This is a genomic window from Lederbergia citri (assembly GCF_018343625.1).
Taxonomy (GTDB): Bacteria; Bacillota; Bacilli; order Bacillales; family Bacillaceae_C; genus Lederbergia; species Lederbergia citri.
The window spans coordinates 1117845-1175515 of sequence record NZ_JAGYPG010000001.1 but is presented as its reverse complement, the minus strand read 5'-3'; the positions used below and the strand labels follow the sequence as shown (position 1 = coordinate 1175515).

Genomic DNA, 57671 nt, shown 5'->3' with positions numbered 1-57671 from the left:
GAAGGATTATTTCATCCTGATAAAAAGAAACGGATTCCGGTGTATCCAAAAAAGATTGGTGTTATCACATCTCCAACTGGAGCGGCGATAAGAGACATCATTACGACCATTAAGCGACGGTATCCAATCGGAAAACTTATTATCCTTCCAGTTCTCGTACAAGGCAAACAGGCATCCACATCGATTGCCGAAGCAATCAAAAAAGCTAATGATCTTTCCATTGCTGATGTCCTCATTGTTGGAAGAGGCGGAGGCTCGATAGAAGAATTATGGGCTTTTAACGAAGAAATAGTAGCAAGAGCGATTTTCAATTCTCAAATTCCGGTTATTTCGGCAGTCGGCCATGAAACGGATTTTACAATTGCTGATTTTGTGGCTGATGTAAGAGCTGCAACGCCAACTGGAGCCGCAGAGCTTGCTGTACCTCATATTGAAGATTTAATGGAACGGCTCCTAAATCGAAAGAATCGACTTTACAGAGGGATGTCAGAGATTACAAAGGACAAAAGAGGAAAACTAAACTTACTAGAAAATTCATATATATTACGAAATCCTCGAAAATTATATGAGCAAAAATGGGAATCGGTTGACAGAATGACAGATAGATTACAAAGAGGCCAAGAAAAAATTCTTTTTCAAAAGATGGACCAATTTCAAAAACTACATAAAGTTTTGGCCACCCATCATCCTGCAATGAAACTACAAATGCATAAAGAGAAGTTTATTCACATCAAGCAGCAACTTACACAACAAGCAAAAATCATATTACATCAGAAGTCTAGTGCGTTTTCAACAAAAGTTGCTACGTTGGAAGCTTTGAGTCCATTAAATATATTACAAAGAGGCTATAGTGTTGCCTACACAGAAAATGGAAATATTATCAATAAAACTGATAAAACAAATATAGGTGATCAGATAACGTTAAAGGTTACAGATGGAGAGTTATTTTGTACTATTGATCATATAGAAAAGGGTGAGAGTGATGGATGAGAAATTAACATTTGAAGAAGCAATGAGCCAATTGGAGAAAATTGTCATGCGTCTTGAAGAGGGAGATATTCCTTTAGAGGAAGCATTGGAAATATATAAAAAAGGAATCGAATATTCCAAGCTTTGCCATGATAAACTGAAAAATGCTGAACAGCAGCTTACAAAAATTTTGACCGAAGATGGGGAGGAAGAATTTCTTCTTCAAGAGGAGGATTAAGCTTGGTAGTCCAACACGAAACATTTATAGCGAAGTATAAAGATTTGCTGGAAAGGGAGTTAGCTGCTTCTATTCATAAACTAAATGCTCCTCAAGCGTTGAAAGGTGCGATGCTTTATTCATTAACAGCTGGAGGTAAAAGAATTCGTCCCATTTTGCTTTTTGCCGCTATCGATGCTTTTGGCAAGAATCCCGAAATAGGTTTGCGGGCAGCATGCGCATTGGAAATGGTTCATACGTATTCTTTAATCCATGATGACCTTCCAAGTATGGACGATGATGATTTAAGGCGTGGGAAACCGACCAACCATAAAATTTTTGGTGAGGCTCTAGCTATTTTAGCTGGAGATGGACTGTTAACTTATAGCTTTCAACTTATTTCTGAAGATGAGCATATAGATGATCAGCTGAAAATTTGGCTAATGAAAATGTTATCAATTTGTGCTGGTCCTGAAGGAATGGTTGGAGGACAGGTTGCAGATATTCAAGCTGAAAACCAAGAATTGCATTTAAGGGAATTAGAATATATCCACCAGCATAAAACAGGACGCTTACTTACATATAGTGTGATGGCTGGGGCAAAAATTGCAGGAGCAACCGAAGAGGAACTCGATCTTTTTGAAAAATATTCTCAACATCTAGGACTCGCTTTTCAAATTAGTGACGATATTCTTGACGTTATCGGTGATGAAAAAATCATTGGAAAACCAATTGGGAGCGACCGTGATAAAAAGAAAAGTACATACCCATCATTATTATCGTTAGAAGGGGCTAGAGATCATTTGGCATTTCATATTCAAGGTGCAAAAGAAACGCTATCTAAAACAAATTTAAAAACAGATTTGCTTGAATACCTTACTGATGTTGTGGCTGGAAGAGATCGATAAAAGCATTCCAGCCTTATCAAATTGATGATAAATTGAAAATATGATATAATTTTTAAAGATTATTGGATGGTGCAGTATTCTAGTCGACCTACCGGTTCTGAAGGTGAGCCTAAAAATTCACCAAAGGGCACATCGATGAAGTTCCTTGTTCTGGCTTGAGTCGCCCAGGCTTGGGTCGGAGCTGGGAGTAAAGGTGTAAGGGCGATCCACAAAGGCATGTGGGCGTTGACCCTTTACCGCGGAGGCTTCGTTGTTTTAGCTGGCTTAAATGCATACGCATGAAACGCGAAGTATAGACCTGCGACGTGATGAGGGCATCACAAGCAGCGTAGCCTGCCTTGAGTGAAGCTTGAGGGGATTATGGTTATAGGAATTCAGAATGGTTGGCCATCGTCCTGAAATTCTTTCGTCCATATGAAATCAGTTTTGCAAAAGAGGCTAGGAATCAGGTTAAAGGTTGCTGAGGAAATCTCCTAGACTGTTCCTTTGGACATAATATGAGGATTATAGTGCGGACTAAGTGGCAATCCAGTCTGGCAGCTGGTGACACTGCCAAGATGAGTTTAAAGGGAAACCTCCATGATGGCGACATCTGGTACTTGTCTGGGAAAACCTACTGGACCTAAGCCGTAATTTTTACTCTTATTATGACCATCCAACCTTAATTCCAGGAAAATGGTGACAATTTCGTTTATGAAAGAACTTGTAAATAAATCAATTAGATGGAGTTTTACAATAGCCGTTATCACATTTGTGCTAGCGGCTATTTTTTCAATAGTTTCTACTATGGTCTTGCATGGTGTGTCATGGACTTTTGGACTTCTTGTTGTTCTTTTCATTGTCCTTATAGGAATCATTTTTGATATGATAGGGATAGCTTCGACCGCTGCTGATGAAACACCTTTTCACTCAATGGCCGCTAGAAAGGTTTATGGAGCGAAACATTCTATACGAATCGTAAGAAATGCAGACCGATTCTCTAATTTCTGTAATGATGTAATTGGAGATATATCAGGAATCATTAGTGGAACAGCAACAGCACTCGTGATTATTCAAATATTAACTAATATGGAACTTTCAAAAAATTCTACTTTTGAATATGGGATTAACGTTGGTTTGACGAGTTTAATCGCAGCTGTTACAGTAGGTGGGAAAGCATTCGGTAAATCATTTGCGATTAAATATTCAAGAGATATAATATTTCAAGTAGGTAAATGTTTACATTTTCTAGAGGAAAAATTTCACATCACCATCATTAAGGACAATAAAAGAAAAAAAACAAAGAATAATTCCAAAAAACGAAAGTGAGTGGTCCTTTTGGATCTTTTATCAATTAAAGACCCTTCATTTCTTAAAACAATGAATATTACAGAACTTGAGGTATTAAGCTCTGATATTAGGAAGTTTCTCATTGAAAATTTATCTAAAACTGGTGGACATATTGGACCGAATTTGGGTGTGGTGGAACTAACCCTTGCACTCCATAAATGCTTTAACAGTCCAAAAGATAAAATATTATGGGATGTTGGCCATCAATCGTATGTCCATAAAATATTGACAGGAAGAGCAGGGCAATTTGATAGCCTCAGACAATATAAAGGACTTTGCGGTTTTCCGAAAATGTCCGAGAGCATTCATGATGTGTGGGAAACAGGTCATAGTTCGACTTCGCTCTCCGCAGCAATGGGAATGGCAATTTCTCGCGATATAAAAGGAGAATCCAATTTTGTCATCCCAGTCATTGGAGATGGAGCTCTTACTGGTGGAATGGCGCTGGAAGCTCTAAATCATATTGGAGATAGCCAAAAAAATATTACGGTTATTTTGAATGATAATGAAATGTCTATTGCACCAAACGTAGGTGCTCTTCATAACGTACTATCTAAATTAAGAACAGCCGGTAAATATAAATGGGCTAAAGACGAACTGGAGTATTTATTGAAGAAAATACCTGCAGTTGGAGGAAAGCTGGCTGCGACTGCTGAAAAAGTAAAAGACAGCTTAAAGTACCTACTTACTTCAGGGGTATTTTTTGAGGAAATGGGATTTACTTACTTCGGCCCAATTGATGGACATGATTTCAATGATTTATTTGAAAATTTTCAGTATGCTAAGAAAACGAAAGGTCCTGTCCTTCTTCATATCATTACGAAAAAAGGAAAAGGGTACAGTCCAGCAGAGGACGATCGAATTGGCACATGGCATGGTATCGGACAATATAAAATTGAAACGGGAGATGTCATCAAATCTGTTAATTCGGCCCCTTCTTGGAGTTCGCTTGTCAGTGAGACGGTTCGAAAGCTAGCTCGAGAAGATAAGAGGATTGTCGCTATTACACCGGCAATGCCTGTCGGATCAAAACTAGAGAAATTTGCAGAAGAATTTCCAGATCGTTTTTTTGATGTCGGTATAGCCGAGCAGCATGCAGCAACGATGGCGGCTGGGCTCGCAACACAAAAAATGAAACCATTTCTTGCAATATATTCGACATTTTTACAGCGCGCATATGATCAAGTTTTACACGATATATGCCGGCAAAATTTAAATGTTTTTATTGGCGTTGATCGAGCGGGCCTTGTTGGTGCAGATGGAGAAACCCATCAAGGTGTCTTTGATGTTTCCTTTTTAAGACATTTGCCTAATATGGTGATAATGATGCCTAAGGATGAAAATGAAGGACAACATCTCGTCTATACAGCTTTGAAATATGATGAGGGTCCTATTTCGATGAGATTCCCTCGGGGTAACGGCTATGGTGTTCCAATGGATAGCAAATTGAAAGAAATTCCAATTGGGACATGGGAAATTCTTAAAAAAGGCAAGGACGCTACAATCCTTACATTCGGAACAACGATCCCGATGGCAATGGAAGCAGCTCTCATGTTGGAAAAACAGGGTGTATCCGTTCAAGTTGTCAATGCTAGATTTATTAAACCACTAGATGAAAAGATGCTTTATGAAATATTTAAGACGGGAATGCCAATATTAACGATTGAAGAGGCTGTTTTACAAGGTGGTTTCGGAAGTGCCATATTGGAATTTGCGCATGATCAAGGGTTCCACCATTCGATCATTGACCGTGTTGGAATACCAGACAAATTCATTGAGCATGGAAGTGTCAATGAACTATTAAATGAAATTGGAATGACCGCTGATAAAATTGCTGTAAAGCTTCATTCTATGTTGCCAGAGAAGAAAAAAAGGGCGTAACGTATGAAAATCAAAAAACAAAGACTTGATATTTTATTAGTTGAAAGAGGATTAAGTGAGACTCGAGAAAAGGCTAAAAGGGCTATTATGGCTGGAATCGTCTTTTCTAATGAATCAAGACTTGATAAGCCGGGTGAAAAGGTAAACGAAGATATTCCCTTGCAAATCAAAGGAAATATTTTACCTTATGTAAGTAGAGGTGGACTAAAGCTTGAAAAAGCATTGAAAGAATTTAATGTTTCAGTTCAAGATAAGATTTTGCTTGATATAGGAGCCTCTACAGGCGGATTTACAGACTGTGCATTACAAAATGGTGCCAAATTGTCTTATGCGCTCGATGTCGGTTATAATCAACTTGCTTGGAAACTAAGAAACGATCCGCGAGTTGTCGTTATGGAAAGAACTAATTTTCGATATGTCACTCCATCCGATTTTATTAATGAAATGCCTAATTTAGCAACTATCGATGTATCATTCATATCCTTAAGGCTAATTCTTCCAGTGTTAAAGCACTTGCTCTGCAACAATAGCGATATCATAGCTTTAATTAAGCCGCAGTTTGAAGCGGGAAAAGAGCAAGTGGGAAAAAAAGGGATTGTTAGAGATCCTAAAATTCATGAAGAAGTGATTAACCGGATTAAGGATTTTTCCCTTGAGGAAGGTTTTGATGTCAAGAATCTTTCTTACTCACCGATCACAGGCGGAGAAGGAAATATTGAATTTTTAATGCATTTATACTGGTCTTCTGAATCTTCGGGTATAGATCATCTTAAAGTCCCGATTCATGATATTGTTAAGGAAGCACATGCACATTTAAAAAATTAAAACATGTAGGGCACTCCAAAGGGCGTGTTGACAAGAATGTCCACACCCTAAGGATTGCCCTTTTTATAATTAAAGAAAGTATGGATCTGTTTTTTTAAGCTAAGACCATTATTGCCAAGCGGAAGAAGCCATCGACTAGCAAATTTCTTGTCCCTTCCCTACAAAAAGTCAAAAAGACCTGAAGTTTGTACGTAGAAGGGCAAGGCGCTTGCGCTTTTCTTATGTCAATACTTATAATATGTATAAGACAGTATAAAAATGCACGTGAATAAGATAAGGATGGGGAACTTTATGACAAAAGGGCAGCGCCACATTAAAATTCGTGAATTGATTGGAACAAAAGAAGTCGAAACACAGGATGAGCTAGTCGAATATTTAAAAAATGACGGTTACAACGTAACACAAGCCACGGTTTCAAGGGATATAAAAGAACTTCATCTCGTTAAGGTTCCGTTGCCTGATGGGAGATACAAATATAGTTTGCCTGCGGATCAACGATTTAATCCACTTCAAAAATTAAGGCGGGCTCTTACTGATTCTTTTGTTGGTATAGATTTTTCACAAAATTTACTTGTTATGAAAACCCTTCCTGGAAATGCTCAAGCGGTCGGTGCATTAATAGATCATCTTGATTGGTCAGAAATAATGGGAACTATTTGTGGAGATGATACGTGTCTCATCATATGCCGAACGAATGAGGATGCGGTTGCAATAAATAAAAAGTTTATTGATATGTTGTAGGAAGCGGGGGATTACTCTTGTTACAAGAGCTATCTATCAAGAATTTTGCTATAATTGACCAAATCTCTGTCTCCTTTGAAAAAGGTCTAACCGTACTTACTGGTGAAACTGGAGCAGGAAAATCCATCATAATTGACGCATTACATTTACTTGTTGGTGGGCGTGGTTCAGTGGAATTTGTTCGTCATGGAGAAAATAAAGCAGAAATCGAAGGCTTATTTTTTCTTGATGATCATCATCCGTGCTATAAAAGAGCGGCGGAATTTGGCATTGATATCGAAGAAGGTATGCTGATTCTTAGACGTGAAATATCAACTAATGGAAAAAGTATTTGTAGAGTAAATGGAAAACTTGTCACGATTTCTACCTTACGAGAAATTGGGAGTACTTTAATTGATATACACGGTCAGCATGAGCATCAGGAATTAATGGACGAGACTACCCATCTTTCGTTATTAGATCAGTATGGAAGTATTGAAATAAGGCCAGCATTGCAAAATTATCAGGAAATATATAAACAATATGATTCGACGTTAAAGAAAATACAGCAACTTAAGCTTAATGAACAACAGATGGCACATCGGCTCGATTTATTGCAGTTTCAGCTTCAGGAAATTCGTGACGCTGATTTAAAAATGAATGAAGATGAGTTATTAACAGATGAGAGAAGACAGCTTAGTAATTTTGAAAAAATATTTGCTTCATTAAAAGCAGGATATGAAGGTCTGCAGGGAGAAAGGCATGGCCTCGATTTCATTAGTCATTCCATGAGTCATTTGGAAACAGCTGCTGACTTAGATAAGCAATATGAAAATGTGTTGGAATCGGTCTCAAACAGTTATTACTTATTAGAGGATGCAGCAGTTAAGCTAAGAAGTGAACTAGACCGCCTTGAATTTGATCCTGAACGATTAAATGTCATTGAGGGAAGATTAAACGAAATTAATCAGTTGAAAAGAAAATATGGATCCACCGTTTCAGAAATCCTTGAATACGGTTCATCCATTGAAGAAGAAATTGAAATGCTTACGAACCGTGATGCTCGTATTGGAGAACTTCAATCCAAACTTTCATCTTTAGAAGAAGACTTGGTTCTTGAAGGGAATCAACTGAGTTTTTTAAGAAAGAAATGGGCAAAAAAATTAACAGCTGCAATCCATAAGGAATTAAAAGAACTATATATGGATAAAACCATTTTTGAGCCGATTTTTATTAAGGATGCAGATAATCATTCAGAATTTGGCAAAGATGGATTGGATGAAGTCATATTCTATATTTCAACAAATCCCGGAGAACCATTAAAACCTTTATCAAAGGTAGCATCAGGTGGGGAATTATCTCGAATGATGTTAGCACTAAAAACAATTTTTTCAAAGCACCAAGGTATTACCTCCATCATCTTTGATGAAGTCGATACAGGAGTAAGTGGTAGGGTAGCACAGGCCATTGCTGAGAAAATTTATCAAGTATCAAAGCATTCTCAAGTGCTTTGTATATCGCATCTCCCTCAAGTTGCAGCAATGGCAGACACACATGTCTTAATTTCAAAAGAAGCTATAGCAGGAAGAACGAGAACAACATTAACCATATTAGGAAAAAATGAAAAAGTTTCAGAAATTGCTCGAATGATTTCTGGCGTGGAAATAACGGATTTAACAAAAAAACATGCTGAAGAATTACTAGATATTGCCTATACTATAAAAATAACTTGAAAAGCTATCCTTCATTGGACAGCTTTTTTCCTTGCTTCCACTTATAAATGAGCCTAAAGCAGGCTAAATTATAATTGTGGGCTAGAAAGCGAGGAGAGTGATCAAAAGGATGTTTGAAATTGTACGAAAAATAACAGGTGGAATTCTCCTTGTTTCACTTCTAATGCTTATTGTATATAAGCCATTTCAACAATATATGCGTATTCCAAGTCATATTACTTTGTTTGAAGGACAACAATATAACATTTCAAAAGCAAGTGCAGTAAATGTTTCGACACCTTCATCAAGTGAAAATATTGAATTTGAGGAAAGTAAGCATGCAATAGCAGTACAAGGAAAACAAGTCGGTAAAGATACAATGTTTTTAGAAATGGCTGGTTTTCCTGTAAAGCAAGTTGATGTAAATGTCTTAAAGGATTTTAAAGTTTATCCTGGCGGCCAATCAATTGGAGTGAAACTTAATACTTTAGGTGTACTCGTAGTCGGACACCATTTAGTATCCGCCAAAAATGAAAAACAATCACCGGGTGAAGAAGCCGGGATTAAAGTTGGAGACATAATAACGAAAATAAACGGAACAAAAATTAATCATATGGCTGAGATCGCTTCATTAGTAAATGAGGCTGGGAAACAGGGGGTAAAACTCGAAATAACGATTCAAAGAGGTAAGGAAACAATCGATACAACACTAGACCCAAAGCTTGATGAAAAGGATAAAACATATAAATTAGGGTTGTATATTAGAGATTCAGCTGCTGGTATAGGTACGATGACCTTTTATGATCCGAAAACAAAAAAATACGGAGCTTTAGGTCATGTCATTTCCGATATGGATACAAAAAAGCCAATTGTAGTAGATAATGGACAAATCGTAAATTCGACAGTCACCTCGATCGAAAAAGGGAAAAATGGAGCACCGGGAGAAAAATTGGCTCGTTTTTCCTCAAATAAAAATGTGATCGGAAATATTAAAACGAATAGTCCATTCGGAATTTTTGGTGAATTGAAGCATAACATTTCGAATGGGATAATAGACAAACCGATGCCTATCGCTTTGTCAAACCAAGTGCAAGAAGGACCCGCAAAAATTTTGACGGTTGTGGAAGGGAATAAAGTGGAACAATATGACATTGAGGTTGTTAGCACCATTCCGCAAAAATTTCCCGCTACAAAAGGAATGGTTATAAAAGTAGTCGATCCGAAATTACTCAGTAAAACAGGTGGAATCGTTCAAGGAATGAGTGGAAGTCCAATTATACAAAACGGGAAAATCATTGGTGCGGTTACCCATGTCTTTGTAAATGACCCAACATCGGGCTACGGTGTTCATATAGAATGGATGCTTCACGAAGCAGGAATTAATATTTACGGGAAAAAGTTAGAAAAAGCAAGTTGAGGGTGTTCGCCCTCTTTTTTTTATGGTTTAAATAAGCCATAATAAGGTAAATAAAGAATATTCGACAAAGTGAATATGTTTTTATCTAAGACTGTCGAAAAACGGAGTAAATGGAAGCAAATTTAAGATTTTATAATAGTTTTTATTTATTTTGAAAAAATTTAAAGGAATTTAATCATCTTTGGCGTATTTATCTATTAATGACATTTTTATGAATTATTTTTGGAACATAGGAGGAAATGAACAGTGAAAAAAATCAAAGTTTGTATTGTGGATGATAATCGAGAGTTAGTAGGATTGTTGGATGATTACATCTCATCTCAAGAAGATATGGAAGTTGTAGGTACGGCACACAATGGCCAGGATTGTTTGCAATTAGTAGAAGAAACGAATCCTGATGTTTTAATATTAGATATTATTATGCCGCATTTAGATGGTCTAGGTGTGTTAGAGCAACTGCGTGAATCGAACGTCTCTTTTCCAAATGTCATCATGCTTACTGCGTTTGGCCAAGAAGATGTAACGACAAAAGCTGTAGAACTTGGGGCATCATACTTTATTCTTAAACCATTTGATATGGAGCATCTAGCCAATCATATCCGCCAAGTTAGTGGAAAAGCAACTCAAATTAAGAGAAAAACTCAAACAGCGGCAAAAGGTCAATCAGAAGCAAAACCAAGAAATCTAGAGGCAAGTATCACTTCCGTCATTCATGAAATCGGTGTACCTGCTCACATTAAAGGGTATTTATATTTAAGGGAAGCGATTTCTATGGTTTACAATGATATTGAATTACTCGGTTCCATTACCAAAGTCCTTTATCCAGATATTGCAAAAAAATTCAATACAACAGCAAGCAGAGTTGAAAGGGCAATCAGACATGCGATTGAAGTAGCATGGAGCAGAGGAAATGTTGATTCCATATCTTCTTTATTTGGTTATACTGTCAGTATGTCGAAGGCAAAACCTACAAATAGTGAGTTTATTGCTATGGTTGCTGATAAACTTCGCCTTGAACATAAGGCTTCATAACCATTTCCTTAAAAAACCTGTCCTTAACAATGAGGACAGGTTTTTTTAATTTTAAATGGAAAATTATTATCATCTTATACAAATGCACGGTATGATGGTAATATACACAATTAGGCGGTGACATAGATGACAATTATTTTAGCACATCGAGGGTCAGCAGGAACACATCCAGAAAACACGATGGAATCATTTATTGCGGCTCAAGAATTTGGAGCTGATGGAATAGAACTTGATGTACATTTAACAAAAGATGGAAATATTGCAGTGATACACGACACTACAGTTGATCGGACGACCGATGGAACTGGCAGAGTGGTTGATTTTACAATGGATGAATTAAGAAAGTTGAAAGCAAATTATCACTATAAGCATTTTTTTAAAAAAACTGCAAGAATCCCGTCATTAAGGGAAGTATTTGAATGGATGCAAGGAAATGATTTAATTTGTAATATCGAATTAAAGAATAATGATCTTTCATACGAAGGATTGGAAGAAAAAGTAATCGCTTTAATTAAGGAATTCGGGTATGAGGAACGAATTATTATTTCTTCTTTTAATCATTATTCGCTTGTTTATATCGTAAATAATTGGCCCGACATTGAGACTGCGCCTCTCTACAGTGACCTTTTATATAAGCCATGGGAGTACGCAAAGTGCTTGGGAGCGAAAGGGATTCATCCGAAATTTAAAGCTCTCACGGATACAATTATAAAAGCAACGATGGAAGAAGGGATTGCGGTTAGACCATATACGGTCAATAAGGAACGAGATATAAATAGACTTTTACAAATAAATTGTACGGCTATCATTACTGATTTTCCTGAAAGAGCAGTAAAGCTGAGAGGTAAATAAAAAAGCGGAGCTTGGCGATGGCCAATGCTCCTATAGACGTTTTTGATGTTTAAAACGTTCTTGTACTTTATTTCTTTTTCGGTCTCGATGTAAAACAAAGCCAGCTATAAAACCTAGTCCTAATACGAAAAAAATAAGTCCAGCAAGAAACTGTAACCACAAATATGGAAAAGGGGTAAGGAGTTTTCCAAATAACATATCCCTCATTAGTTTAATTCCATATCCCGAAAGAATACCGGGTATTAATAATAACAGTAATGCAATGAATCTTCCCATTAACCTTTTTCGACTCCTTAAATGTATGTCTAAAAAAATCATATAACAACAGTAAGATTTGTCAAGGAACATCCTTTTCGTTACAATGTAATTAGGATTAGGTATCATGATAAGGTCATAAGGAATAAAGTGGAGGTACAAAATGAAAATCTTTGAATATATGGGGAAGTATGATTATGAACAATTGTTATTTTGCCAAGATGCAAAGTCTGGTTTAAAGGCAATTATTGCCATCCACGATACAACTCTAGGTCCTGCACTTGGTGGTACTCGGATGTGGACATATGAAAATGAAGAAGCAGCTATTGAAGATGCTCTACGGTTGGCAAGAGGAATGACTTATAAAAATGCTGCTGCAGGGCTAAATCTTGGCGGCGGTAAAACAGTTATTATAGGTGATCCAAAGAAAGATAAAAATGAAGAAATGTTTCGTGCTTTCGGCCGTTTTATTCAAGGATTAAATGGTCGATATATTACTGCGGAAGATGTAGGCACTACTGTTCAAGATATGGATATTATTCATGAGGAAACTAATTTTGTAACAGGAATATCACCAGCGTTTGGCTCGTCCGGCAATCCATCTCCAGTCACTGCATATGGCTGCTATGTCGGAATGAAAGCTGCTGCAAAAGAAGCTTTTGGATCGGATTCTTTAGAGGGTAAAACTGTAGCTGTTCAAGGTGTAGGAAATGTGGCATTTGAGCTTTGTCGTTATTTACATGAAGAAGGCGCAAGTCTGGTAGTAACTGATATTAATAAAGATGCAGTAAATCGTGCTGTAGAAGCCTTCCAAGCGAAAGCAGTTGACCCTAATGATATTTATGCGGTTGAAGCAGATATTTTTTCTCCATGTGCTCTCGGTGCTGTCATTAATGATGAGACGATACCTCAATTGAAAGTAAAAGTCATTGCAGGCTCAGCCAATAACCAGCTGAAAGATACTAAGCATGGTGATAAAATACATGAAATGGGAATTGTATATGCTCCAGACTATGTTATAAATGCGGGTGGAGTCATTAATGTAGCAGACGAGCTATATGGATATAATAAAGAGCGTGCACTTAAAAAAGTTGAAACCATTTATAATAATGTTGCAAAGGTAATTGAAATATCCAAGCGTGACAGCATTCCAACATATGTTGCCGCCGACCGAATGGCAGAGGAAAGAATTGAAAAAATGCGGAGTTCTAGAAGTCAATTCCTTCTAAATAATAAACACATTTTGGCTAATCGAATCTAAAAGCATGTTTGGTTGTCTGTATAAGCTGTCCTGAAAGCTGGATAATTCCCCGAAGTAATGGTGGAGAGAGCAAAGCGCTTAAGGACAGCTTCTTTTATGGATAGAAATAGCTCCAACATGATTTGACCCAGCCTGAAGTTAAGTGGAGGGATAAAATTTGGCACATGAATATGATCTTGTAATCCTCGGTGGGGGAACGGGTGGCTATGTAGCAGCTATTCGTGCATCACAGCTCGGATTAAAAACGGCAATAGTCGAAAAGGAGAAAATAGGCGGAACATGTCTGCATAAAGGATGTATTCCAAGTAAAGCATTGTTAAGAAGCGCTGAAGTTTTCTCTTTAACAAAAAAAGCAGAAGAATTTGGAGTTTTGGCAAGTGATATTGAGCTAAACTTTAAAAAGGTGCAAGCAAGAAAATCGAGTATTATTGAGCAACTGTATAAAGGTGTTCAATACTTGATGAAACAAGGAAAAATAGATATATACAATGGCTTTGGAAGAATATTGGGTCCTTCTATATTTTCACCGATCCCTGGGACAATCTCTGTAGAAATGTCGGATGGATCGGATAATGAGATGTTGATTCCGAAAAATGTTATTATTGCAACTGGATCTCGTCCAAGCACTTTGCCTGGATTAGAGATTGATGGAAGTCAGGTAATAACTTCTGATGAAGCAATTGAATGGGATGAGCTGCCTAATTCAATCATTATTATTGGTGGAGGCGTTATTGGAATTGAATGGGCGTCAATGCTATCTGATTTTGGTGTGGATGTGACAGTTATTGAATATGCAGAACGTATCCTTCCAGGGGAAGATGAAGAAATTTCCAGGGAACTGACGCATCTTTTACAAAAAAAAGGAATCAATTTAGTGACTAGCGCCAAGGTATTATCGGAAACAATGGAGAAATCGGATAAAGCGGTAAAGATTACAGCAGAGCTCGGTGGAAAAGAAAAAACTTTTTCTGCTGATAAGATTCTCGTCTCCGTTGGCAGAAAGCCAAACACTGATAATATTGGTCTTCAAAATACTGATATTCAATTTCTTGATAATGGGTCAATTAAAGTAAATCCATCATTGCAAACAAAGGAATCTCATATATATGCCATTGGTGATGTAATCGGTGGTCTTCAATTAGCGCATGTTGCTTCACATGAGGGAATAAAAGCTGTGGAACATATAGCAGGTTTAAATCCTGATTCAATTGTGTACGAAAATATCCCTAAATGTATATACAGTTCGCCGGAAGTTGCAAGCGTCGGTTTGACTGAGAAAGAGGCGAGGGAAAAAGGCTATAATGTTAAAATAGGCAAATTTCCATTTAAAGCTGTTGGCAAAGCACTTGTCGTTGGAAATGCGGACGGTTTCGTGAAAATTGTTGCAGACGACATTACCAATGATATTTTAGGAATACATATGATTGGCCCTCATGTAACAGATATGATTTCTGAAGCAGGGCTTGCTCGTGTACTGGACGCTACTCCATGGGAGGTAGGCAACAGCGTCCACCCACATCCAACATTAAGTGAAGCAATTGGAGAAGCGGCATTGGCAGTAGATGGACTATCCATTCATATTTAAGTAGCTAACCGTACAAGGAGGGATTAATATGACATTAAATCGACATGCTGAATTAGGTCTCAGCGATCAACAAGTATTAGATATGTACGAAATGATGCTACTCGCTCGCAGAATTGACGAAAGAATGTGGCTGTTAAATCGATCTGGAAAAATACCTTTCGTGATTTCTTGTCAAGGTCAGGAAGCAGCTCAAATAGGTGCAGCATTTGCTCTTGATAGGGAAAAGGATTATATCCTTCCATACTACAGAGATTTAGGTGTTGTTCTAACGTTTGGAATGACCCCTACCGAAATAATGCTTTCTGGATTTGCAAAGGCGGAAGATCCAAACTCAGGAGGACGCCAAATGCCTGGGCATTTTGGGCAGAAGAAAAATAGGATTGTAACGGGTTCATCACCTGTAACAACTCAAGTTCCTCATGCAGTTGGTATTGCACTGGCTGCAAGAATGGAAAAAAATAATATTGTATCGTTTGTTTCTTTTGGTGAAGGCTCCTCAAATCAAGGGGACTTCCATGAAGGATTAAACTTTGCAGGAGTCCATAAACTACCTGTAGTCTTTTTATGCGAAAATAACCAGTATGCAATCTCTGTACCTATTGATAAACAGCTTGCATGCGCAAAAGTTTCTGATCGTGCGATAGGGTATGGCATGCCAGGAGTAACGGTGGATGGGAAGGATCCGCTTGAAGTTTATAAGGTAATGAAAGAAGCCGTGGACAGGGCTAGACGTGGTGAAGGTCCAAGCCTAATCGAAACAATAAGCCATCGGCTAACCTCCCATTCCTCAGATGATGACGATCGCAGTTATCGAACTGAAGATGAATTGACAAAAGCTCGATCAGAGGATCCGATTCAGCTATTTGAAGCGTATTTGCGCGATAACGGATTATTGGATGAGCAGGTGAAAAAAGAGATAAACGATCGTATCATGAAACAAGTAAACGAAGCGACGGACTATGCGGAGAAAGCTCCATATCCAAATCCTGAGGATGCTTTAACATTCGTATACGCTACGGAGTAATGGGGGGAATATACAATGGCTGTTATATCATATATTGAAGCTATCACTACAGCTATCCGTGAAGAAATGGAAAGAGATGAGAAAGTTTTTATTCTCGGTGAAGACGTAGGGAAAAAAGGTGGGGTTTTTAAAGCAACTCAAGGGCTTTACGAACAGTTTGGCGAAGAGAGGGTCATTGATACTCCACTTGCCGAATCAGCAATCGCAGGTGTGGGAATTGGTGCAGCTATGTATGGGTACCGCCCCATTGCAGAAATGCAATTTGCTGATTTTATCATGCCTGCCGTCAACCAAATTATTTCGGAAGCAGCAAAAATTAGGTATCGGTCAAATAACGACTGGAGCTGTCCTTTAGTCATTAGAGCACCTTATGGAGGGGGAATCCACGGAGCCCTTTACCATTCACAGTCTGTTGAAGCTATGTTCGCTAATCAACCCGGATTAAAAATTGTTATGCCTTCAACTCCTTACGATGTTAAAGGTTTATTAAAAGCTTCCATTCGTGATAATGATCCAGTACTTTTCTTTGAGCATAAACGTGCTTATCGACTTATAAAAGGTGAAGTGCCTGATGATGATTATGTTCTCCCAATTGGAAAAGCAGATGTAAAGCGTCAAGGAGATGATATAACAGTCATCACATACGGACTTTGTGTACATTTCGCTTTACAAGCTGCCGAGCGTCTTGCTCAAGATGGAATTGAAACACATATCTTGGATCTACGGACAGTCTATCCACTTGATCAAGAAGCGATTATTGAAGCAGCATCTAAAACAGGAAAAGTATTGCTTTTAACAGAAGACAATAAAGAAGGAAGTATCATGGGCGAGGTTTCTGCTATTATTGCCGAGCATTGCTTATTTGATCTTGATGCACCAATTATGAGGTTGGCTGGTCCGGATGTTCCTGCCATGCCATATTCTCCTACATTAGAAAAGTTTTTCATGGTAAACCCTGAAAAGGTTGAAAATGCCATGAGGGAGCTAGCTGAATATTAAGCCGTACTTATGGAGGCTAAGAGGAGGAAATCATATTGTCAATAAAAAATATTACAATGCCCCAACTCGGTGAGAGTGTTACGGAAGGAACTATCAGCAGATGGCTAGTACAATCTGGTGATCATGTCAATAAATATGACCCATTAGCGGAAGTGATGACGGACAAGGTCAATGCAGAAATTCCATCATCTTTTACTGGAACTATTGATCAATTGATTGTTGAAGAGGGGACTACCCTTGCAGTAGGAGAAACGATTTGTACGATTAAAACGGATGAAGCGGATGAAGACAATTCTGATGATACTACGGTTGAACAGAGTGAAACCGAGCTGGATCATTCCGCGACTTCTCCAATAAAAAATCAACAAACTACAGGAAAAACAAGATATTCGCCAGCGGTTTTAAAAATGTCACAGGAGCATGGCATCGATTTATCATTAGTAAGTGGAACCGGCAAGGAAGGCCGTATTACGAGGAAAGATTTACAAAAACTCATTGATGCCAATGAGATTCCAGTAGCCGAGAAAAGGTCGGAGCCTGTTACTCAGAGCAAAAAAGCGGAACCTGTTTATGCTAGTTCCGGAGATATTGAAATTCCTATTTCAGGGGTTAGAAGAGCGATAGCATCAAAAATGCTGCGCAGTAAGGCAGAAATTCCACATGCGTGGATGATGATGGAAGTGGATGTAACGAACTTAGTAAAATATCGTGATGAATTAAAAACTGAATTTAAAGAGCGTGAAGGGTTTAATTTAACTTATTTTGCATTTTTTGTAAAAGCTGTAGCCCAAGCCTTAAAAGAATTTCCAATGATAAACTCGATGTGGGCGGGAGATAAAATTATCCAGAAGAAGGATATTAACATTTCAATTGCAGTTGCAAAAGAAGAAGAATTATTCGTTCCTGTTATTAAGCATGCAGATGAAAAATCGATAAAAGGAATCGCTAGGGATATTACAGATCTTGCTAAAAAGGTACGGAACGGAACATTGAAAAATGAAGATATGCAAGGTGGTACCTTCACGATCAATAACACCGGATCATTTGGTTCAGTCCAGTCGGTAGGGATCATTAATCATCCGCAAGCAGCGATTCTACAAGTTGAATCCATCATTAAGCGCCCTATAGTTGTGAATGATGGGATTGCGATTCGTGATATGGTGAATTTATGTCTATCTCTTGACCATAGAGTCTTAGATGGTCTCATTTGCGGACGTTTCTTGCAACGTGTCAAAGAAATACTCGAGAATATTCCGAAAGAGAATACATCGGTTTATTAATATAAAGTACGGAGGGATGAAAATTATTATTTAGATTTAATTTTCATCCCTTTTTATATAAAATCCTGATAAATGGTTTATCAAAGTCAAAAACCTGATTGCCAGGCTATGATAATGAATGTTGTCCAAAACAACGAAATTACGATTAGGACTGTACCGAAACTTCTCAACATAATATCAGCTTTGCTAAGCTCTAAGCTTTTTATTTTATAAAACATCAGAGAAATTGCTGCTATAGAACAAACATATGACAAAACTGCTCCGCTCCAATACCACTGCATTGTTAAAGTCCTATTCGGCCCCCAATATGCTATTGACTGAAACTCCATACTGAAAATAAATCCGATAATAGCTAAAATGAATGAAGAAATACTCCAATATGTAAATGTTCGCATATGCATCCCCCAAAGTAATCTTTTTAATTTCGTGCTAAATACATTCTTTAATTTACAAATTGGTGTGCAAAGTTATGAATGTATTAATTAATTTCCATATGAATTTTCTTTTCCCTTTTTCATTTTCTATTTTTCATTACTAATGGCGAGGAATTTTCACCTTTTTCAATTTGTTTTTGCTCAAGTTTCATGATTGTACTAATATATAGATAGAGCTGAATTTGATGGGGGGTTGGTTCGATGTCCATCCGTGAGATCAAAAATGCAGTTTTTCCAAATAACAAATATGAAATATGGGAACAAGTTGCTTTAAAAACAATAAAGAGCCATTCATTGGAAACGCTTTACTCTGAAACGTATGAGGGAATAAAACTGTCTCCAATTTATACAAAAAAAGGTGTGAAAAATAGATTAGAAGATTCGTATAGTCGCGGTTTATATATAAAGAACAATAGGAGAATTGCTCAAAAATTATACTGTACTAATTGGGATGATCTAACCAGGCAAATGGTAAAGGCGAAAGAATGTGGACAAGAAACAGTTTCTTTTGATGTAGATAACCTTCATGACACTGCAAAATTGGACTTTGGTGAATTGAGTAATATATTTAACCTAAGGACCACTCCATTATTATTATTCACGAAATACAACTTTCAGCTGATTGCCCGCAAACTTTTACAAATAGATGCTGATCATGTAATTGGGGCCTTAGCTGTTGATCTTATTTCATCACAGCTTAAACGAGGGTATTTATATAAACTAGAAGGACAAACATGGGCAGATTGGAAAGAAATGATTTGCAAGCTTGATGCGAAATATCCTAGTTTGCGAACGATAGTAATTGATAGCACTCCTTATCATAATAGCGGAGCAAATGCTATTCAAGAACTGGCAGCATCTTTATCAGAAGCAATACATTATATAGAAGAAATGCAAAAGTTAGGTTGGGAGCCTCATAGAACAATGAAAAAAATGATTTTTCATTTTTCGATAGGCAATCATTTTTTTATGGAAATTGCAAAGCTACGAGCATTTCGTTTACTATGGAAAACCGTTTGCTCTGCATATGAGATTGATCCTGTAGAATGCAATCCTTTAATAAGTGCAGAAACGTCTACTTTTACGAAATCCTTATTAGAACCGTATAACAATATCCTTCGTTCGGGAAATGAAGCATTTGCTGCCGTGGCAGGCGGGGTTAACTTTTTACATGTAGCGCCATTTAACATCTCTGATCCATCAGATGAGTTTGCGATGCGAATTGCCCGAAATACTCAATTACTTCTTCGTGAGGAAAGCTATCTCGATAAAGTGGTAGATCCAGCAGGCGGATCCTTTTATGTTGAAACGCTGACTGGAGAACTTGTTGAAAAGGCATGGGAGCTTTTTCAAACTATTGATAAAAAAGCTGGAATATATTCAGTTCTCCAAAGCGGGTGGTTTCAGAGCATTGTGAAAGGTACGCTATCGAAAAGAATAGAAGATATAGAAACTAGAAAAAAATCTATGATTGGTGTTAATGTGTTTAAGCAAGATTCGAATGTAGCATCTTTGCACATATCTAAATCAGATGATAATCATGAAATGGATAGTGTGAAGATTGAACCATTAGAACAGGTGCGACTTGCTGAAAAAAGTGAAAGCGGGGATTTTTAATGAAGACTAAACCCGATTTTCAAAAGATTCATCCATTTCATGGCGATAAAAAGATGAATGAAAATAAGAATGAGCAACTATCATTCTTTGAGACAAACGAAAAAATAAAAGTTAAATCATTATATACAAAAAATGATATAGAAAGCCTAGACCATCTAAATGATATGCCGGGACTGCCGCCATTTACGAGGGGGCCTTATGCCACTATGTATGTGAGCAGACCTTGGACAATCCGCCAGTATGCGGGATATTCTACGGCAGAAGAAAGCAACGCTTTTTATAGAAGAAATCTCGCAGCAGGACAAAAAGGATTATCCGTAGCGTTTGATTTAGCTACACATCGAGGCTATGATTCTGATCATCCTAGAGTGGAGGGAGATGTAGGGAAAGCAGGTGTTGCCATTGATTCAGTTGAGGACATGAAAATCCTTTTTGGAGGGATTCCACTTGATCAAATGTCCGTTTCGATGACGATGAATGGTGCAGTTATCCCGATTATGGCCTTTTTTATCGTAGCCGCAGAAGAGCAAGGAGTAAAAAAAGCTCAGCTTTCGGGAACGATACAAAATGATATTTTAAAAGAATATATGGTACGTAATACCTATATCTATCCTCCAGAAATGTCTATGCGAATAATTAAAGATATTTTTCAATATACGTCAACACATATGCCGAAATTTAACAGTATTTCAATTTCTGGCTATCATATGCAAGAGGCTGGGGCACCAGCTGACTTGGAACTTGCTTATACGCTTGCAAATGGTTTGGAATACGTCAGGACAGGTTTACATGCAGGTATAAAAATAGATGATTTTGCTCCGCGCCTTTCATTCTTTTGGGGAATTGGAATGAATTATTTTATGGAAGTGGCAAAACTTCGTGCTGCAAGAAAAATGTGGGCACAGCTGATGAGTCATTTTCATCCTCAAAATCCAAAATCCCTAGCACTTAGAACGCATAGTCAAACTTCAGGATGGAGCCTGACTGAACAAGATCCATACAATAATATTGTTCGGACATTAATTGAAGCCCAAGCAGCGGTAATGGGGCATACCCAATCGTTGCATACGAATGCACTGGATGAAGCCATTGCATTGCCGACTGATTTTTCCGCAAGAATTGCAAGAAATACTCAATTATTTTTACAGATGGAAACCGGGATTACTAACGTAATAGATCCATGGGGAGGCTCTTATTATGTAGAGTCGCTGACAAAAGATTTGATGGAGCGTGCATGGGAGCATATTGAGGAGATTGAAGAGCTGGGCGGTATGGCGAAAGCAATTGAAACTGGTTTGCCGAAGCTGCGAATTGAAGAAGCGGCTGCCAGAAAACAAGCACGCATTGATTCAAATAAGGAAACAATTATCGGAGTCAATCGATATCAAATTAATGAAGAAGCACAAATTGAAATATTAGATATCGACAATGAAGCGGTTCGTCAAAAACAAATTGAGCGCATAAATATGCTTAAAGCTAACCGTAACGAGAACGAAGCCCGTGCTGCGCTTGAGGCATTGACGACAGGAGCAAAGGGAGACCTGAATTTATTAGAGCTTGCAATTGAGGCTGCAAGGTGCAGGGCGACAATTGGAGAGATTTCTGAAGCAATCGAGAAAGTATGTGGCCGCCATAAAGCGGTCACCCGCTCTGTGAATGGGGTGTACAGCTCCAACTTTAATAATGATAAATTAATATTAACTGTAAAAGAAATGACAGATGAATTTTTAGAAAATGAAGGAAGGCGTCCTCGTATTCTCATTGCTAAAATGGGACAGGACGGACATGATCGCGGAGCAAAAGTGATTGCGACTGCCTTTGCCGATTTAGGATTTGATGTAGATATTGGTCCACTCTTTCAAACGCCTGATGAAACGGCAAAACAAGCAGCGGAAAATGATGTTCATGTCATTGGGGTAAGTTCACTGGCGGCAGGTCATAAAACGCTAGTACCAAAATTAATAAACGCTTTAAAAGCAATCAATCGTGAAGATATTATCGTTGTAGTAGGTGGAGTCATTCCTGTTCAAGATTATGAATTTCTTAAGGAAAAAGGCGTTTCAGCGATCTTTGGTCCAGGGACAGTTATTCCAATAGCAGCTCAAAAAGTAATAGTGGAAATTTATGATAGACTCGGATATGAGGAAGAGGTCATAACCGATGGATGAAATGAAGCGAAAGTTTGTCAAAAGAATAAGGAATGATAGCACACTAGAAGAATTGATTGAAGGGATACTGCAAAAAGATAGAGCGGCATTGGCCAAGGTGATTACATTAATTGAAAGTAGGGCCTTACGCCATCAAGAACAGTCAAGAACGACATTACAAAAGCTCTTGCCTTACACGGGAAAGTCAATTAGAATCGGCGTGACAGGGGTACCAGGAGCAGGAAAAAGCACATTCATTGAATCATTCGGATATTTATTATGTGAGCTAGGGCATCGTGTAGCGGTTCTTGCAGTAGATCCAAGTTCTACAATAAATGGCGGAAGCATACTTGGGGATAAAACAAGGATGGAAAAACTAGCTAAGCATCCCAATGCATTTATCCGTCCATCTCCTTCAGGAGGAGTACTCGGAGGCGTTCATACGAAAACAAGGGAAGCAATCTTAGCTTGTGAAGCAGCTGGCTTTAATGTCATTATCGTTGAAACTGTAGGAGTAGGACAAAGTGAATCTATCGTCAGAGGCATGGTTGACTTCTATTTATTGTTAGTATTAACTGGTGCAGGTGATGAATTACAAGGAATAAAAAAAGGAGTATTGGAACTTGTAGACTTGATTGTAGTGAATAAAGCAGATGGAGAGAATGTTACTAATGCTAAGAAAACGATGCACGAATACAATCAAATTCTTCATATGTTTCAACCTGCAACAACTGGATGGACTACAAAAGCAGCTATGTGCTCATCACTGACGGGAATTGGTATTGAACAAGTATGGGAGAAGATTCAGGATTTTATAGAGGTTACACAATCTTCTTCGGTGTTTAAAGAGCGCAGGCAAATACAAATAAAAGAATGGCTCTTTTCTTTAATCAAAGAGCGATTAGAAACGAGCTTTTTTTCAAATAAAAATATTCAAGAGATGCTGCCGGAATTAGAACATAATGTGATGAATGATCTTACGACAGTACCAGATGCTGTCGATACTCTCTTTTCAGCATACAAAAAAAAGGACAGCTAATCTTGCTGTCCAAAAACATCTAGGGAGTTTAGGGGTATGGATCTAGATGTAGTTTCATTTTACCCAGTTCTAAAAAAAATAAACCTTTTTCAAATAAAAAAATATATTATTTGAAATACAGTATGAAATATTGCTATGATAACGTTAGTGATTATTAAGGAGTTGAGAAAATGAATATTGATTTCAATTTATATATGAATGATATTGTTAAACAAGCACGTGAAGATATGGAAAGGTCTGGATATACGCAATTAACCACTCCAGAAGAAGTAGAAGCAGCTTTTGATAAAAAAGGTACGACCCTTGTGATGGTTAATTCTGTTTGTGGTTGTGCAGGAGGAATTGCACGTCCAGCTGCTGCACATTCTGTTCATTATGACAAGCGTCCTGATCAACTAGTCACCGTGTTTGCAGGTCAAGATAAGGAAGCAACTGCTAAAGCTCGTAGCTATTTCACTGATTATCCACCTTCCTCGCCATCGTTTGCTATATTAAAAGATGGAAAAATATGCGCAATGGTTGAACGTCATGAAATTGAAGGACATGACCCAATGTCAGTAGTAAATAAGCTCCAACAATACTTTGAACAATATTGTGAAGAAGTATAATAAACGAATACCCTAAAGGAAGTTAACTTCCTATAGGGTATTTTTAGTATGAAACTTTTCCTTTTTCATAAAATAAGAACAAAAGCGAAGCGCCTATTCATCGCCATACTGGACCATAGGTGGTTTTTGTCCATGTTCCTTATTTGGCCTTCCTCTGAGAAGCCATCTTCAGCTAGACAAGACGAGTGTGAATTCCTTATCGTAGGGAGATGGACATGGAGTTGCTAGTCGATGGTTGCTTGCGCTGGACGAGAACGACCCCTAAAAAGTTATCAACAAAATTTCAAGTTTGTAATTTCTTATACAAAGAAAAAGGGTGATATGATGCAGCTTTTTCTAGCTCTTTTCCTTTTCATTGGTTCTCCATTTTGGCCATTTGATAAGGAAGTATTGCCAGGTGATCATCTCGTAATAGTCAATAAACGCACAAACGAGCTTGCATGGGTTAACGGTGGAAAAGTACAATTTGTTACAAAAGTAGCGACAGGAAAAACGAATGACATGACACCAGAAGGTTTATTTACTGTAAAAGTAAAGGCGGAAAAACCGTACTATCGCAAAGCGAATATTCCTGGTGGAGACCCGCATAATCCCCTTGGATCAAGATGGATCGGTTTTGATGCATTAAATACTGATGGAAGAATTTACGGATTGCATGGCACTAACAACCCATCATCCATTGGAAAATATATATCTGAAGGTTGTATTAGGCTCCCGAAAGAACAGCTCGAAGTATTATTCGATCACATCCCGATCGGATCAAAGGTTCTAGTCGTCAACTCCACCAAATCTTTTGAAAGATTGTCATTTGAAATCGGAGTAATATAAAAAGGTGAGGCTACCCTGTTAATTGATATGCTCCCAATAAGGTAGACAGATGAAATAATAAAAAATCTGTTTACTAAATTGGGGGCTTTTTCTTTGGCAAAAAGTATTTATAGTGCACAAGAAAAGTATGAGTTAATTATGGCGTTTGAGGACAGACAAACCTCTGTAAAAGATTTTTGTCGGGAACACAATATATCTAAACTAACCTTAAATAAATGGGTCTACCTATATCAAACATATGGAATGGATGGGCTCCAAGGTTCAACTGGATGGAAACGGTACACCAAGGAGCTAAAGACAGCTGCCGTTCTTGATTATCTTTCCGGATCCTATTCATTGATTGATGTTATTCGGAAATATGAAATATCAAGTCACTCAGTGTTGGAAAAGTGGATAAAGAATTATAATGGTCATAGAGAATTTAAAGACACGCAAAGGATGAGCAGCTCTATGATCAAAGGTCGGTCCACTACACTTGAAGAACGTTTGGAAATTGTAATGTATTGTCTTCAAAACGGAAAAAATTATCACCAAGCATCAGAGCTTTTCAAAGTCTCTTATCAACAGGTGTATCAATGGGTAAAAAAGTACGAGAAAGACGGAGAAGACGGTCTTAAAGATAAGCGTGGCCAGCATAAGGCGGAACCAGAGTTAACTCCCGAAGAGAAGATTCAGCGTGAAATGAAACGCTTGGAACGGGAAAATGAGCGTCTTCGGGCAGAAAATGCATTCTTAAAAAAGTTGGAGGACATCGAAAGGAGGCGGCTAAAGAGGCGGCATTAAGCCAGGTTCGCTTAACTGATAAATATGTGGCTATTCAGGAATTACATGAGAATGAGAATTTCTCAATTTCGCTATTATGCAAGATTGCTAGAATTGCACGTTCTGCATACTATAAGTGGCTTCAACGCACCCCTTCCGAGAATGAGAAGTGGAATGAAGAAATTTTAGCGGAGATAAAACGCCTAAATGAGAAGGTGGACGGCATATACGGATATCGCCGCATAACGCTTAACCTAAATCGTATCTTATCCAAGACAATTAACCATAAGCGTGTGTATCGGCTGATGAGGACGGCTGGAATCCAGTCGGTTATTCGACGCAAACGCAAGAATTATAAACCAAGCACACCGCAACATGTGGCAGAGAATATATTGAACAGGGATTTCCACACGGAGAAACCAAATGAAAAATGGCTGACTGATATAACCGAAATGAAGTATGGAGCCTCCAAGAAAGCTTATTTGAGTGCGATTTTAGATTTGTACGATGGATCGATTGTAAGCTATGTATTAGGCACATCCAACAATAATCCGTTGGTGTTTAAAACCCTGGATATAGCATTGGAAGCCAATCCAGGAGCTAGCCCCCTCTTCCACAGTGATCGAGGATTTCAATACACGTCCCCTGCATTCAAAAGGAAAATTGGGAGAGCAGAAATGACGCAAAGTATGTCGCGAGTGGGAAGGTGCATCGATAATGGGCCAATGGAGGGATTTTGGGGAACATTGAAATGTGAAAAGTATTATCTAAACAAGTACGATACATTTGAAGAGTTGAAAAAAGACATTGATGAATACATACAATTTTATAATCAACAACGATTACAAAAAAGACTAGACGGCCTTAGCCCCTTAGAATACAGGTCTAAAGCCGCCTAGTGTCGTTTTTTTATTTCCACTGTCTACTTGACAGGGGGCAGTTCAAATTTAGGATAACCTCACCTTTGAAATTATTTAAGTCCATTTGCGTTAAGTATTCGTATCAATCCTCGCTCAATCGAGACTAAAAATTTCTTCTGCTTATAAAAACGACAGACCTGCCATAATAGTAGTGGCAATCATAGAGAAGAGCATAACATAGACAATAATTCTTTGGATTTTTTTATTGGACAAATCAATGCACCCCTACAAAATCTTATTTATTACTATTTTATCTTGAAACTGAAACCGATACAACCCATCTTACTTCGTAATAATAGAGAAAGCAGGATTGTGAACGATAAATGTCGAAGATTATATACATCTTCTACCGAATGCTTTTTGGAGGGTTATTATGAAAAAAGTGGATCACATTGGAATCGCAGTTCGATCGTTGGAAGAAACGCTTCCTTTTTATACAAATATTCTAGGCTTTGCGTGTATAGCGATTGAAGAAGTCCTATCTGAGAGAGTAAAAGTTGCTTTTTTAGATGCAACTAATATGAGGATAGAATTATTGGAACCAACAGATTCAACTAGCGCAATAGCAAAATTCATAGAAAAGCGCGGTGAAGGCATCCATCATATTGCCTTTCAAGTAGATTCAATAGAAAAGCGAATATCAGAATTTAAAATTAATGGCATCCGAATGTTGAATGAAGTTCCTAAAGAAGGTGCAGCAGGGGCAATGATTGCTTTTATCCACCCGAAATCTGCCCACGGTGTGTTATATGAGATATGCGAAAAAAAGCCACTGGAGGGGAATGACAGTGACTGATATATATGAGAAAATAAATGATCTATACGATCGGAGACGAAAAGCTGAGCTTGGCGGTGGAGATGAAAGGATTCGTAAACAGCATGAAAAAGGAAAGTTGACTGCGAGGGAAAGGATTGATTTACTGCTCGACCAGGGATCATTCGTTGAACTAAACCCATTTATAGAACATCGCTCAACTGATTTCGGCGTGGAAGATATGAAGCATCCAGGTGATGGTGTAGTAACTGGCTATGGTAAAATAAATGGTAGGCTCGTTTTTTTATTTTCCCAAGATTTTACCGTGTTCGGCGGTGCACTAGGTGAGATGCATGCAGAAAAAATTGCTAAAACCATGGATCTTGCTGCAAAGAATGGTGCCCCTTTTATTGGTCTAAATGATTCAGGCGGGGCAAGAATACAAGAAGGTGTCGTGTCTCTTGATGGATACGGACATGTTTTCTATCGGAATGCCATTTATTCCGGAGTTATCCCGCAAATTTCGGTCATTATGGGACCATGTGCGGGCGGAGCTGTCTACTCCCCTGCAATTACCGATTTTGTTTTCATGGTGGATTACACTAGTCAAATGTTTATTACTGGCCCAAAAGTAATTGAAACAGTAACAGGTGAGAAAATTTCATCAGAAAATTTAGGTGGTTCAAAAGTACATAACACGATAAGCGGTAACGCTCATTTTAGGGGAAGCGATGAAAAAGAGGTATTGTCAATGGTTCGCACTCTTTTGGATTATCTTCCACAAAATCATCAGGAAAAACCAGCTATTGCAGATTGGGACGGTGAAGATGATTTACGACCTGAAATTTTAGATCTTATTCCTTTTGATCCAGTGAGGCCTTATGATGTTAGAATGGTTATAAATCAAATAGTAGATGACCATTCTTTTATTGAAGTACATAAGGAGTTTGCAAAAAATATTGTTGTCGGATTTGCAAGAATTCGCGGTGAATCGGTCGGTCTAGTTTGCAATCAGCCGAAATTTATGGCTGGAAGTCTTGATATCGATTCGTCGGATAAAGCTTCTAGATTCATTCGTTTTTGTGATTCTTTTAATATCCCGATTATTACGTTTGAAGATGTTACAGGTTTTTTCCCTGGTATTAAACAAGAGCATGGCGGGATTATAAGGCATGGAGCCAAAATTTTATATGCCTATTCCGAAGCGACCGTTCCAAAAATTACGGTCATATTAAGGAAGGCGTATGGGGGGGCATATGTCGCCCTTAATAGTAAGGCGATTGGTGCAGATCTCGTCTTCGCTTGGCCAAATGCAGAAATTGCTGTCATGGGACCACATGGTGCGGCAAATATTATTTTCGCCCGTGAAATTTCGAATAGTAATAATCCAGAAAAAACAAGAATGGAGAAAATGGAAGAATATCGTGAAACGGTTGCAAATCCTTATGTTGCAGCTGCACGGGGCATGGTTGACGATGTCATCGATCCACGCGAAACGAGAATCAAATTAATCCAAGCTTTAGAAATGCTTCGACATAAGACTGAAGAAAGACCTCATAAAAAACACGGTAATATTCCTTTATAAAACAACATTGATAAAATGGAGGACACACAGATGATTAACGATCAACGACTATTGGATGAATTCCTAGAATTAGTACAAATTGACTCAGAGACCAAGCATGAATCAGAAATTGCAAAAGTGTTGAAGGAAAAATTTCAACAGTTAAATGTGGAAGTTTTTGAAGATGATACGATGGAACAGACAGGACATGGTGCAGGAAACCTAATATGTACCTTAAAAGGCAATATTGAGGCATCACCTATCTATTTTACTTGCCATATGGATACAGTTGTTCCAGGAAAAGGGGTAAAACCATCTATTAAAGACGGATATGTTGTAACCGATGGTACAACTATTCTTGGAGCAGATGATAAAGCCGGGATTGCAGCGATGCTGGAATCGATTAAAGTGTTGAAGGAACAAAATATCAATCATGGAGATATCCAATTTATTATTACGGTTGGTGAAGAATCCGGACTTGTCGGTGCAAAGGCTCTTGATTCTTCTCTAGTAAATGCAAAATATGGATTTGCGCTTGATAGTGATGAAAAAGTTGGAAATATTATCGTTGCCGCGCCAACTCAAGCGAAAGTTAAAGCTGTTATACACGGTAAAACAGCCCATGCTGGAGTGGCTCCAGAAAAAGGGATTTCTGCTATTACAATAGCTGCAAAAGCGATTGCCAGAATGCCTTTAGGTCGTATCGACGAGGAAACAACTGCTAATATCGGACGTTTTGAAGGGGGACAAGCTACAAACATCGTAGCAGACGAAGCAATCGTGTTGGCAGAAGCAAGATCTCTTGTAAATGAAAAAATGGAAGCACAGGTTGCAAAAATGAAGGAAGCGTTTGAAGAAGCAGCTAAAGAAATGGGCGGTTCTGCCGATGTAGAAATTGAGGTTATGTATCCAGGGTTTAAATATTCAGATGGTGATGAAGTAGTCGAGGTGGCGAAAAAAGCCGCTGTAAAAATTGGCCGAAAACCACAATTGCTAAAAAGTGGGGGAGGCAGTGATGCGAATGTCATTGCCGGATTTAATATCCCTACAGTTAATCTATCTGTCGGATATGAAGAAATTCACACAACGAATGAGCGGATGCCGATAGAAGAGCTCTCTAAACTAGCTGAAATGGTAGTGGCTATTGTAGAAGAAGCATCGGAAAGATAAAGTTTAATACTTTAACAAAGGGTGAGATGAGATGGCGGTTACAGCAATCGTATTTAACGCGGGGCAAGAGGAATATGCAATTCCTGTACAATATGTAATTTCTATCGAGAAATATGAAAATGTGAATCCAGTGCCACATTTGCCGGAATATATTAGGGGAGTTGTAAAATCAAGAGGGGAATTAATCCCTGTTCTTGACTTCAGTTTTATTTTATATAATCGCCATATTCATAATGATGATGATGTTAGAATGATTGTCATTCATACGGAGGAACTTTCTTTCGCTGTATTAGTAAATGAGGCGAAAGAAATTTTGGAAATTCCCGAAAATGTATTGCAGCAAATGGGGCTTGTTGCTTATCATAAAACAAAATACTTTTCTTCAATAGCTAATCTCGAGGACAGAATCATTACGATGATCGACCCAGTAAGTATGCTTGAAGTTCTCGAAGGAGTAAAGGAAATTAAAGATTATTTACAAGAACAAAAACAAGAAGCATAAATTTAACTGGAAAAGATGATCAACTCTTTCCAATGATGGATAGATAAACAGAGAAGAATAACTGTTTATCTATCTTTTTTTTACTTATTTTTCACAAGAATTCCATCGTTACAGGCCAATTTTCCCAGAAATAAGTTGTAAGCTTTCGATAAAAAATAAATAAAAGGTACAGAATATAAGGTGAAGTAGTTATGAGAGGTTATCTTATTTCAATAAATAAAAAAAGCTGTTATATAAACAGCTTTTTCCCTTAGATAGCAGTAGCCGGTTTAGCCAAACTAGCAGCCAATGGTAATTCATGAATGGTGATTTCAGGACGGCTTCCAACCCGAATATTAACACCGGTTTGACCAAGCCCTTCATTGATATAGAAAGGTTTTCCATCATACATATGGAGCCCTTTAATAATATTCATTCTTGGAAGCTTACCCATTTTGGCTAGGTGATACGCTTTAGGGTAGCAGATTTGACCTCCATGGAAATGACCAGCAAGCAAATAATCAAAATGATATTTTTTCATGTGCAAAACGATATTGGGATCATGGGTTAATACAAGGTTAGTTCCTTTCTTAATTCCCTCGTATGAAGATTCTAGGTTGCTTCGTTTTGTACTAAAATCATCGATTCCAATAATATTGACCGGTCTACCTTGGACAAAAATTTGCTCATATTCGTTTCGCATTACTTTACAGTTGTATTTTTCGAGTGTCTTGATTAAAGTTTGTAAGTTTTGATCTTGCAAAACATAATCGTGGTTTCCTAGGACGGCATATATTCCATATTTCGCGTTTAATTTGTTCAAGACTTTTAAATATGGGACAAGCTTTGGAATCGTCCGTTTACGATCGAGGAAATCTCCGGTAAGTGCAATTAAATCAATAGGCATATCTTTAAGCTTTTCATAAAGTTCAGCAGGTGAAACAGAAATATTTTCAAGATGTAAATCGGAAAGTTGAAGTATCGTTAATTTTGGATTTATTTTTCCGATAGATTGATCTTGATCGATGTTTATTTTATTTATCACGATATCCTTCGTGTTGTTATAAGCTTTTTTTAAACAATAAAAAAGAAGTATAGCGAATGCAGTGTATAATAGAAAGTTCAAATGTAATCACTCCTTCCATATGATAGATTATACTAGAAAAATACTGCCATTTTTACAAGTAATTGATGGGAGTAATCCCATGGCAGTAAATTCCAAACGTGCTCCAAGAAAAGAAAGCTTAGAAGAGGTGACTATGAAAAAACTAAATAAATCTGTGCTATTCTTACCTTTTTTGCAAATCCCTTCTGGGCACCATCAAACAGCAAATGCCTTAATAGATGGACTTTTGACCTTACATCCACAAATTACATGTGAAAAAATAGATGTTCTGTCGTACAGCTATGGGAAAATTGAATCACTTGTTTCGAATATTTATCTCAAATGGATTGATGCTTTTCCCGGATTGTATCATTTTATATATCAAAACTCTGTCTATAAAAATATCGATAAAAATAAGCGCTTTTGGCTATATGAATATTTATTTATTTCTAAAATAAAAAGGCTTTTAGAAGAAAAACAGCCAGATCTCATTATTTGCACCCATGCATTACCCTCGTACATGTTGAATTACATGAAAGAGAAGGACGGGCTGACTATTCCAGTTATCAATGTTTACACAGATTTCTTCATCCACCGTTTTTGGGGCGTGAAGAATATTGACTTTCATTTCGTACCTTCTTATCAAATGAAAAAATTTTTAATTCAAAAAGGAATCAAGGAAGAGCAAATTTTCATAACTGGTATTCCAATTCATTCGAGTATCATAAAACAAAAAAATACTTCTGCACCATTAAGCCCTTTTAGACTATCGGTATTAATAGCAGGGGGAAACCTCGGGGTAGGCGCCATTGAAGAGTTAATTCAGTTTATTGTGGAGGGTAGCCATAATTGGCACATCAAATATTATGTATTATGCGGAAAAAACGTGAAGTTATATAAAAAACTCAAAAGTATGCAAAAAAGCCATATTATTCCGTTTCCGTATATCGATAGTAGGGAGGAAATGAACAGGCTTTACGATCAAATGGATGCCATTTTAACAAAGCCTGGTGGAGTGACGATTAGTGAATGCCTTTTTAAGCGCAAACCTATTTTTATATATGATGCACTGCCTGGCCAGGAAGAGATCAATTTGCAACACCTAAAGGAATTAGGAGTCGTTTATCATCTCAACAAGGGTGATATTCACGAACAAATACTTTCCGTTTTTTTCGATGAAAAGGAATTGGAAAAATATCAACTTTACGTAACCAATTATCATTTGCATATTAATACTACAGAACCTGCTAAATTAATTTCTGATTTGTTAATTGAACAACTTCATTAAAAATACCACATTGAATATGCCTAAATACTTTTATCCTACCACGGTCCATCATACTGTGGTATTTTATGTTCATAGGAACAATTGATAAATCTTAAGAAGTAATTAAAGGTGATTGAAATGAAGGCTTTCTACCCTAAAAAAGGTCGTGTGATACTACACGTTGATATGAATAGTTTTTTTGCTTCTGTTGAGATGGCATATGACACTTCTTTGAAAGGCAAGCCCCTTGCAATTGCAGGGGATGAAGAGGCAAGAAAAGGAATTGTTGTTACATGCAGCTATGAAGCACGTAAATACGGTGTGAAAACTACAATGCCGGTTTGGGAAGCGAAAAAACTCTGTCCGACTTTAATTGTAAAGAGGCCTAATTTTGATCGGTATCGCAATGCTTCTCAAGCAATGTTTGACGTATTGAGGCATTATTCGGATTTAGTAGAGCCCGTTTCGATAGATGAAGGATATGTTGATATTTCAGAAAGCTTTGAACTAGGGACGCCTATTGAAATAGCAAATGCAATCCAACAAAGTCTACTTAATCAACTAGATTTACCTTGCAGCATAGGGATTGCTCCGAATAAATTTCTCGCTAAAATGGCGTCGGATATGAAAAAACCACTTGGAATTACGGTTTTAAGGAAAAGAGATATTGTTGATGTCATTTGGCCACTACCTACTGTTGAAATGCACGGTATTGGAGAGAAGACTGCTGCAAAGCTTACAACGCTGGACATTCATACAATTGGAGACTTAGCTAAGGCGAGCGATTTGCAGTTAAAGGCTAACTTTGGAATACGGGGCCCACAATTAATAGAGCGTGCAAATGGAATCGATTCTAGACCTGTTGACCCAGACGCTGCAGCAGAAAATAAAAGTGTTGGAAATTCGGTTACATTACCAAAGGATATTACAAATCAATCCAAGTTATTAGAAATTCTTGAATCCTTATCAGGAAGTGTATCAAGTAGATTAAAGAAAAAAGGTTATGTAACGAAAAATATCGCGATAACGATTCGCTATAATGATAGAAAGACGATTTCAAGAGGGAAAAAAATCATTAATCCGATTGTTGAAGCTGAGGATATTTTTCAAGCAGCTAAAAATTTATTTTTACTTAATTGGAAAGGGGATCCAGTTAGATTATTAGGGATAACTGGCCAAGATTTAATTGATAATGACAGTGCTTTTGAGCAGCTAGATTTATTCTCATATGAAAAAGCAGCCCAAAAAGAGCCGCTTTATAACGCTATCGATAAAATAAAAAGTAAATATGGCACAACTATACTTCAAAAAGGAAGTGATCTTCAAAAAGGAAAGAACGATAAGAAACTGTGAATTATTTCTTTAGAAAATTAAGCAAGCTAGATAGAGGCTTCTTTTTTCTCTTAGAAATGGTTACAGTTTTTTCTTTCTTTTTTTGAATATATATTTCTTCCTTGTCAATGGCGTGGTTGTATGTCAGGACGAGACCGATATTTGTATCATGATTTTTATTTGCCACGATTGAAAATTGTACATCATTCTTTCTAGCATTATGGATGTAGTCAGTCAAATACGAGTAGTCTAAATCACCGTTTAGAAGCAATATTGCTTTCGGATGCTCTTTCATTAATTGGATAACTTCTGGATAAACACCTTTTTCCATCACTTGGCTTTTCGTAAGTGCAACGACTATTCTTTCTCTAATCGTCCCTAGAAATTTCCGTCGTTCATCTGGCTTGATCTCTTTTACCCCGTACATTCCCTTTTGTATATAATCATCCACATTGGGGCTTTTCACGGCAAACACCTCCGCGGTAATATATTCTCAATGTTGTTTGTTTGTTAAAAAATAATCTATGTATCTATATTTAGTATAGCAGTAATTAAAGGTAATCTGTACTGGAAATAGGCAAAAAGAAAAGGCTGTTCAACAGGTTTTCCCTGTGTCTTGAACAGCCAAAAGGTCTTTCGTTTTATTGTCTAGCTCCAGGTGCCAGCCCCTCGAGTTCATAAACCACCTGTAGGATGCGGGTTGTCATTCCAACCACGTCGTGTTTCTTTAATATTTCAGGAATCCTAAAGAAGAACGTCGACTAAGATCTTCCACGTCCTTATGTCTTCATCGACGGACCCACATCCTGTGGGCCTGAGCGTCCTTTAACAGGCGCTCAAGTTTTTATTATTAGCAATCGTTGACATCAAGATCAGTAACAGGCCACCATGAAAATCCATCTTTTTCAAGCAGTTCATCAGCTGCTGTTGGACCCATAGTACCAGCGCTATAATTTGGAAAGTCCGCTTTTTCACTTTCCCAATTATGGCTGATTTTGTCTACAAAGCTCCAGGATAGAGCAACTTCATCCCAGTGTGTGAAGTTTGTTGCATCACCTCTGAGGCAATCAAATAAAAGTTTTTCATATGCTTCAGGAGTATTAAGACCTGGTGCATGATTATTTGAAAAATTAAGCTTTACTGGTGTTGTTTCCATCATTTGTCCTGTGTCCTTAGCATTTAAATGAAGGGTGATTCCTTCTTCCGGCTGTATATGAATGACGAGAAGATTTGGATCTAAATTCTTTTCCGACTTGTAATAAAGATTCATTGGGATATCTTTAAATTGAATCACGATCTTCGTTGATTTTGCCGTCATTCTTTTGCCAGTTCGAATATAAAATGGAACACCAGCCCAGCGGAAATTATCAATCATTAACTTCCCAGCTACGTAAGTATCGGTATTCGATTCTTTATTTACATTTTGCTCCTCGCGATATCCAATTACTTTTTCTCCATTAATCTCTCCAGGACCATATTGACCCCTAACGAAATATTGAGGGATTTCATCTTGCTCAATAGAGCGAAGCGCACCCAGCACTTTTACTTTTTCACTGCGAATTTCTTTCGGTGTAAGACGAATCGGCGGTTCCATAGCAAGAAGGGCTACCATTTGCAGCATATGGTTTTGCACCATATCACGCAGAGCACCACTCGTTTCATAATACCCGCCGCGTTCTTCTACACCTAACATTTCACTTGATGTTATTTGGATATTCGAGATGAAACGATTATTCCATAGAGGTTCAAAAATAGCATTGGCAAAGCGAATCACTTCAATATTTTGAACCATTTCTTTTCCAAGATAATGATCAATTCGATAAATATCATTTTCAGAAAAGACGTTTCGAATTCTTTTATTTAATTCAATGGCAGATTCAAGGTCGTGCCCAAATGGTTTTTCAATAACGAGCCTATGGAAGCCATTCGTATCCGTTAATCCGTCAGTTTTTAAATGCTCAGCAATCGTACCAAAAAATTCTGGAGCCATTGCAAGATAGAAGACTCTGTTCCCTTCTAGACAATATTTTTGGTCGAGTTCATTAGCGAGTGCTTTTAATTGTATGTATGATTGTGAGTCGCTGACATCATGAGGTTTATAATAAAAATGAGAAACAAATTCTTCTATATTCTCCGCATCTTTTATTGATGTTAGAACAGAGTCTCTAACATGTTCTCTCAAGACTTCATCGGACCATGGGCGTCTTGCCACACCAATGACCGCAAAATGCTCCGATAATTTCCCTTTTCTAAAAAGGTGAAAAAGGGAAGGATATAGCTTCCTTTTGGCTAAATCTCCAGTTGCGCCGAAAATCATTATAAGCGATGCGGGTGTTTCAGATTGAATCATTATGAAAACCTCTCTTTTCCTTCGTAAACTTTTCCAATGTGTTGATTATACCCTATCTTACCAATTATTCTGAAAAAAGACGATTAGTCAAGTATCTATTTTACAATAGCTTCTCATAATTATGATAAAATAAGTATTATTTATATGGAGGGCTAATATGAGATTACTCTTTCTCGGAACTGGTGCGGGAGTACCAGCAAAGCCTAGGAATGTCTCTTCTTTGGCATTAATGCTGTTGGAAGAGAGAAATTCTATATGGCTTTTTGATTGTGGTGAAGCGACCCAACACCAAATTTTACATACTTCATTAAAACCTAGAAAAATCGAAAAAATTTTTATTACTCATCTACATGGAGATCATATATTTGGCTTGCCAGGATTACTAGGAAGCCGTTCTTTCCAAGGCGGAGAAACAGAACTTACGATTTATGGACCGAAAGGCATTCGTGAATATGTCGACGTTTCTCTCAAAATAAGTCAAACCCATTTAAAATACCCTTTAACCATCATCGAGATGGAAGAGGGGGTTATTTTCGAAGATGAGCAGTTTATGGTTGAGACTTTACTGCTCGATCATGGAATTGCTAGCTTCGGATTCCGTATTACAGAAAAAGATAAAAAGGGTACGCTTGATGCTGAGCGTCTTCGTTCCGACGGCATATTGCCTGGACCAATTTATAAGCGCCTCAAGAAAGGCGAAATGATTGCTCTCGATGATGGAAGAGTGATAAATGGAAACAATTATTTGGGACCTGACCTAAAAGGGAGGGTTATTTGCATTCTTGGTGACACACGCCCTTGTGAAAATGCACTCATTCTAGCTTCAAGAGCAGATGTAGTAGTTCATGAAGCCACTTTTTCTGCCGATAGTGAAGAGATGGCTAGAGATTATTTTCATTCAACAACCGTCCAAGCAGCGAAAATCGCCTTGAATGCACAAGCAAATACCCTATATTTAAATCATATTAGTTCACGTTATCTTAAGGAAAATTGGAATGAGCTTACAGAAGAAGCAAAGGCTATTTTTCCTAACACGAATATGGCGTATGATTTCCTAGAACTGTCGATCGCCCCGCATAAAATTTAACTCATCCAGCCTCGTCGATATTGTTCAGGAGCTTCCAATTCATATTTTAGTTCTTTTGCTGCTGTTCGTGGCCAGTAAGGGTCACGTAAGAGTGCGCGAGCTATAAAAACTAAGTCCGCTCGTTCATTTTGCAAAATTTCCTCCGCTTGAGTTCCATTTGTAATCAATCCTACTGAACCAGTTGGGATATTTGCTTCTTTTTTAATTTGATCCGCAAATGGAACTTGGTAGCCTGGAAATGCGTGGATATGTGCAGGAACTACAGCACCTGAACTAACATCTACTAAGTCAATCTCTTGTTCTTTCATCCACTGGGCTATCGTGACATAGTCGTCTGGCGTTAGTCCTCCTTCGCTGTAATCATTCGCTGAAACACGAACGAATAAAGGACCTTCCCAAACAGATTTCACTTCCTCGATAATGTCACTTAAGAAGCGATAACGATTTTCCAGGTTGCCTCCATACTCATCGCTGCGCTCATTTGTGAGCGGAGAGAGGAATTCATTGATAAGATATCCATGTGCAGCATGAATTTCGATTACTTTAAAGCCTGCTTTTTTTGCTCTCTCTGCGGCTTTTCCAAATGCTGCAATCGTCTCATTTATTTCATCTATGCTCATTTCCTTTGGTGTTTTCATGCTTTCATTAAAAGGAATGGCACTTGGTGCGATGATTTCCCCATCAAGCACTGCTTTTCGGCCTGCATGGGCAATTTGGATTCCGCTGACAGCACCATGGGCTTCGATCATTTTAGTAAGCTTAGTAAGCCCTTCAATATGATCGTCACTCCAAATTCCCAAATCCTGAGGGCTAATTCGTCCTTGTGGTGTAACAGCTGTTGCCTCAACAATTATTAATCCTACTTGCCCAACAGCACGGCTTGTATAATGAGTATAGTGCCAATCGTTAACCATACCATCCTCATTGAAACAGGAATACATGCACATTGGTGACATGACAATCCTATTTTTTATCGTAATATTTTTAATCGTAAAAGGTGTAAACAGTTTTACAGACATTTTTTTGCCTCCTATTATGCTTTCGCTCTATTATAGCAAGATGAAGGCATTTTTTGCATTTGTGAGGCTTTTACATCAAGTGATATTGGATTCGTACATCATTCCCAATTGTTTTGATTGCCGTGCGGCAGCATGAATACATTCAATGAAAACTTCCTGTAATTCTGCTTCTTGGAGAACAGTAAGACCAGCTTCCGTTGTTCCTCCAGGACTTGTCACTTCACGTCTCAGCTCTTCCGCTTTTTTCCCTGATGCGGATAGCATTTCGGCCGCGCCTAATAATGTTTGGATAATAAGTTTATTGGAAGTGTCTTTTTCCAAGCCAAACTGTTCTGCAGCACGTTCCATCGCTTCCACAAAATAATAAAAATATGCGGGACCGCTTCCTGAGAGTGCAGTAATAGCATCCATCTGACTTTCTTCCACTTCTTCTGTAATTCCAATCGCAGAAAAAATAGAAAGTGCCAACACCCTCTGACGATTTGAAACAAAAGGGTTAAAGGTAATGGCAGTTGCGGATTTGCCGACGCTAGCAGACGTATTTGGCATGGTTCGTGCAATAGCACAGGTGGTTTTTAGTTTATCCGTAATAAACTCAATGGAAATCCCAGCCATAACGGAAACAAGGAAAGAATTTTCGCTGATAAATGGACTGATTCTTTCCAACGCTTCGGTAGCATCTTTTGGCTTTACCGCAAAAATAATGATGTCCACATCACGGACAAGCTTATTCATATCATAAGTGGTACAAATCCCGTACTTTTCTTTTAGTTCTGTCATTTTCAATTTATTACTTCGATTGGTTATGAAGATGTCTTCGCGATTGCATATGTTTTTTGCGATTAGCCCTTCAATCATTGCTTCTGCTATAGAGCCAGCTCCAATAAATGATATCTTCATCAGTAGCCCTCCTTTTAAATGTTTATGTTGATTCTGCTACAATCAACAAAGTAGGAAAATGGAAGAATAACAATATGGTAAACGGAATACTCGATCAAAAGCGTTAGCAAGCACCTGCTGCTAGACTAGGGTGAGCAGATGTAAAATAGTGTAGGAAGAAACCAAAAATTTGCTAGTCGCTAGACGGGAATTACCCTCTTTAAAGTTATTTTCAAAGTTCCATTCTATAATGTCCCGAGAGATAAAAAAACCCTCTCATCCTATAAAAAGGACGAAAGGGAATAGCTTCCGTGGTACCACCTTCATTGATTGCCTTCAGTTGCGGCAATCATCTTAAGCCCTTAACGCGGGAGTACGGTCAGTTTTTCTGACAGCTCGCCAGGCAGGTTCAAACCAAAAGGGGATGTCGGAGCCTTCCAGCCTTTGGACTCCAATCTCTTGCATCATTTCAGTTTTACTAGTCCCGGTTCATCGCGATTTAATTAAAGCGTCTTGGCGGAATTGCCAAGCATCTACTCAATTTAGAAAAATATTATATATGATTATGATTATCGAATAGATAATTGTCAAGAAAAATATTTTCAATACTCTGAGTTCAAGATGAATATAATGACATTTTAGCCATTAATCGATACACTGTAATTACTTACTTTTAAGTTGAGGGATTAGAATGGTTAGTTTTGAAGAAAAAATTATAAAATTTGAATTGCCAACCCCATTTGCCGTTGGCGATGTGAATGTGTATGTTGTAAAAGGTGATGCGTTAACACTCATCGATGCCGGAGTGAAGACAGATGCTGCTTGGGAGGCTTTTACCTTTCAATTGGCTCAGCACGGTTTGACGCCCGAAGATATTGAACAGGTTGTGCTCACTCACCATCACCCCGATCATGTCGGGTTTTTAGAATGGTTGCCTGAAGTGCCAATTTACGGACATAAATATGTACGCCCGTGGATTGAAGAAGATTCTATTTTTTTCGCCGCACATGATGATTTTTATAGACGGTTATTTAAGGAATTTGGTTTGAGAGGGGATATGGAGAAAATGTTACATATTTTAAAGTCTCCTCTTCAATATTGTAGTACGGGTCCGCTTGCGAAAGAAATAGTGGAAGGGGATAAAATCCCTGGTTTAGAAAAATGGTCGGTTCTTGAAACGCCCGGACATGCCCAGAGTCATTTATCGTTTTTCCGAGAAAACGATGGTGTTATGCTGTCAGGGGACCATTTACTTGCAACAATCTCATCCAATCCTTTTCTTGAGCCAGCATTAGAACCATCTTCTGAGCGGCCAAAGCCACAGCTGCAATATAATGAATCGCTCGAAAAGCTTCTAGAGTTGGATGTTAGTGTTGCTTATACAGGCCATGGGGCAGATATTCCGAGAGTTCATGAGCTTGTTAAACGCCGCTTACAGCGCCAGCATGAACGGGCATTACAGGTACTCGAATTATTGAAAAACCGTCAATTGACGACCTTTTCGATTACGAAAGAACTTTTTCCCGCCGTGTATCAAAAGGAACTGGGATTAACGTTATCTGAATCAACGGCCCAGTTAGATTATTTAATCTCACTTGATCTCATTAAGAAGCAAGTGGATGATGATGGTGTTGCATTTTTTTCTGCAATTGATGGTGTGTCACGATGAAAAATGAACGCATTAGAGGGAAAACAGTCGTCATAACAGGAGCTTCCGGGGGACTTGGAGAGCAGATTGCTTATTTGTGTGCCCAAAATGGAGCTAATTTAATCTTACTTGCCCGCAACATCGAAAAACTTAATCATCTATCAGAACGGATTCACGACGAGTATGGAGTGAACTGCCCGGGCTTGGCGCTCGATGTTTCCAACCCTGATCAAATATCCGCAGTATTCAAACGTATTTATGAAACAGAAGGGGAAATTGACGTCTTAGTGAATAATGCCGGTTACGGGATTTTCTCCAACGCAATTGACATTAATCTTACTGATTTGGAAGGCATGTTTTCTGTTAACGTAATCGGATTAATTGCATGTACAAGGGAAGTCATCCCACATATGTGCAAACGAAAATCCGGTCACATTATAAATATTGCTTCCCAAGCTGGAAAACTCGCAACGCCTAAATCAAGTGTATATGCTGCGACGAAACATGCAGTACTTGGTTTTTCAAACAGCTTGCGAATGGAACTATCTCAGTACGGTGTATTTGTAACGGCGGTTAATCCCGGACCCATTCATACGGACTTTTTTCAAAAAGCCGACCCCGAGGGATCATATCTTAAAAACCTTGGTCAATTTATCCTAGATCCTGAAAAGGTTGCGAGCAACATAGTCAGCATTATGCTGACAAATCATCGTGAAATCAATATGCCGCGCTGGATGAATTGGACGGCGACCTTACATACATTAGCTCCAAGGCTTGTAGAATCTTTAGGTAGAAAAGCGTTTTTTAAAAAATAAACTCATATCTTATATCTCCAGGGATATAAGGATGGGTTTTTTCTTTTTTTATTTAGAAAAAAGTACCATTTGAAAAAATAGGTCCTTTCGGCTAATATATTGCATATAATAATAGAACAGATGTTCGTTTCGCTATCTAGGTTCAGCACCTAGCCCCTCGAGGTCATAAACCAGCGACAAATAAAAGTCAAAGAGCGGACTTTTATTGTCTCAGAACATTTGCTTGTCGGAGGCCCGCAGGATGCGGGTGAGGAAGGCGTTGCGACGTACACGGATGTACTAGTGCAGGCGAAGCGACAGGACGTTGCGTCTTTAGCCTTCCTTCCACTTTTAAGGTGCTTACGCTTTTCTTTGTCCAGCTTCAGCGCCTAGCCCCTCGAGGTCAAATAACCTGAGACAAATAAAAGTCAAAGAGTGGACTTTTATTGTCTCAGAACATTTGCTTGTCGGGGCTGAACAAGGCGCTTACGCTTTTCTAATTAGGAGGCATGAATAATGAGCATGGATTACAATAAGCTTCCACATGACAAAATATTATGTGTGGATATGAAAAGCTTTTATGCGAGCTGCTCGGCGGTGATGCTTGGATATGATCCATTAAAATGTCATCTTGCGGTTGTTGGAAATCTGAAACAACCTGGGAGTGTTGTGCTCGCAGCATCCCCACGTTTGAAAAAAGATTTTGGAATTAAAACAGGTTCCAGGCTTTTTGAAATTCCGGAAGATGACAGAATCCGGCTTGACGAGGCAAAGATGAGTACTTATTTGCGGGTTGCCACTGAAATTACGCATCTTTTTCATCGTTACGTTCCGAAAGAAGCGATTCATGTGTATAGCGTGGACGAGAGTTTTATCAAAATAGACGGAACGAGTGATCTATGGGGAGATGCCCGTTTAGTTGCCGAGAAAATTAAAGATGAGTTGTTTCGGGAGTTCCAGCTCACATGTTCCATTGGCATTGGACCAAATATGCTTCTTTCCAAGCTTTGTCTCGACCTCGAAGCAAAAAAAACGGGTATTGCGGAATGGACTTATGAAGATGTTCCGGAAAAATTATGGCCAGTGGCTCCACTTAGGGAGATGTGGGGGATCGGAAGAAGGGTAGAAAGGACACTGAATAGTATGGGGATTTTTAATGTTGGACAGCTTGCCCATTCTGATTTGCATTTGCTCGAGAAAAAATTCGGGGTGATGGGGAATCAACTTTACTACCATGCGTGGGGAGTAGATTTGTCGGAATTAGGTGCTCAGATTATAGAAGGACAAATTAGTTTTGGAAAAAGTCAAATTTTACTTCGTGATTATAAAGATAAAGAGGAGATTATTTGTGTCATTCTCGAAATGTGTGAAGAAGTGGCACGGAGAGCAAGAGAGCGTAAAAAGGCGGGAAGGACCATTAGCCTCGGGATTGGCTATAGCGATAAAGAATTTGGCGGTGGATTTTTACGTTCGTACTCAGTGGAGGAACCAACAAATACAACGATGGATTTGTATCGTGTCTGTTTGCAGCTGTTCGAAACACATTACACAGGAAAAACCGTACGCCAAATTTCTATAGCATTATCGAATGTGACAGATGACAAATACGTTCAATTAAATTTATTTGAACCTAGAAAAGTAAGCGAAAAAAAGCTTGGCTACACCGTAGATCATATTCGCAGGCGTCATGGAGGAGTGTCCTTATTACGAGCAATTTCTTATACGAAAGCAGGAACGGCAAGGAAGAGGGCAGCTCTTGTAGGAGGGCATAAAGCATAAACCATAATATTGCAAAACTTATGCAAAAGGAAGGTGTGCGTGAATGATTCGGGATCGTGGTCGTATAAAATGGAATTCGCTTATGCTTCCGGAGCATGTTACAATGCTTCGGAAATGGGCGGAAGAAGACGCGCATGAAAAATTAAAGCAATTGGATGAACAAAAATTAGAAATGCTAAATGAAACAGCAGGTGCGGCAATGGAATTCGGGAAAGAAGTGATGATTACACATTTTATGAATCATCATTATGAAGAAATATTAGGAAGGATTCATTATTTTGATGCGATAAATAAAGAATTTCGTGTAGTTGATCAGGATGGACGTGTTGTAAAGATCTCGGCTGAAAGGATTGATCAGATCGTTATTATGGAATAAAAAAGACCCGCAATGACTGCGGGCCATCCCAGTTAATCATTTAATACTTTTTCAGCGCGGACGCATGATTCAAAATTCCCTTTATGCGTTCCGTCACAAAACGGTTTGCGACTGGAAAGACCACAGCGGCATAAAGAAAATACTTGTTTTGTTTCAAATACATTACCGTCAACATCAATTAGTTCAACGTCTCCAGATACTCGATAAGAGCCGTTATCCATTACTTTAATTTGTACTTTTTCCAAATTAGTATCCCCCTTGTAAAAAACTATTCCTATTTTATAGTAGAAGGAAAGAAGAGGAAATGCAACCTCACTGAATGAGGCATGTGCTAAAATGGATGAAAAGAAGGGAGAGAACATAATGAGAATTTCAATTACAGAAGAAGCTGCACGGAAAATTGAGCAGAATATCGACGGTCAAAATTTAATCTTAAAGCTGAAATATGAAACGGACGGCTGTGGATGTACTGTTAGTGGTGTTCCTACATTGCAATTAATTCGTGAACAAGATTTACATGCAGAGGATATATTAATCGGAACCGATAAAGTGAACGTGTATATAGAAAAATCAAAAGCTATTTTTTTCGATGAAGAATTGAAAATTGATTTCTCTCAGGAAACTCAATCATTTCGCTTATCAAGCCCAGGGCAAATATTAAATGGACGAATGGGCTGCAACGTCGTATCGGACTGAAGGGGCTCAATTTTAAGGCGTCATTCACGATTTAAATGGAAGAATGCTGAGTTTCGTCGAGAATTAATGTGGAATTAGCGGTGAAATCGGAAATGGGTTGGATATCATCGAGAATTAATGCAGAATAATCGATGAAAACAGAAGTGAGATAAGTTTCGTCGAGAATTAAGGCGGAATAATCGATGAAATCAGAAATGGGCTGGGTTTCGTCGAGAATTAAGGCGGGATAATCGATGAAAACAGAAATGAGATAAGTTTCGTCGAGAATTAATACGGAATAATCGATGAAATCGGAAATGGGCTGAGTTTCATCGAGAATTAATAGGATTCGCGATGAAATAAAATATCGCATAGTTACATCGCGATCCTGCATTTAAAATTAAGCAAATACGATCATGATTACGATTTTGAAGTGGAAGCAACAATCATTATCTGATGTGTGTCAAATCCTACTATTCACCTATTACATTTTGTCCTTAGCTTTTTTAGTAAGCCGATAATAACCAGATTCAATCTCTCTCGATAGGTGAGGGGCGATTACATCAATCGCATCAAAAAGTTTCTCAAGGTTAATTCCGGTTTCAATCCCCATTCGTTCGAGCATATATACCACATCTTCAGTAGCAACATTGCCGCTCGCTCCTGGTGCGAAAGGGCAACCGCCTATCCCTCCGGCAGAAGAGTCAAAACGGTCGATTCCAGCTTGAAGGGCAGTATAAATATTAGCAAGCGCCATTTTTCGCGTATCGTGAAAATGTGCAGCAATCATAACAGAGGGAAACACCCTCTTTAGCTCGGAAAAAAGTAAAAAAGATTCCGCAGGAGTCGCCATTCCGATTGTATCCGCAACACTAAGTTCATCGACTCCGACTGCAGCGAATTCCCGACAAAGCTTTATTGTATCTTCTATCGGAATTTTTCCTTCGTATGGGCAATAAAAGGCAGTAGAAATGCAAGCGCGGATAAAAAAGCCTTTAGTCTTTAAGTCCGTAATAATCGGGATTAATTCCTCCATACTATCCTTAGTTGTTTTATTTACATTTTTCCTATTAAAACTATTACTAACGCCAATGAAAATTGCAGCATTTTTACAATCAGTTCCTAACAATTTTTCAATCCCTTTTCGATTTGGAACTAAAACAATACTCCGAATACCTCGAGGACGAGAGATGACAATCGAGGCAGCGTCCTTCATTTGCGGAATCCATTTTGGAGAAACGAAAGAGGTGATTTCCATCTCCTGGACACCCGCGAATACCAATTTCTGAATGAATTTTTTCTTAGTCTCAGTATCGATAAAATGATTTTCATTTTGTAATCCATCTCGTGGCCCTACCTCAATGATTGTCACCTTTTCTGGTAAAACCAATCCGATTCCTCCCATAAAAGAATTAAAAAACCAATTACTTTAAAATATGAGAAGAGTAATAGCTTATGTCCGATTTCACATAGGTTAAACAAGGTGAATTTTGTTTAGTCGTTTATATAAACTAGATATAAAGGGGATGGTGATATGGAAAAGATAATATTATGTACACTCATTTTTATGCTAAGCATTACTTTATTTGCTTGTAGCAATACTGAAGTAGCACAGGAAACAAAAAGCAAACAGTATCAACAAAAAATCATTATCATGGACTCTGTTTATATCCCTCTTCCGCCAGAAGCCAAGAATATTGAATATATGCCAAGTGGTCTGGAACCACAACAAATTCCCAACACTAATTTAAAAGATCCCATTGTCATTACAAGAATGCCTTACGCCGACAAGAAAACAACAAGTTACACTTCATCAGCAAAAAAATAGACTTGTTCCATTATTTTAAGGGAACAAGTCTATTTTTTTGATATTAATTCCTTAGGCATTACGTTAATCTGAGTAATTTTTCCTTCAACTCGTTCTCCATAGAAACAAGTTCTTGCTCTGCTTGGGCGCGTTTCGCACGTCCTTCTTGTTGAATTTTGATTGTTTCTTCAAGAGTTGTAATCAAATTAGACTGTGTCTTTTTCAATGTTTCAATGTCGACAAGTCCACGTTCATTTTCTCTTGCTGTTTCAATTGTATTTGTTTTTAACATTTCTGCATTTTTTAGAAGTAAATCATTTGTTGTTTTAGAAACTTGTTTCTGCGCTTCGACAGCCTGCCGCTGACGAATAAGAGTCAATGCAATCGCAATTTGATTTTTCCAAAGCGGAATGGCTGTCATAATCGAAGTTTGAATTTTTTCTGCAAGTGCCTGATTCGTATTTTGAATCATTCTAATTTGTGGAGCACTTTGGATTGTAATCTGTCTGCTTAATTTTAAATCGTAGAGCCTTTTATCAAGACGATCTGCAAATTGAATCATATCATTGACTTCTTGATACGTCATTTGATCACCGGAAGCTTCAGCTTTTTGCTTTAACTCCGGAATCGTCTTAGTCGTCAATTCTTCAATTTTTAACTCTCCTGCTGCAATATAAATATTCAAAGCATGAAAGTATTCCTTATTTTTCTCATATAATTGTTCAAGCATCTTTAAATCATCAATCAATGTCTGCTTTGATTGATTCAATTTCACCGTGATCCTGTCAATTTGTGCTCCCGTTTTTTGATATTTAGACATTACCTCTTGAATGGAATTGGAAATTTTCCCAAACATCTTCGAGAAAAAATTCTTTTTTTCAGGTGAAAGTTCATCCGGATTCACGTCTCGTAGTTTGTTCATTAAGTCATTTAAAATATCACCAATTGGACCAATGTCCTTACTTTGCACATGATCAAGCATGGAGCTCGAAAAATTCAATAATTGGGATTGGGCATGAGTTCCGTAAGCAATAACTGCTTGATGGTTGGCAGGATCAATCTGTTTAGCGAGCTCAAGGGCCCGCTTTCGATTTTCTTCAGGTAGGCTGTCGACAAGTCTTACAGGCTTTACCTCTTCTTGTACTTGTTCCTGCTTTATCGGCACGATCTCTTGTTCACCAAATGGATTGGCCAGTAGATCGTCAAGGCTTGAAAAGTCAGTTTTTAACACCGTTTCAGTATTTTTGTTTTGTTCACTCATTTATTTCTTTCTCCTTTCATCGTCGAGAGGGTTATATTCTAATTTTTTTAAAGAATGCTTTGCAACATCTAATTCAAAATTTAAATCATCAATATCTGATGAAAGTACATGATAAATATCTTTTTTGATTGATTCACTCAAATCTTCCAATGTGCTTTGGGTTTCCTTAAGTGAAATATACATTTTTTCATTTTTTACAGGCTGGGCGGCGAGCATGGCATATTTTTCTGAGAGCTCCACTACTGAATCAAGATGATAGAAGAAGAAACGCTCAGACTGATAAAAACGTCTAGGGTCTTTATGGATGATGGAATACATCCGTTTTGATAATTTACTTAGTTCATATAACTGCTTAAAAGCACCCATCGTTCTAACAGAAAAAAATGCTTTTTGTAGTCTGCTGATTTTTTTCTTTGCTTCATCTAGGTTTTTTTGTATATAAACATATTCTTTTCTCGTCAATTTATTTTTTTTCAAAAATTTACGATCAGAATATAGTTTTATCCCAAAGAATGTAAGGCCACCTGCTAGCAATGCAGAGACGGTAGAAGGTACGAGTCCTAAAATGAAACCATTAAATAAAATGACCCAAAGCAAAATGGTTGCCGCAGCGGTAAACATACCGAGAAAAAACGTAAAAACAGGTTTCATGCTGCATCTACTCCTATCCCAAACTTTTTCTATATAAATGAATTACGTTAATTGTTAAATAAAGGTTTCATTCATATCTATTATAAGGAATAAATCAATCTTTTGAAAGACACAAACGCAGGAGGATCATAAAGGAGGATGGAAAAATGAAAAAAGTATACACATCCTTTCATGGAGCCATTCATGATATTCAAGATGGATCTACTATCATGGTAGGGGGATTTGGTTTGTGTGGAATACCTGAAAATATGATCTTGGCACTGCGAGATAAGAATGTTAAGGAACAAGTTGTAGATCAATCATTTCAGACCGAGCGGTCATTGATGTTACAAAACCTGCTCTCGTATTAAAAGAAGTTGCCGCCGGATATTCCGTTGAAGAGAAAATTTCATCTACAGAACCCGATTTAATATTGGATGAACAAATAATTCCGGACGCATATTAAATAAACCATGGCTTGATTTTTCTCAAGCCATGGTTTGTATTTTTTAGTAGAAAAAGTATAAATTTTTACATAAAATTACTTCGGGGCTGGTGTTCTTCCTGTCTAGCTCTAGACGCCTAGAGACTAGCAAACTTTCAGCATAAGTCAGAAGCTTAAAAAGTTTGTACGGCGCTGAACGGATCGCCAGTCGCTTTTATTGCATCATTTATTTCCCATTTTCCATTTATTAAACTCTAGAAATTCGCGAAACTCTTCTTTAGACACTCCGGACGACATTGCTTCTCGAACAAGTTCCTCCCAGTCGGAATCTAAACCGATTTCTCCTTCTTGTTTCTCATGAAGCAAAGTATTCACGGATATACCTAACACTTCCGATACTTTCTCCAAGAAATGGATGGAAGGGTTGGATTGGATATTTCGTTCAATAGAACTCAAATACGATTTAGCAACCCCTGCTTTTTCCGCTAATTCAGATAGTGACATTTTTTTCTGTTTTCTATATTCACGTAAACGTTCGCCAATCATGTGAATCTTCACCTTCCTTACAGCAAATTATACCATATAACGAAGGTTTGTTTCATATTTAGAACACTCTTAGTCGAAAAATTTTTTCATTATTTTTTTAAAAAATAGTCTGAAAGAAGCGTAACGATACTACTGCTGATTTCGTTTGTGAATTTGAAAAAACTCTCTAATACTTTCAGGACTTATGCCTGCATGTAGTGCAGCTAATATGAGCTCTACCCATTCCTCATCAAACTGTTCATGCTTAACTATAACCGCTTTCCGCATAATGACCTCCTAAAATACATATAGTATTTAGGTAACCCAGCTGCCGTAGTTGATAAAAAACCTTAGGCCTGTGGCTTTGCGTATCTGACTTTCGATCAGATTTGCCTTTATCTAATCAAAATTAATTGTATTCATGAATCATTATAGACATTACAAAAGTCATAGTCGCAAAAAAAATGTCGATGACAAATGTATACTTCAAGCTGTAATAATAGTCATTATTGAGTATGATTTTGTCGGAGTATAGTAATATGAGTTGTAAATAGTTTGAAAGTCCCGTAAAGGTCATCCGCCTATAGGCAGAAAAGTCAATAACATTGTAGAAATGTTTAGAAAAATGGTGAACGAAATATTTTAAAAATTATATATGTTCGGTATAATTGCTCTTTTTCGTAATCATTTCTAAATACCCAAACTCTTCTTTTGATAGTGGTTTGGAGTTAACAGCTCTTATATTATCAAGTAATTGTTCAACTGAGCTGGCACCCGTTACGACAGATGCAATAGTCTCATGGGCTAAATTAAATTGAAGGGCGACCTCATTTAAAGAACGTGAATGGGGTAAAAGTTTAGCTTTAATACTTTCTATCAAATCTTTTATTTCTTCAGTAGAATAATCAAGATATGCTTTTGCATTAAAGGTGCCTGCTTCAATTGCTCCAAGTGTCTTATCGCTTAAAATACCTTTTGCGACCGAGCCCCTTGTAACGATACTAATATTACTTTCTTTTAAAAGTGGCATCACTGCTTCCGGGCGCCTATCTAATAAACTATATTGCATCATATTGCTAATAATCGATGAATCTCTCACATATTTACGGATTACATTAGGACGAATCGAAGATATGCCATAATAACGAATAAAGCCTTCTTCTTTCAATTCTTCAAAAGCTTGAATCGTTTCATCGATAGGATCCTCAATCGTTCCCCCGTGAAGTTGGTATAAATCTATATATTCAGTTTTAAGTCTATGGAGGCTCTTTTTAACAGCTTCTTTTATGTAAGCCTTCGATGGATCCCAGCTCCAACCATCTTTATTTTCATTCCAACGATTTCCTACCTTTGTCGCGATAACAACTTCTTCTCTTTTATTTGATAGCGTCTTACCGACAATTTCTTCGTTTACTCCGTAGTCATATAAGTCGGCCGTATCAAAGTAATTAATTCCTGCATCAAGTGCCGCTTCAATAATTTTTTGCGCTTTATTAACATCAGTCCCAATGGACATACAGCCTAGCCCCATTTTAGAAACTCGTAAATCAGAATTTCCAAGTTGTCTTTTATCCATTTCCTCATCACCTTCCCAGTTCTTTTCTTCATTTTACTGGAAAGTCATCCTGCATAACAAAATTAATGTTCCATCTTCTTTATGTTATGATTGGAAAAGTAATAAAGAAGGAGCGGAAAAGGATGAAAAAGTTTGAGGAAAAAACGATACATAGTCAAGAGATATTTAGTGGAAAGATAATCCGTCTGCAAGTCGATGATGTAGAACTGCCTGATGGAAAAACAGCAAAGCGGGAAATTGTGAAACATCCAGGAGCTGTTGCGGTGATACCCATTAATGATGAAAATAAAATCATTATGGTTGAACAGTATCGAAAACCGTTGGACCGATCTTTATTTGAAATTCCTGCTGGAAAGCTTGAGTATGGAGAAGAACCATTAGTGACTGCAGAGCGTGAACTAGAAGAAGAAACGGGTTATGCAGCGGGGAATATGGAGCATTTAATATCGTTTTACACCTCTCCGGGATTTGCAGATGAACTAATCCATCTTTATATAGCTACTGATTTAAAAAGAATCGATAATCCGAAAATTGGCGATGAGGATGAGTTTGTGGAGCTTCATGAAATAACGCTACAAGAAGCGATTCAATGCGTCAATGATAAGCGAATCTACGATGCGAAAACGGCATACGCAGTCCTTTATTTACAACTTAGAATGGCGATGTCATCTAATGAATGAATTTTTTTCTGATCTACATATTCATATTGGCAGAACAATAACAGGAAGACCTGTCAAAATAACTGCGAGCAGAAACCTCACTTTAACGAACATATTAAAGGCTGCGAAATTTCCAAAGGGTTTAAATATTGTTGGGATTATCGATTGCCATTCACCCGAAGTAATAATGGAAATGGAACATTTAATTGAGACGGGGCGACTCGTAGAAATAAAGGATGGAGGTTTCCAATATGAAAACGGTGTTGTCCTTATCCCTGGATCGGAAATAGAAATCAATGATCACCACTGTAAAGGACCTATCCATGTCCTTGCATACTTTCCAACCATGGTTTCGCTTAAGGAATTTTCAGATTGGCTTTCGGCAAGAGTGACAAATATCCAGCTAAGTACGCAAAGAATATATGAAGATGCCATAGTCGTACAGGAAAAAGTGAAAGAACTTAATGGTTTATTCATTCCTGCCCATGTATTTACTCCTTTTAAAAGTCTTTATGGAAAAGGTGTAGAAAAATCGCTGACAGAAGTATTCAATCCAGCTTTAATAGATGCAGTTGAATTAGGTTTAAGTTCTGATACAAATATGGCTGATCAGCTTTCTGAAATACATCAATATGGATTTTTAACGAACTCGGATGCTCATTCCATTGCGAAAATGGCAAGAGAATATCAAATGCTGGAACTAGAAGCTCCAACTTTTAAGGCCATTAAACAATCTTTTAAAAATATTGATGGAAATAAGATTAAAGTTAATTATGGGTTGAATCCTTTATTAGGAAAATATTATCGGACAACTTGTACAAATTGCTTTACTCCTAAACAAGGGGCTATTTGTCCAAATTGCGGTTCGGAAAAATTTACAATGGGGGTATTTGAACGGATTACTCAATTGGCGGATGCAGAGGGTAAACCTGACAGGCCACCTTATATTCACCAAGTACCCTTGGAATTCATTCCGGGGCTAGGGCCGAAAGCAATGGAAAATTTATTGAATCATTTTGGAACGGAAATGAGTATATTACATCGTGTGAACGAGTCTGAACTAAAGAGAGTAGTGAAAGATGAGCTTGCTGATATGATTATTCAAGCTCGGAAAGGAAATTTGCAAGTAGCTGCAGGTGGAGGCGGCAAATATGGAAGGATTCAAAAATTTGAATAGTTATTTGTACGATCGTTGTTGACATACTCACTGCTCGTCCAACATATAATGTACCATTCGCAGGACAGGAGGAGCAAAAGATGCGCAACAGACTATCTACCAATATAATCAGTCGTCATTTTCAAGAACATTCTTCCATCTACACATTTATAATGGTCTTATTTTTAATGGGGGTTATTTTTGGTTCCATATTTGTCAACAGCTTGTCTCTTAATCAAAAAGAAGATCTCTTTTACTATTTAAACCAATTTTTTGGACAAGTAGGGGAGGGAGAAATGGTTCCTCCTGAAGAATTACTGAAAATGAGTTTCTGGCATAATGTCAAATTTGCTGGGCTTATTTGGCTATTAGGCATTTCAATTATTGGTTTTCCTCTTATCTTTATATTAATTTTCATAAAGGGGATTGTTGTAGGATTTTCTGTGGGATTTCTTGTCAACCAAATGGGTTGGAATGGACTTTTGCTTGCATTTAGTTCCTTGCTTCCACAGAATTTATTTATTATCCCAGTCTTTGTCTTTATTTCTGTTTGTTCTATTGCACTTTCTATAAAATTAATAAAGAAAATTTTTATTCGACAAGCTCTCCCTTTCCATCTTATGCCCGTTTTTACGAGATACTTTATATCTTATATTGCTGCTATTGCCTTCATTACCGTTGCTGCAAGCTTAGAGGCATATGTTTCCCCGGTTTTGATGAAGTCAATTATTGTTTCGCTTACAAAATAAAATATTCAGGTGCAAGGCGCTTCCTTTTTTTCTAAATTAAAATCATTATAGTTTGATTATGACTTCCCTTCTGCTATAATAAAGTGGATAGTGGCGAGGGAGGATACATAGTATGGAAAGTCGTATTGATCGCATAAAGAAACAATTGCATTCTGCAAGCTATAAGCTTACTCCCCAGCGAGAAGCCACAGTTCGGGTGTTACTTGAACATGAAGAGGACCATTTAAGTGCAGAAGATGTGTATCTGCTAGTTAAAGAGAAGGCACCAGAAATTGGACTTGCCACTGTATATCGGACTTTGGAACTTTTAACTGAATTAAAAGTAGTGGATAAAATCAATTTTGGTGACGGTGTTTCTCGCTATGACTTGCGGAAGGAAGGGGCAGCCCATTTCCATCATCATTTAGTTTGCATCGAGTGTGGGACAGTGGATGAAATCCAAGAAGACCTACTAGGTGATGTCGAAAAAATTGTTGAACGTGATTGGAATTTTAAAATTACGGATCATAGACTTACCTTCCACGGAATTTGCTGGCGCTGCCATAAAAAAAACGACGAAGAAAATAAAACTAATGACGAAGAAGAAAAACAATGAAGCCTTTTCCGATTTTAAGGAAGAGGCTTTTACTATTTTGTGATAAACCTTCCATTATTTTTCTAAAATCATGAATAAATAAAGACAAGCTGGGCATATGCTTGTATTACGTAAAGTATAAGTGCTCTAATTGTTCACGTACAAACTTCAGTGTCTCCAGTTGAACAGAAGTATCCTAGTATAGGCGCTGAGCTAAAAATGTATAGCAGACTAAAAGGAATGGTTTTCATGAAAAATATGGTAAAGGTCTTTTTTGGAACATTACGGTTGTTTTTATTATTTGCAGGATGCACTATCCTCTTTTATTATGGTATTATGTGGATAAATCAAGAATATGAAAATTATCGGCGATATGATGAGCCGGAAGGAACAGCGGTAAAGGCTTTTCAGCCGTTCGGAAATGAGGATAATGGCTGGTTTTCACGTCTTCTGCTTTTTTATCAGAATGGAGAGTAGGGTACAATGCAAGATCGGTTGCAGGATTTTATTCATTTTATGATAGTCGAAAAAGGATTGGCTCAAAATACAATAATCTCATATGAACGAGACTTAAAGCGCTATTTGAAATATTTGCAACAAGTTGAACAATTGAAATCACTGAACGATGTTTCTCGAATCCATATCGTTCAGTTTTTGTCTTTTTTAAAAGGTGAAGGGAAATCGGCTAAAACACTTGCTAGGCATATTGCATCCATCCGAGCCTTTCATCAATTCTTACTTCGTGAAAAAGCCGTTGAACAAGATCCATCTGTTCATATCGAGACACCACAATTGGAAAGAACCTTGCCGAAGGTCCTTAGTTTTGGGGAAGTAGAATCATTATTGGAAACACCTAATCAGTCCTCACCATTTGGGTTAAGGGACAAAGCGATGATGGAGCTATTGTATGCTACAGGAATCCGAGTTAGTGAGCTTATTAATCTTGATATGGAAAATGTACATTTAACTATGGGATTCGTTCGTTGTATCGGAAAAGGGAACAAGGAGCGGATTATTCCTATTGGAAAAATGGCACAATCTGTCATCGAACAATACATAAAGGAATCAAGACCAAAACTTAAAAATCCTAAAAATCGGACAGAGGCTCTCTTCCTAAATCACCATGGAAATCGTCTTACAAGGCAAGGGTTTTGGAAGATTATTAAAAAACTCGCATCTGAAGCAAAAATAGAAAAGGAACTAACACCTCATACGCTACGTCATTCGTTTGCAACCCATTTGCTTGAGAATGGAGCAGATCTTAGAGCTGTACAAGAAATGCTTGGTCATGCCGATATCTCAACAACTCAAATCTACACCCATGTAACAAAAACAAGATTAAAAGATGTATATACAAAGTTTCATCCACGAGCATAGAAAAGTATAAGCGCCTTGCTCATCGACGTTTTGACTTACGCAAAAGAAAAGGACAAGAAGTTTGCTAGTCGATAGGCGCTGAAGCTGGACAAGGAAAAGCATAAGCGCCTTGCTCATCGAGGTACAGGCCCGCAGGATGTGGGTCCGTCGACGAAGACATAAGGACTTGCGGTTTCAGTCGGCGTTCCTTTTCGGTATCACAAAGATATAGGAGATACTTCTAAGTTGGAGAGCGGAAGGGAATTGTATCTAGAGAAATTGCTCACCATCGGCTGATTATGCTGGACATTAGCTTCGACCGCAAAATGCGGTTTTTTTATTATGCACTTAAGGGTATGATACATATATATTTGAATTTCAACATAAGAGGGGGCAACTATTATGGCAGCAAAATTTAAAAGAATCCACTTAATTGTACTAGACTCAGTCGGGATTGGAGAAGCTCCGGATGCGGCATCATTTAATGACGAGGGTGCAGACACTTTAGGGCATATAGCAGAAAAAATGAATGGATTAAACATGCCGAATATGGAAAAGTTCGGACTTTCCAATATAAAAAAAATAAGAGGGATTAAGGAAGTAGAACGTCCACTAGCTTTCTACACCAAAATGCAAGAAGCATCCAGAGGAAAAGATACGATGACTGGCCATTGGGAAATAATGGGGCTTATTACGAGTCACCCATTTAAAGTTTTCCCAAACGGTTTTCCAGAATTGCTTATCACACAACTGGAACATGCCTCTGGTAGAAGCGTTATAGGTAATATACCGGCAAGTGGAACTGAAATCATCGATCGGCTTGGTGAGGAGCATATGAAAACAGGTGCGCTGATTGTTTACACTTCAGCAGATTCCGTATTACAAATTGCTGCACACGAAGAAATTGTTCCCCTTGACGAATTATATGAAATTTGTGAGAAAGCTCGAGAGCTAACATTGGTAGATGAATATAAGGTTGGACGGGTGATTGCAAGACCATTTGTCGGTGAACCAGGCAATTTCAAACGAACACCTAATCGCCATGATTACGCGCTAAAGCCTTTCGATAAAACAGTCATGAATGAACTGAAAGACGGTGGGCTAGATGTGATCGCTATAGGAAAAATTAATGATATATACGATGGGGAAGGAATAACAAAAGCGGTAAGAACTGTTTCGAATATGGATGGAGTAGACAAACTTGTTGATGTGATGGAACAGGATTTTACAGGTTTGAGCTTTGTAAATTTAGTTGATTTTGATGCTTTATATGGACATAGAAGAGATCCAGAGGGTTATGGAAAAGCACTTGAAGAATTTGACGCAAGGATACCTGAAATTATAGAAAAACTAAAAGAAGATGATTTGCTAATCATTACGGCAGATCACGGAAATGATCCGATTCATCATGGAACGGACCATACGAGGGAATTCGTCCCACTAATTGTATTTTCAAAGCAATTTTATGGTGGGGGAGAACTTCCTTTGCGCAAGACATTTGCCGATATTGGTGCGACAGTGGCTCAAAATTTTAATATTAAATGGAGAGGAGAAGGAGAAAGTTTTTTAGAAAGATTAAGATGAAATAATGAATAAATAAAAGCTTGTTGGGAACTCTCATCGTTCTCAACAAGCTTTTTCTTTTTATCTTGTATAAATAAATATTTGCTGGGAGACAATGATAAATATGGAAATCATTTCCGATTATATATCTATGAAAAAATTGGAGGGACCCGTATGAAGAAATGGATAAGTTCATGCTTTGGTATAGTTATGTTTTTTTCAATGCTATCACAATCTGTAATGGCAGAAGAGAAACAAGTTGAGCTTTCAAATGAATCAAAATCAGCTATCTTAATAGAACGAGATACCGGAACTGTCTTATATGAAAAAAATATGCACGAAAAATACTCACCTGCCTCCATGACTAAAATAATGACGATGCTTCTCATTATGGAAGCGATTGATGAAGGTAAATTTTCGTTTAAAGATAAAGTGGCAACGAGTGAATACGCTGCTTCGATGGGAGGCT

The 57671-nt window shown here is 37.9% G+C and carries 58 protein-coding genes, 2 pseudogenes and 1 riboswitch (2 of these 61 cut by a window edge); of the genes and pseudogenes, 44 read left to right on the top strand and 16 right to left on the bottom strand.

All coding sequences use genetic code 11. The annotated features are described in order from the left end of the window. The 11 genes from xseA to KHA97_RS05900 form a co-directional block, all read left to right on the top strand. Window positions 1-990 carry the 3' portion of an exodeoxyribonuclease VII large subunit gene (gene xseA / locus KHA97_RS05950; protein ID WP_213123783.1) on the top strand. It extends 366 nt beyond the left edge of the window, so 990 of the gene's 1356 nt are visible here — the last part of the coding sequence; its start codon lies beyond the left edge, outside the window; it ends in the stop codon at window positions 988-990. Further along, complete coding sequence (gene xseB / locus KHA97_RS05945; RefSeq protein WP_213123782.1) at window positions 983-1207, top strand: exodeoxyribonuclease VII small subunit; 225 nt, start codon at window positions 983-985, stop codon at window positions 1205-1207. Before xseA ends, xseB begins: the two co-directional genes overlap by 8 nt. A 2-nt stretch (window positions 1208-1209) precedes the next feature. Next, the gene (locus tag KHA97_RS05940) at window positions 1210-2094 is read left to right on the top strand and encodes a polyprenyl synthetase family protein (RefSeq protein ID WP_213123781.1); all 885 of its coding nucleotides are present in this window, start codon (window positions 1210-1212) and stop codon (window positions 2092-2094) included. A 693-nt stretch (window positions 2095-2787) separates the two neighbouring features. After that, on the top strand, window positions 2788-3402 hold the full coding sequence (locus tag KHA97_RS05935; protein WP_213123780.1) for a hypothetical protein: 615 nt from the start codon (window positions 2788-2790) through the stop codon (window positions 3400-3402). Window positions 3403-3411: 9 nt separating this feature from the next. Continuing rightward, on the top strand, window positions 3412-5304 hold the full coding sequence (gene dxs, locus KHA97_RS05930; RefSeq protein WP_213123779.1) for a 1-deoxy-D-xylulose-5-phosphate synthase: 1893 nt from the start codon (window positions 3412-3414) through the stop codon (window positions 5302-5304). Window positions 5305-5307: 3 nt separating this feature from the next. Beyond that, entirely contained in the window at window positions 5308-6129 is an 822-nt protein-coding gene (locus KHA97_RS05925; protein WP_213123778.1) for a TlyA family RNA methyltransferase, read from the top strand. 291 nt (window positions 6130-6420) lie between these two features. After that, window positions 6421-6870, top strand: coding sequence for a transcriptional regulator AhrC/ArgR (gene ahrC / locus KHA97_RS05920; protein ID WP_213123777.1), 450 nt, complete (start codon window positions 6421-6423; stop codon window positions 6868-6870). A 17-nt stretch (window positions 6871-6887) separates the two neighbouring features. Continuing rightward, window positions 6888-8582: a DNA repair protein RecN gene (gene recN / locus KHA97_RS05915; protein WP_213123776.1), complete on the top strand. Its 1695-nt coding sequence runs from the start codon at window positions 6888-6890 to the stop codon at window positions 8580-8582. A gap of 109 nt (window positions 8583-8691) precedes the next feature. Then, window positions 8692-9978 (top strand): SpoIVB peptidase, encoded by a 1287-nt coding sequence (gene spoIVB / locus KHA97_RS05910; protein WP_213123775.1) that lies wholly within the window; start codon window positions 8692-8694, stop codon window positions 9976-9978. 246 nt (window positions 9979-10224) lie between these two features. Then, window positions 10225-11010, top strand: a complete 786-nt coding sequence (spo0A, locus tag KHA97_RS05905; protein WP_213123774.1) for a sporulation transcription factor Spo0A — start codon at window positions 10225-10227, stop codon at window positions 11008-11010. Window positions 11011-11136: 126 nt separating this feature from the next. Continuing rightward, entirely contained in the window at window positions 11137-11862 is a 726-nt protein-coding gene (locus KHA97_RS05900) for a glycerophosphodiester phosphodiesterase (protein ID WP_213123773.1), read from the top strand. A 30-nt stretch (window positions 11863-11892) separates the two neighbouring features. On the opposite strand, the gene KHA97_RS05895 is transcribed toward KHA97_RS05900, so the two are convergent. Further along, on the bottom strand, window positions 11893-12138 hold the full coding sequence (locus tag KHA97_RS05895; RefSeq protein ID WP_213123772.1) for a DUF2627 domain-containing protein: 246 nt from the start codon (window positions 12136-12138) through the stop codon (window positions 11893-11895). Between the two features lie 142 nt (window positions 12139-12280). Between KHA97_RS05895 and bcd the strand changes: the two genes are divergently transcribed. The 5 genes from bcd (at window position 12281) to KHA97_RS05870 (ending at window position 18266) form a co-directional block, all read left to right on the top strand. After that, window positions 12281-13378, top strand: a complete 1098-nt coding sequence (gene bcd, locus KHA97_RS05890) for a branched-chain amino acid dehydrogenase (protein ID WP_213123771.1) — start codon at window positions 12281-12283, stop codon at window positions 13376-13378. Window positions 13379-13535: 157 nt separating this feature from the next. Further along, window positions 13536-14963, top strand: a complete 1428-nt coding sequence (gene lpdA, locus KHA97_RS05885; RefSeq protein ID WP_213123770.1) for a dihydrolipoyl dehydrogenase — start codon at window positions 13536-13538, stop codon at window positions 14961-14963. Window positions 14964-14991: 28 nt separating this feature from the next. Next, on the top strand, window positions 14992-15987 hold the full coding sequence (locus KHA97_RS05880) for a thiamine pyrophosphate-dependent dehydrogenase E1 component subunit alpha (protein ID WP_213123769.1): 996 nt from the start codon (window positions 14992-14994) through the stop codon (window positions 15985-15987). Window positions 15988-16002: 15 nt separating this feature from the next. Further along, window positions 16003-16986, top strand: a complete 984-nt coding sequence (locus KHA97_RS05875; protein WP_213123768.1) for an alpha-ketoacid dehydrogenase subunit beta — start codon at window positions 16003-16005, stop codon at window positions 16984-16986. 35 nt (window positions 16987-17021) lie between these two features. Beyond that, window positions 17022-18266, top strand: coding sequence for a dihydrolipoamide acetyltransferase family protein (locus KHA97_RS05870; RefSeq protein ID WP_213123767.1), 1245 nt, complete (start codon window positions 17022-17024; stop codon window positions 18264-18266). Between the two features lie 86 nt (window positions 18267-18352). Here KHA97_RS05870 and KHA97_RS05865 read toward each other — a convergent pair whose 3' ends face one another. Continuing rightward, the gene (locus tag KHA97_RS05865; RefSeq protein ID WP_213123766.1) at window positions 18353-18661 is read right to left on the bottom strand and encodes a hypothetical protein; all 309 of its coding nucleotides are present in this window, start codon (window positions 18659-18661) and stop codon (window positions 18353-18355) included. A gap of 240 nt (window positions 18662-18901) precedes the next feature. On the opposite strand from KHA97_RS05865, the gene KHA97_RS05860 reads away from it, so the two are divergent. From KHA97_RS05860 to KHA97_RS24580, 6 genes and pseudogenes are all read left to right on the top strand, one after another. After that, the gene (locus tag KHA97_RS05860; RefSeq protein WP_213123765.1) at window positions 18902-20317 is read left to right on the top strand and encodes a methylmalonyl-CoA mutase family protein; all 1416 of its coding nucleotides are present in this window, start codon (window positions 18902-18904) and stop codon (window positions 20315-20317) included. Next, window positions 20317-22485: a methylmalonyl-CoA mutase gene (scpA, locus tag KHA97_RS05855; protein WP_213123764.1), complete on the top strand. Its 2169-nt coding sequence runs from the start codon at window positions 20317-20319 to the stop codon at window positions 22483-22485. The genes KHA97_RS05860 and scpA overlap by 1 nt, the downstream gene beginning before the upstream one ends. After that, window positions 22478-23503 (top strand): methylmalonyl Co-A mutase-associated GTPase MeaB, encoded by a 1026-nt coding sequence (meaB, locus tag KHA97_RS05850; RefSeq protein WP_213123763.1) that lies wholly within the window; start codon window positions 22478-22480, stop codon window positions 23501-23503. Before scpA ends, meaB begins: the two co-directional genes overlap by 8 nt. A gap of 170 nt (window positions 23504-23673) precedes the next feature. Continuing rightward, window positions 23674-24111, top strand: coding sequence for a BrxA/BrxB family bacilliredoxin (locus KHA97_RS05845; protein WP_213123762.1), 438 nt, complete (start codon window positions 23674-23676; stop codon window positions 24109-24111). A 324-nt stretch (window positions 24112-24435) separates the two neighbouring features. Next, window positions 24436-24939 carry a L,D-transpeptidase gene (locus KHA97_RS05840; protein WP_213123761.1) on the top strand — a complete coding sequence of 168 codons (504 nt, stop codon included), beginning with the start codon at window positions 24436-24438 and terminating at the stop codon, window positions 24937-24939. A gap of 93 nt (window positions 24940-25032) precedes the next feature. After that, window positions 25033-26600, top strand: a pseudogene (locus KHA97_RS24580) (IS3 family transposase). 141 nt (window positions 26601-26741) lie between these two features. Here KHA97_RS24580 and prli42 read toward each other — a convergent pair. Further along, on the bottom strand, window positions 26742-26834 hold the full coding sequence (gene prli42 / locus KHA97_RS24255; RefSeq protein WP_213123760.1) for a stressosome-associated protein Prli42: 93 nt from the start codon (window positions 26832-26834) through the stop codon (window positions 26742-26744). 160 nt (window positions 26835-26994) lie between these two features. Between prli42 and mce the strand changes: the two genes are divergently transcribed. Genes mce through KHA97_RS05810 form a run of 4 tightly spaced genes read left to right on the top strand, consistent with a single transcriptional unit; the run spans window position 26995 to window position 30611 of the window. Next, the gene (gene mce, locus KHA97_RS05825; protein WP_213123759.1) at window positions 26995-27417 is read left to right on the top strand and encodes a methylmalonyl-CoA epimerase; all 423 of its coding nucleotides are present in this window, start codon (window positions 26995-26997) and stop codon (window positions 27415-27417) included. Further along, window positions 27410-28960 carry an acyl-CoA carboxylase subunit beta gene (locus tag KHA97_RS05820; protein WP_213123758.1) on the top strand — a complete coding sequence of 517 codons (1551 nt, stop codon included), beginning with the start codon at window positions 27410-27412 and terminating at the stop codon, window positions 28958-28960. Before mce ends, KHA97_RS05820 begins: the two co-directional genes overlap by 8 nt. 30 nt (window positions 28961-28990) lie before the next feature. Then, the gene (locus tag KHA97_RS05815; RefSeq protein WP_213123757.1) at window positions 28991-30109 is read left to right on the top strand and encodes a M20/M25/M40 family metallo-hydrolase; all 1119 of its coding nucleotides are present in this window, start codon (window positions 28991-28993) and stop codon (window positions 30107-30109) included. 31 nt (window positions 30110-30140) lie between these two features. Beyond that, a complete protein-coding gene (locus KHA97_RS05810) occupies window positions 30141-30611 on the top strand; it encodes a chemotaxis protein CheW (protein WP_213123756.1) in 471 nt (156 codons plus the stop codon). A 250-nt stretch (window positions 30612-30861) separates the two neighbouring features. Here the strand turns inward: KHA97_RS05810 and KHA97_RS05805 are convergent, their stop codons facing one another. Next, window positions 30862-31716 (bottom strand): metallophosphoesterase, encoded by an 855-nt coding sequence (locus KHA97_RS05805; RefSeq protein ID WP_213123755.1) that lies wholly within the window; start codon window positions 31714-31716, stop codon window positions 30862-30864. Window positions 31717-31849: 133 nt separating this feature from the next. Here KHA97_RS05805 and KHA97_RS05800 point away from each other — a divergent pair, with 133 nt between their 5' ends. Both KHA97_RS05800 and KHA97_RS05795 read left to right on the top strand, forming a co-directional pair. After that, a complete protein-coding gene (locus KHA97_RS05800; protein ID WP_213124328.1) occupies window positions 31850-32983 on the top strand; it encodes an MGDG synthase family glycosyltransferase in 1134 nt (377 codons plus the stop codon). A gap of 117 nt (window positions 32984-33100) precedes the next feature. Beyond that, entirely contained in the window at window positions 33101-34315 is a 1215-nt protein-coding gene (locus KHA97_RS05795) for a DNA polymerase IV (RefSeq protein ID WP_213123754.1), read from the top strand. A gap of 1 nt (window position 34316) precedes the next feature. On the opposite strand, the gene KHA97_RS05790 is transcribed toward KHA97_RS05795, so the two are convergent. Together KHA97_RS05790 and zwf are read right to left on the bottom strand one after the other, a co-directional pair. Beyond that, on the bottom strand, window positions 34317-34760 hold the full coding sequence (locus tag KHA97_RS05790; RefSeq protein ID WP_213123753.1) for a YueI family protein: 444 nt from the start codon (window positions 34758-34760) through the stop codon (window positions 34317-34319). Window positions 34761-35144: 384 nt separating this feature from the next. After that, window positions 35145-36644, bottom strand: coding sequence for a glucose-6-phosphate dehydrogenase (gene zwf, locus KHA97_RS05785; protein WP_213123752.1), 1500 nt, complete (start codon window positions 36642-36644; stop codon window positions 35145-35147). Window positions 36645-36801: 157 nt separating this feature from the next. Between zwf and rnz the strand changes: the two genes are divergently transcribed. Continuing rightward, a complete protein-coding gene (rnz, locus tag KHA97_RS05780) occupies window positions 36802-37731 on the top strand; it encodes a ribonuclease Z (protein ID WP_213123751.1) in 930 nt (309 codons plus the stop codon). On the opposite strand, the gene namA is transcribed toward rnz, so the two are convergent. Both namA and proC read right to left on the bottom strand, forming a co-directional pair. Continuing rightward, complete coding sequence (gene namA / locus KHA97_RS05775; protein WP_213123750.1) at window positions 37728-38750, bottom strand: NADPH dehydrogenase NamA; 1023 nt, start codon at window positions 38748-38750, stop codon at window positions 37728-37730. The two genes, rnz and namA, sit on opposite strands and share 4 nt — an antisense overlap. A 75-nt stretch (window positions 38751-38825) precedes the next feature. After that, a complete protein-coding gene (gene proC, locus KHA97_RS05770; protein WP_213123749.1) occupies window positions 38826-39650 on the bottom strand; it encodes a pyrroline-5-carboxylate reductase in 825 nt (274 codons plus the stop codon). Between the two features lie 670 nt (window positions 39651-40320). Here proC and KHA97_RS05765 point away from each other — a divergent pair. The 4 genes from KHA97_RS05765 to KHA97_RS05750 all read left to right on the top strand — a co-directional run bounded on the left by KHA97_RS05765 (window position 40321) and on the right by KHA97_RS05750 (window position 44226). Continuing rightward, on the top strand, window positions 40321-41298 hold the full coding sequence (locus KHA97_RS05765; protein ID WP_213123748.1) for an MBL fold metallo-hydrolase: 978 nt from the start codon (window positions 40321-40323) through the stop codon (window positions 41296-41298). Then, complete coding sequence (locus KHA97_RS05760) at window positions 41295-42092, top strand: SDR family NAD(P)-dependent oxidoreductase (protein WP_213123747.1); 798 nt, start codon at window positions 41295-41297, stop codon at window positions 42090-42092. The genes KHA97_RS05765 and KHA97_RS05760 overlap by 4 nt, the downstream gene beginning before the upstream one ends. A 495-nt stretch (window positions 42093-42587) precedes the next feature. Beyond that, entirely contained in the window at window positions 42588-43850 is a 1263-nt protein-coding gene (locus KHA97_RS05755) for a Y-family DNA polymerase (protein ID WP_233713310.1), read from the top strand. Between the two features lie 43 nt (window positions 43851-43893). Beyond that, on the top strand, window positions 43894-44226 hold the full coding sequence (locus tag KHA97_RS05750; RefSeq protein WP_213123746.1) for a YolD-like family protein: 333 nt from the start codon (window positions 43894-43896) through the stop codon (window positions 44224-44226). Between the two features lie 32 nt (window positions 44227-44258). Here KHA97_RS05750 and KHA97_RS05745 read toward each other — a convergent pair whose 3' ends face one another. Next, window positions 44259-44471 (bottom strand): CDGSH iron-sulfur domain-containing protein, encoded by a 213-nt coding sequence (locus KHA97_RS05745; RefSeq protein ID WP_213123745.1) that lies wholly within the window; start codon window positions 44469-44471, stop codon window positions 44259-44261. Between the two features lie 118 nt (window positions 44472-44589). Here KHA97_RS05745 and KHA97_RS05740 point away from each other — a divergent pair, with 118 nt between their 5' ends. Further along, entirely contained in the window at window positions 44590-44922 is a 333-nt protein-coding gene (locus tag KHA97_RS05740; RefSeq protein WP_213123744.1) for an iron-sulfur cluster biosynthesis family protein, read from the top strand. Between the two features lie 31 nt (window positions 44923-44953). Here KHA97_RS05740 and KHA97_RS05735 read toward each other — a convergent pair whose 3' ends face one another. Beyond that, on the bottom strand, window positions 44954-45274 hold the full coding sequence (locus KHA97_RS05735; protein ID WP_213123743.1) for a hypothetical protein: 321 nt from the start codon (window positions 45272-45274) through the stop codon (window positions 44954-44956). Window positions 45275-45385: 111 nt separating this feature from the next. After that, entirely contained in the window at window positions 45386-46297 is a 912-nt protein-coding gene (locus KHA97_RS05730) for a hydroxymethylglutaryl-CoA lyase (protein WP_213124326.1), read from the bottom strand. Window positions 46298-46435: 138 nt separating this feature from the next. On the opposite strand from KHA97_RS05730, the gene KHA97_RS05725 reads away from it, so the two are divergent. Then, complete coding sequence (locus tag KHA97_RS05725; RefSeq protein WP_213123742.1) at window positions 46436-46729, top strand: hypothetical protein; 294 nt, start codon at window positions 46436-46438, stop codon at window positions 46727-46729. A gap of 58 nt (window positions 46730-46787) precedes the next feature. Here the strand turns inward: KHA97_RS05725 and KHA97_RS05720 are convergent, their stop codons facing one another. After that, a complete protein-coding gene (locus KHA97_RS05720) occupies window positions 46788-47969 on the bottom strand; it encodes a toxic anion resistance protein (protein ID WP_213123741.1) in 1182 nt (393 codons plus the stop codon). Then, window positions 47970-48620, bottom strand: coding sequence for a 5-bromo-4-chloroindolyl phosphate hydrolysis family protein (locus KHA97_RS05715; RefSeq protein WP_213123740.1), 651 nt, complete (start codon window positions 48618-48620; stop codon window positions 47970-47972). A gap of 146 nt (window positions 48621-48766) precedes the next feature. Here KHA97_RS05715 and KHA97_RS05710 point away from each other — a divergent pair. After that, window positions 48767-48913, top strand: a pseudogene (locus KHA97_RS05710) (CoA-transferase); the annotation flags it as partial. A 353-nt stretch (window positions 48914-49266) separates the two neighbouring features. On the opposite strand, the gene KHA97_RS05705 reads toward KHA97_RS05710, so the two are convergent. The 3 genes from KHA97_RS05705 to KHA97_RS05695 form a co-directional block, all read right to left on the bottom strand. Further along, the gene (locus KHA97_RS05705) at window positions 49267-49590 is read right to left on the bottom strand and encodes a helix-turn-helix domain-containing protein (protein WP_213123738.1); all 324 of its coding nucleotides are present in this window, start codon (window positions 49588-49590) and stop codon (window positions 49267-49269) included. 129 nt (window positions 49591-49719) lie between these two features. Continuing rightward, complete coding sequence (locus tag KHA97_RS05700) at window positions 49720-49857, bottom strand: anti-repressor SinI family protein (RefSeq protein ID WP_213123737.1); 138 nt, start codon at window positions 49855-49857, stop codon at window positions 49720-49722. A gap of 27 nt (window positions 49858-49884) precedes the next feature. Further along, a riboswitch (cyclic di-GMP riboswitch) is annotated at window positions 49885-49973 on the bottom strand. A gap of 245 nt (window positions 49974-50218) precedes the next feature. After that, window positions 50219-51145: an aldo/keto reductase gene (locus KHA97_RS05695; RefSeq protein ID WP_213123736.1), complete on the bottom strand. Its 927-nt coding sequence runs from the start codon at window positions 51143-51145 to the stop codon at window positions 50219-50221. Between the two features lie 122 nt (window positions 51146-51267). On the opposite strand from KHA97_RS05695, the gene KHA97_RS05690 reads away from it, so the two are divergent. The 8 genes from KHA97_RS05690 to KHA97_RS05655 form a co-directional block, all read left to right on the top strand. After that, window positions 51268-51825, top strand: a complete 558-nt coding sequence (locus tag KHA97_RS05690; protein ID WP_213123735.1) for an NUDIX hydrolase — start codon at window positions 51268-51270, stop codon at window positions 51823-51825. Then, window positions 51818-52981, top strand: a complete 1164-nt coding sequence (locus tag KHA97_RS05685; RefSeq protein WP_213123734.1) for an endonuclease Q family protein — start codon at window positions 51818-51820, stop codon at window positions 52979-52981. The genes KHA97_RS05690 and KHA97_RS05685 overlap by 8 nt, the downstream gene beginning before the upstream one ends. Window positions 52982-53061: 80 nt before the next feature. Beyond that, the gene (gene spoIIM / locus KHA97_RS05680) at window positions 53062-53709 is read left to right on the top strand and encodes a stage II sporulation protein M (protein WP_213123733.1); all 648 of its coding nucleotides are present in this window, start codon (window positions 53062-53064) and stop codon (window positions 53707-53709) included. Window positions 53710-53821: 112 nt separating this feature from the next. Next, window positions 53822-54304 (top strand): ferric iron uptake transcriptional regulator, encoded by a 483-nt coding sequence (gene fur, locus KHA97_RS05675; protein ID WP_213123732.1) that lies wholly within the window; start codon window positions 53822-53824, stop codon window positions 54302-54304. 228 nt (window positions 54305-54532) lie between these two features. After that, window positions 54533-54760, top strand: a complete 228-nt coding sequence (locus KHA97_RS05670; protein WP_213123731.1) for a YqzK family protein — start codon at window positions 54533-54535, stop codon at window positions 54758-54760. Between the two features lie 6 nt (window positions 54761-54766). Further along, the gene (gene xerD, locus KHA97_RS05665) at window positions 54767-55660 is read left to right on the top strand and encodes a site-specific tyrosine recombinase XerD (protein ID WP_213123730.1); all 894 of its coding nucleotides are present in this window, start codon (window positions 54767-54769) and stop codon (window positions 55658-55660) included. A 381-nt stretch (window positions 55661-56041) separates the two neighbouring features. Next, on the top strand, window positions 56042-57223 hold the full coding sequence (deoB, locus tag KHA97_RS05660) for a phosphopentomutase (protein WP_233713308.1): 1182 nt from the start codon (window positions 56042-56044) through the stop codon (window positions 57221-57223). Window positions 57224-57376: 153 nt separating this feature from the next. Continuing rightward, a protein-coding gene (locus KHA97_RS05655; protein ID WP_213123729.1) for a D-alanyl-D-alanine carboxypeptidase family protein crosses the window boundary here: on the top strand, window positions 57377-57671 show its beginning. It continues 869 nt past the right edge of the window; only the first 295 of its 1164 coding nucleotides appear in the window; the start codon lies at window positions 57377-57379; its stop codon lies beyond the right edge, outside the window.

What these genes read in the sequence shown, in the direction of transcription:
- xseB (WP_213123782.1), top strand. Translation starts at nt 983, where the DNA reads ATGGATGAGAAATTAACATTTGAAGAAGCAATGAGCCAATTGGAGAAA.
- KHA97_RS05935 (WP_213123780.1), top strand. Translation starts at nt 2,788, where the DNA reads ATGAAAGAACTTGTAAATAAATCAATTAGATGGAGTTTTACAATAGCC.
- KHA97_RS05925 (WP_213123778.1), top strand. Translation starts at nt 5,308, where the DNA reads ATGAAAATCAAAAAACAAAGACTTGATATTTTATTAGTTGAAAGAGGA.
- ahrC (WP_213123777.1), top strand. Translation starts at nt 6,421, where the DNA reads ATGACAAAAGGGCAGCGCCACATTAAAATTCGTGAATTGATTGGAACA.
- spoIVB (WP_213123775.1), top strand. Translation starts at nt 8,692, where the DNA reads ATGTTTGAAATTGTACGAAAAATAACAGGTGGAATTCTCCTTGTTTCA.
- KHA97_RS05900 (WP_213123773.1), top strand. Translation starts at nt 11,137, where the DNA reads ATGACAATTATTTTAGCACATCGAGGGTCAGCAGGAACACATCCAGAA.
- KHA97_RS05895 (WP_213123772.1), bottom strand. Translation starts at nt 12,138, where the DNA reads ATGGGAAGATTCATTGCATTACTGTTATTATTAATACCCGGTATTCTT.
- bcd (WP_213123771.1), top strand. Translation starts at nt 12,281, where the DNA reads ATGAAAATCTTTGAATATATGGGGAAGTATGATTATGAACAATTGTTA.
- KHA97_RS05880 (WP_213123769.1), top strand. Translation starts at nt 14,992, where the DNA reads ATGACATTAAATCGACATGCTGAATTAGGTCTCAGCGATCAACAAGTA.
- KHA97_RS05875 (WP_213123768.1), top strand. Translation starts at nt 16,003, where the DNA reads ATGGCTGTTATATCATATATTGAAGCTATCACTACAGCTATCCGTGAA.
- KHA97_RS05865 (WP_213123766.1), bottom strand. Translation starts at nt 18,661, where the DNA reads ATGCGAACATTTACATATTGGAGTATTTCTTCATTCATTTTAGCTATT.
- KHA97_RS05860 (WP_213123765.1), top strand. Translation starts at nt 18,902, where the DNA reads ATGTCCATCCGTGAGATCAAAAATGCAGTTTTTCCAAATAACAAATAT.
- scpA (WP_213123764.1), top strand. Translation starts at nt 20,317, where the DNA reads ATGAAGACTAAACCCGATTTTCAAAAGATTCATCCATTTCATGGCGAT.
- meaB (WP_213123763.1), top strand. Translation starts at nt 22,478, where the DNA reads ATGGATGAAATGAAGCGAAAGTTTGTCAAAAGAATAAGGAATGATAGC.
- KHA97_RS05845 (WP_213123762.1), top strand. Translation starts at nt 23,674, where the DNA reads ATGAATATTGATTTCAATTTATATATGAATGATATTGTTAAACAAGCA.
- KHA97_RS05840 (WP_213123761.1), top strand. Translation starts at nt 24,436, where the DNA reads ATGCAGCTTTTTCTAGCTCTTTTCCTTTTCATTGGTTCTCCATTTTGG.
- mce (WP_213123759.1), top strand. Translation starts at nt 26,995, where the DNA reads ATGAAAAAAGTGGATCACATTGGAATCGCAGTTCGATCGTTGGAAGAA.
- KHA97_RS05815 (WP_213123757.1), top strand. Translation starts at nt 28,991, where the DNA reads ATGATTAACGATCAACGACTATTGGATGAATTCCTAGAATTAGTACAA.
- KHA97_RS05810 (WP_213123756.1), top strand. Translation starts at nt 30,141, where the DNA reads ATGGCGGTTACAGCAATCGTATTTAACGCGGGGCAAGAGGAATATGCA.
- KHA97_RS05800 (WP_213124328.1), top strand. Translation starts at nt 31,850, where the DNA reads ATGAAAAAACTAAATAAATCTGTGCTATTCTTACCTTTTTTGCAAATC.
- KHA97_RS05795 (WP_213123754.1), top strand. Translation starts at nt 33,101, where the DNA reads ATGAAGGCTTTCTACCCTAAAAAAGGTCGTGTGATACTACACGTTGAT.
- zwf (WP_213123752.1), bottom strand. Translation starts at nt 36,644, where the DNA reads ATGATTCAATCTGAAACACCCGCATCGCTTATAATGATTTTCGGCGCA.
- rnz (WP_213123751.1), top strand. Translation starts at nt 36,802, where the DNA reads ATGAGATTACTCTTTCTCGGAACTGGTGCGGGAGTACCAGCAAAGCCT.
- namA (WP_213123750.1), bottom strand. Translation starts at nt 38,750, where the DNA reads ATGTCTGTAAAACTGTTTACACCTTTTACGATTAAAAATATTACGATA.
- proC (WP_213123749.1), bottom strand. Translation starts at nt 39,650, where the DNA reads ATGAAGATATCATTTATTGGAGCTGGCTCTATAGCAGAAGCAATGATT.
- KHA97_RS05765 (WP_213123748.1), top strand. Translation starts at nt 40,321, where the DNA reads ATGGTTAGTTTTGAAGAAAAAATTATAAAATTTGAATTGCCAACCCCA.
- KHA97_RS05760 (WP_213123747.1), top strand. Translation starts at nt 41,295, where the DNA reads ATGAAAAATGAACGCATTAGAGGGAAAACAGTCGTCATAACAGGAGCT.
- KHA97_RS05755 (WP_233713310.1), top strand. Translation starts at nt 42,588, where the DNA reads ATGAGCATGGATTACAATAAGCTTCCACATGACAAAATATTATGTGTG.
- KHA97_RS05750 (WP_213123746.1), top strand. Translation starts at nt 43,894, where the DNA reads ATGATTCGGGATCGTGGTCGTATAAAATGGAATTCGCTTATGCTTCCG.
- KHA97_RS05740 (WP_213123744.1), top strand. Translation starts at nt 44,590, where the DNA reads ATGAGAATTTCAATTACAGAAGAAGCTGCACGGAAAATTGAGCAGAAT.
- KHA97_RS05735 (WP_213123743.1), bottom strand. Translation starts at nt 45,274, where the DNA reads ATGCGATATTTTATTTCATCGCGAATCCTATTAATTCTCGATGAAACT.
- KHA97_RS05725 (WP_213123742.1), top strand. Translation starts at nt 46,436, where the DNA reads ATGGAAAAGATAATATTATGTACACTCATTTTTATGCTAAGCATTACT.
- KHA97_RS05720 (WP_213123741.1), bottom strand. Translation starts at nt 47,969, where the DNA reads ATGAGTGAACAAAACAAAAATACTGAAACGGTGTTAAAAACTGACTTT.
- KHA97_RS05715 (WP_213123740.1), bottom strand. Translation starts at nt 48,620, where the DNA reads ATGAAACCTGTTTTTACGTTTTTTCTCGGTATGTTTACCGCTGCGGCA.
- KHA97_RS05705 (WP_213123738.1), bottom strand. Translation starts at nt 49,590, where the DNA reads ATGATTGGCGAACGTTTACGTGAATATAGAAAACAGAAAAAAATGTCA.
- KHA97_RS05700 (WP_213123737.1), bottom strand. Translation starts at nt 49,857, where the DNA reads ATGCGGAAAGCGGTTATAGTTAAGCATGAACAGTTTGATGAGGAATGG.
- KHA97_RS05695 (WP_213123736.1), bottom strand. Translation starts at nt 51,145, where the DNA reads ATGGATAAAAGACAACTTGGAAATTCTGATTTACGAGTTTCTAAAATG.
- KHA97_RS05690 (WP_213123735.1), top strand. Translation starts at nt 51,268, where the DNA reads ATGAAAAAGTTTGAGGAAAAAACGATACATAGTCAAGAGATATTTAGT.
- KHA97_RS05685 (WP_213123734.1), top strand. Translation starts at nt 51,818, where the DNA reads ATGAATGAATTTTTTTCTGATCTACATATTCATATTGGCAGAACAATA.
- spoIIM (WP_213123733.1), top strand. Translation starts at nt 53,062, where the DNA reads ATGCGCAACAGACTATCTACCAATATAATCAGTCGTCATTTTCAAGAA.
- fur (WP_213123732.1), top strand. Translation starts at nt 53,822, where the DNA reads ATGGAAAGTCGTATTGATCGCATAAAGAAACAATTGCATTCTGCAAGC.
- KHA97_RS05670 (WP_213123731.1), top strand. Translation starts at nt 54,533, where the DNA reads ATGAAAAATATGGTAAAGGTCTTTTTTGGAACATTACGGTTGTTTTTA.
- xerD (WP_213123730.1), top strand. Translation starts at nt 54,767, where the DNA reads ATGCAAGATCGGTTGCAGGATTTTATTCATTTTATGATAGTCGAAAAA.
- deoB (WP_233713308.1), top strand. Translation starts at nt 56,042, where the DNA reads ATGGCAGCAAAATTTAAAAGAATCCACTTAATTGTACTAGACTCAGTC.